This is a genomic window from Sphingorhabdus sp., assembly GCF_029865925.1.
GTDB lineage: Bacteria > Pseudomonadota > Alphaproteobacteria > Sphingomonadales > Sphingomonadaceae > Sphingorhabdus_B.
This window is the reverse complement of the sequence record NZ_JARXAI010000060.1, coordinates 1-57,671: the sequence shown is the minus strand read 5'-3', so window position 1 is coordinate 57,671 and position 57,671 is coordinate 1. Positions and strand designations below refer to the sequence as shown.

The window sequence follows — 57,671 nt, the reverse complement described above, 5'->3', positions numbered from 1 at the left end:
TTTGGCTTATTATGCCGATGCCGGTTGGTGCGTGACCGCGATTGATTGGCGCGGGCAGGGGGAGTCCGGGCGCTTATTGGATGACCGTGAAGTCGGACATATCGATGATTTTGCGACGTGGATTGCTGACTTGCGGATGTTCTGGAGCGGCTGGAAACTGAAAAATCCCGGGCCTCATGTCGTTATGGCGCACAGCATGGGCGGGCATTTGGCGATGCGGGCGCTGGTCGAAAAGGCGATTGACCCCGATGCCGTGGTCATGAGTGCACCCATGCTGAGCATTCAAACTGGCGGCCTACCGCTGAGCTGGAACCACGCCTTTGCAAAGCTGATGGTCACCTTGGGCAAGGGCGAAGTTGCCGCATGGAAAGTCAGTGAGAAGCCCATGTCCCCAATGAGCATGCGCGGCAAAATGCTGACGCATTATGATGATCGCTATGAAGATGAAATTGCATGGTGGAAACTGCGCCCGAACGTCAAATTGGGCCCGCCGAGCTGGCACTGGATAGAACGTGCCATTGCATCCATCCGTATGCTTGAGGCGCCGGGCCTGTTGGAGGCGGTGCAAACACCTATCCTGTTGCTCGCAACCACGGGAGACCAACTCGTCAGCACCCCGCGCGTCATTGCCGATGGCAAGCGCTTGCCGCATGCCGAAACCTTGATTTTTGGCAAAGAAGCTGCGCATGAATTGCTGCGTGAAGCCGATCCTGTGCGCGACCAATGCATTGCGCGCATCAATAGCTTTCTGGATGCACACGCGCCGCGAACATGAGCGACTTTGACTTTGCCATTATCGGTGCTGGCATCGCTGGCGCAAGCCTTGCCGCCCAATTGTCTGCGCGCCACAAGATATTGCTGATTGAGGCAGAGGCACATCCCGGTTATCATTCGACCGGCCGGTCAGCCGCCTTTTGGGTCGAATGCTATGGCGGGCCGGGGGTGCAACCCCTGACCACTGCTTCAGGCCCGTTTCTGGCCATGCCACCCGCCGATTTCCATGACGGCCCATTGATGCACCGACGCGGAGCGCTGCACATCGGCACCGCGGAGCATTTGTCTTTGGCCGACAATATGCTGGCCGAATTTGCGGCGAGCGGAGTGCATATCGAACATATCGATCGCCGCGCGGTCGCGGCAGTAGTGCCAGGGCTGCGTGAAAATTGGACGCACGGGCTTTGGGAGCCGGCGTGTTGCGATATTGACGTCGCCGCGCTCCACGGGGCCTATTTGCGCCAAGCCAAAAGACACGGCACGCAACTGCACTGCAACAGCCGCCTGCATACCGCAAAGTGGCACAGCGGCACATGGCAGATCAGCGCCGGCAGCTTGAACTGTTCGGCCAATATCATCATCAACGCTGCTGGCGCATGGGCCGACGCAGTGGCGCAGATTACGCAGGTCGGTTCCTTGGGCATCCAACCCTATCGCCGCACAATTTCGCAATTGGCTGTGTCGCCTCAGGTTCCGGCGGAATTGCCCTTGGTCATTGGGCTGGATGGTAGTTTCTATTTCAAACCCGACACTGGCGGACGGCTATGGCTCAGCCCGCATGATGAAACGGCAACCCCCGCCTGCGACGCGGCGCCGGACGAGATCGACGTCGCCATGGCCATTGATCGGCTGCAACAGGTGGTCGACTGGGATATTCGCCGCGTGGAGCGCAAATGGGCGGGGCTACGCAGTTTTGCGCCCGACCGACTTCCTGTGATTGGCCGTGATGGGGCACATGATGCGTTTTTCTGGTTTGCAGGACAGGGCGGCTTTGGCATTCAGACCGCACCTGCCGCGGCGCAGCTTGCGGCGTCGTTGCTAGATGCTGACATCGCCGCACCGCAAGGCGTTGACGCAGCTGTGTACGCACCGGCGCGCTTTCACTAAAATTAAAATCTTAAGGCTTGGCTATTGCCTCTGCAGCATCGCTTGCCAACCGGTCGGCACGTTCATTTTCGGGATGGCCATTATGCCCTTTGACCCAAATCCATTCGACCTGATGGCGGGCCGTGGCCTCAATCAGGTCATGCCATAAATCGACATTGCTGACGGGCTGTTTGGAAGCGTTTTTCCATCCATTACGCTGCCAACCGTGAATCCATTTGGTGATCCCGTCGATGACATATCGGCTGTCCGTATGCAATTTGACCTCGCATGGCTCGATCAGGATTTTAAGCGCTTGAATGATGGCGGAAAGTTCCATCCGGTTGTTCGTCGTATCGGGATCGCCGCCCGAAATTTCCTTTTCATGCTTGCCATAACGGATGACAGCGCCCCAACCGCCAGGGCCGGGATTGCCCTTGCAGGCGCCATCCGTGAAAATCTCAAGCTGCTTCACGTAGAATGCCTTAACATATCTTCGACCGCTTCAGCGTCGCTGTAGAACTCCAGCCGGCGCAGAAACGCCAGCGGGTCTTTGCGCGTCACAAGCGCGTTGGCTGGCGTATTAATCCAGTCATAACAACGGGTTAATAGGAATCTTAAGCACGCCCCGCGCAATAATATGGGCAAGGCATCGCGCGTCGCTGCGTCCAACGGCAGTATATCGGCATAGCCCGCCAGCAAGCCTGCGCTCACATCGGCGTCAAACACCGCGCCGTCGTTGGAAAAGCACCACGCGCTGTGGGTCACCGCCAAATCATAAGCGCGGATTTCGGTACACGCGAAGTAAAAGTCGATGAGACCACCGACATGGTCACCCAACATCAGCACATTGTCGGGAAACAAATCCGCATGGATTGCCGCAACGGGCAAATCATTTGGCCAATGCGCATCCAGATAATCGCATTCTGCAAAAACCCGCGCCGAAAGCCCCTGAGAAGTAGCCTCCAGCCCGTCGACCGTGCAGCGCATCGCCAAGGGCCGCCAAGCGGAAACGCCAAGGCTATTGGGTCGCGACAGAGTGAAGTCGGCCAGTGCCTTGTGCATTTGCCCCAATGCCGCGCCGGTGGAATATGCTTGCGTTGCCGAGGGCTCTGTCACCGACACGCCGTCGAGAAATTCGATAAGGCAAGCAGGACGGCCAGCCAGGGTCTGAAGCCATGCGCCCTTGCGGTCGGCCATGAATTGCGGAACCTTGCAGCCCGCGTCATGCAAATGCTTCAACAAGGCATAGAAAAACGGCAGATCATCCGGATTTACCCGGTTTTCATAAAGCGTCAGGATGAAGCGGCCTTGCGTGGTCTGCACGAAAAAATTGCTGTTTTCGACGCCCTCGGCAATGCCCTTAAGCGCAACCAGTTCGCCCACATCATAATGCGCCAGCAATGCATTAACCTGTTCGGGCCCTAACTGCGTATAAACCGCCAAATCAGTTCGCCGCGCCAGCCAGTTCGCGTGGCAGTTTGAACGTGACAGTCTCTTCAGCGGTTGTGACCTGCTGTTCATCCATGTCAAAATGCAGCGCGAGCGCGTCAATAATCTCGCGCACCAACACTTCAGGGGCAGAGGCTCCTGCGGTCAAGCCGAGCGTGCGGACATCGTCGAACCAATTCAGGCTAATCTCTTCCGCGCGCTGCACCAGATAGGCCTTGGTGCCGGATCGGGCCGCAACCTCAACCAAACGCTGCGAGTTCGAACTGTTGGGTGCGCCGATGACAAGGACAAGGTCGCATTCATGCGCAATCGCCTTGACCGATTCTTGGCGGTTGGACGTAGCGTAACAAATATCCTCACCCTTTGGCCCGACGATATTGGGGAAGCGCTGTTGAAGGACCGATACGATTTCTGATGTATCATCGACCGACAAAGTCGTTTGCGTCAGAAACGCAAGATTGTTGGCATCGGCAGGTTCAATCAAGCGCGCGTCATCGGCAGTTTCAACCAATGTCATCGCCCCGGGTGGCACTTGGCCAAATGTGCCGATGACTTCGGGATGCCCTTCGTGGCCCACAAAGATGATGTGACGGCCGGCTTCAACTTGCCGTTCGGCTTGCTTGTGGACTTTCGAAACCAGAGGACATGTGGCGTCAAAATAGGCAAGGCCGCGCTGTTGTGCATTGGCGGGCACTGATTTTGGCACGCCATGCGCAGAAAATACCACATGGCCGCCATCGGGTACTTCATCGAGTTCTTCGACAAATATCGCGCCTTTGGCTTTCAGGCTGTCGACCACATAACGGTTGTGGACGATTTCATGTCGGACATAGACAGGCGCGCCATGCTGTTCGAGCGCAAGCTCGACAATCTTGATGGCGCGGTCAACGCCCGCGCAAAATCCACGTGGCGCGGCCAGAAGCAGCCGAAGCGATTTCTTAGGGAGCGATTGTTCAGTCATGTGTAATGGTCTTTAGGGTCATGACCACTTAAATTCAACTCCGAGGTTTGAGACCATTTTGTTCAGTGCAAGGCGGCAAAGTGCAGACTTAGTGTTTCTAAGTCGCGCTTTGCCAACGATGCAATGGACAAAATGGGTCAAATCCGAAGGACGTCAAAATGGCTTCGATCTCAAAGTAAAATGCCCTTGCAGGCAGAATAACTGCCTGCGGCGAACATTTTATTTCGATATCTTTGCCATTTTGACGCCTCGAAGTTGAATTTAAGTGGTCATGACCCTGGATAAAGTCGCTGCATCCGCCAAGACCTTTCCCCTGTTGCGCAGGCCGCGATGGGCGGATAAGGACGAAGGCACGTTTCGCGCCCGCGACCCAAGCTTAAGAACCCCAAGGATTAGCCTGTATGAAATTTGCCGCCAAAGCCCTGACCGTCGGTATTGTTGCAGCTGCTTTGGCTGGCTGCTCTCGCGAAGGCGATTTGGATGTCGGCGCTGGTGTCGGCGTAAACGTGACGCGTTCGGGCTGCCCGACGGTGGCGGTGCCCGATGGCACCGGTGACGTTACGATTTTCAATCCAGTGAGCAGCCAAGACGCGGACGCCATTGATATTGTTGCAACGGTGACCAATGTTCGCACCACATGCAACGAAAGTGGCCAGAAAATCTATGCGCAGGCAGCCTTTGACGTGCAGGCGCGGCGCAGCGATGCAAGCGGCAGCCGAACGGTAACTCTACCCTATTTCAACACCGTGGTGCAGGGCGGCAGTGCCGTTATCTCCAAGCGTGTTGGTCAAGTCACAATCCAGTTCGCCGATGGCCAGCAGCGTGCGTCTGCACAGGCGCAAGCCGCGAGCTACATTGACAAGGCATCGGCAAGCTTGCCCGCCGAAATCGTCCAAAAGATCACCAAAAAACGTAAGCCCGGTGATCCGGATGCCGCTCTCGACCCAATGGCCGATCCAGAAGTGCGCGCAGCGGTTGTTCGATCAAGCTATGAAATGCTCCTCGGCTTTCAGCTGACCGAAGATCAGCTGCGTTACAATGTCACGCGTTGATCCGCGTTAACTTCAAGGCACAGTCATGACCCTTTTTGAACAATATGCAGCGCATGTCGACCATGCGTTGGATGCACTTGTGGCGCTCGGAACGCTGCCTGCGGACATTGACCGGAGCAATGTAACGGTGGAGCCGCCACGCGACGTGACGCATGGCGACATCTCCACCAATGCCGCAATGGTGCTGGCGAAACCTGCTGGAACCAACCCGCGCGTATTGGCTGAGGCTTTGTCAGCAGAACTGGCCAAGGTCGCTGGCGTCACGGGCGTTGAAATCGCTGGGCCAGGCTTCCTTAACCTTCGGCTTGCTGCATCGGCATGGCTGGATGAATTGCGCGCGATTGCGGCGTCGGGTGACGATTATGGCCGATCGCATCTGGGCGATGGCAAGTCGGTGAATATCGAATATGTTTCGGCTAATCCGACTGGCCCCATGCATATGGGCCATTGCCGTGGCGCTGTGGTTGGTGACGCGCTCGCCAAATTGCTGGAATTTGCCGGTTACCGCGTGATCCGCGAATATTATATCAACGATGCTGGCGGCCAAGTCGATGTTCTAGCGCGGTCAGCGCATCTGCGTTATCGTGAGGCCTTGGGCGAAAATATCGAAATCGCCGAAGGCCTGTATCCCGGCGATTATCTTATCCCTGTTGGCCAAAGCCTCGCTGAACGCTTTGGGGACGAATATGTCGCCGCCCCCGAAAGCGCATGGCTATTGCTGTTCCGCAAGGCGGCGGTCGCCGAAATGATGGAGATGATAAAGGCAGACTTAGCCTTGCTTGGCATCCACCATGATCTGTTTTCGTCCGAAGCCGAACTGCATGCGGCGGGCAAGGCCGATGTCGCGGAAAAGGAACTGCGCGCTCGCGGGCTTGTCTATGACGGCGAACTGGAAAAGCCCAAGGGCAAGGAAATCGAAGACTGGGAGCCAGTGACGTTGCCCTTGTTCCGGTCAACGCAGTTTGGCGATGATCAGGACCGGCCCATCAAGAAATCCAACGGCAGCTGGACCTATTTCGGCGCTGACCTCGCTTATCATTTCCAGAAAAGCCAAGGCGTCGATGCGATGATCGACATCTGGGGTGCTGACCATGCGGGCACGGTCAAGCGGATCAAGGCGGCGGTCAATGCGTTGACCGGTGGTAAGGTCGATTTCGATATCAAGCTGGTGCAAATGGTCCGCCTGCTGCGGGGCGGCGAGCCTGTCAAAATGTCCAAAAGGTCGGGTAGCTTTGTGACGCTGGCTGAAGTGATTGAAGAGGTCGGTAAGGACGTCGTCCGCTTCACGATGCTGACGCGCAAATCCGACGCGCAGATGGATTTTGACTTCGCCAAGGTGGTTGAGGCATCGAAGGACAATCCGGTATTCTATGTGCAATATGCGCATGCGCGGATTGCATCGACCATGCGCAAGGCGGAGCTTGAGGGACTTGGCCCCAACGGCGCGCATGTTGCGCTGCTGGGCGACGCAGAGATTGGCCTCATCCGCGAAGCCGCCAACTTCCCCCGCATAGTTGAGGCTTCGGCAAAGTCCGGCGAACCGCATAGAATTGCATTTTATTTGAATGATCTATCGGCTGCGTTCCACGCTTATTGGAACTTGGGCAATGACCAACCTGACAAGCGCTTTATATTGGCACAAAATCCCGAACTGACGGGCGCACGGCTTTTCATGGCGCACAATATCGGGCAAGTCTTGCGCAACGGGTTGCGGTTGATGGGGGTCGAAGCCGCTTACAACATGTAGTGAAGAAGGAATGGGCATGATGGATAGCAGGGACGATGGACTGAATTTCGACGACAATAATCGTCTGCCTTGGCTTGAAACTGCTGATGGTCAGGAGGGCACTGACGGTGGATCGCTGCTGAAGATTGTTTTCATGGTCGTGTTTGGTCTTGCCCTGCTCGCGGCGATTGCCGGCGGCGCGTATTGGTTTCAGAACAGCCAATCCCGCGGTGCAAACGGCAACGGCGCGCTGATCGCTGCGCCAAAGGGCGACTATAAGGAGAAGCCTGCGGATGCCGGCGGTAAAAGCTTCGAAGGCGAAGGTGATTCCGCCTTTGCCGCAAGCGAAGGCCAAAAAACGGGCGCCGTGCTCGCGCCGCGACCAACTGTACCAGATGCTGCACCTCAACTTGCCATTGCTGCGCCGGTAGCTCCAGTTAAAACCGACGTCGCGCCTTCCGATGTCGTGATGGTTCAGCTTGGCGCATTTGGTGATTCCGCCAAGGCCGAAAGCGCGTGGGCTGCGCTCAACAAACGCTTTGGCTTTCTTTCTGGCGTGAACCGCAAAATCGCGGAAGCCAAAGTCGAAGGGGGCCGCGCTGTGTTTCGGTTGCAGGCGATTACGTCCAATTCATCCGAAGCGCAGCAGCTCTGCGCAAAGCTTAGGGTTGCAGGCGAAAACTGCCTAATCGAGCGCTAACCGCGGTGGCATAAAGATTGAATAGTTTTAAATTGCAACTTATGCGGCGCACTGCTTCCAGAGGAGAATAAAATGCCTGCTTTATATGACGCCGCCATGCCAACCTTTATCCGCGGTCTGAAAAACCTGTCCAGCATGCTCGAAAAGGGCAAGACCTTTGCCGCTGCGCAGGGCATGGAGCTTTCCGAATTGCGGGATGCGCGCCTGATTGACGACATGGCCTCGCTTACGAAGCAGGTGCAGATGACAACCGATACCGCAAAGTTCGTCGCGGTGCGCGTTGGCCAGATTGAAAACGACCCATGGGCCGATGATGAAGCCAGCTTTGCCGATGTGCAGGCCCGTGTGGCAAAAGCGATTGCGTTTCTGCAAGCCGCATCGCCCGATGGCTTCGAAGGCCGCGAAGACGCAACGGTCGTGCTGACGACCCCAAGCGGCGACATTCCTTTTACCGGCAGCAATTATGTCCATGGCTTTGCCATCCCCAATTTCTTTTTCCATCTGAGCATGGCCTACGCATTGCTGCGTATGAAGGGCGTGCCCTTGGGCAAGCTCGATTTCTTGGGCGCTATCCGGTAATTATACACAGGTTAAAGGCCGCTGTGCTCTGCTCCATGCTTGCCTTGGGGCAGCAGCGGCCTTAGCAATCTGTTCATGAAGCCGGTAATTTTTGGCCTATCGGGCCTGACCCTGACGGATGACGAAAAACGCCTGTTTCGCGATGTCGAGCCAGCAGGCTACATCCTGTTCAAACGCAATATCGAAGACAAAGCGCAGGTCCGCGCGTTGACCGACAGCTTGCGGACCTTGCATGGCCGCGACACGGTGCCGATTCTGATTGATCAAGAGGGCGGACGGGTTGCACGTATGCGCCCGCCGGTCTGGCCTGACTTTCCCGCTGGCGGCGCATTCGACGCGCTGTACGACATCGCGCCCATCACCGCGATTGAGGCCGCGCGGTGCAATGCAGAGGCTATTGCGCTGTCGCTCAACGAAGTCGGCATCAACGTCGATTGCTTACCCGTGCTTGACGTCCGCGTGCCCGAAACACATTCCGCCATTGGCGACCGCGCCTTGGGCAGTGAACCACTGCGCGTGGCGGCGCTTGGCCGCGCAATCCTAGACGGCCTTGCTTTGGGCGGCGTCATTGGCGTGGTGAAGCATATGCCGGGGCAGGGCCGCGCCAATGTCGACACCCATCATGATTTGCCGCATGTCACCGCGACTGCGGCTGAACTTGCACAGGACCTTGCCCCCTTCCGCGCGTTGAATCACGCCGCAATGGGTATGACAGGGCATGTTGTTTATGACGTCTGGGACGATCAGCACACAGCCACCATGTCACCCATTGTTATCGACACGATCATCCGCGCGCAGCTTGGGTTCGACGGCCTGTTGATGAGCGATGATCTCGATATGAACGCGTTGCAGGGCGATGTTGCGACGCGCGCCCTGCAATGTGTCGTGGCCGGTTGCGACCTTGCACTCAATTGCTGGGGCCGGTTTGACGAGATGGTTGCGATTGCCAATAATCTTCCAGAAATTACCGCCGCTGCGCGCACCCGGCTTGACCGTGCGATGGCCCTGCCGCCGGTGGCATTTAACCCCGACCGGTTGGCTCATCTGCTCGATAAGCGCGACCAATTGCTGGCGCTGGCCGATGCAAGCGCCAAGCTAACGGATGGAGCAACTGGCGCGGCATGAACGGGCCAATGCTCTTTGACGAGGAGGAGGCCCTCCGCGATGAGAGCAGGCGTGACGCCGGACCTGGCCCGAATGTCCTGACCATCGACATTGACGGCTGGGAAGGACCGTTGGACCTGTTGCTGGCGCTTGCCCGCACCCAAAAGGTCGATTTGCGGCAATTGTCCATTCTCGCTTTGGTCGAACAATATCTGGTGTTCATTGATGAGGTGCGCGCGCTGAAGCTTGAGCTTGCCGCCGATTATCTGGTGATGGCGGCGTGGTTGGCCTATCTCAAATCGGCGTTGCTGCTACCTAAGGACCCGACAATTGACCCATCGCCTGAGGAACTGGCGCTGCGGCTGCAATTGCGGCTTGAGCGGTTAAACGCGATGCGTGAAAGCGGCGCGCGGTTGATGGCGCGCGACCGGATCGGACGCGATGTCTTCCTGCGCGGCGCGCCTGAAAAACTGCGCGTGGTCAAAGCGCGGGCGTGGGAATGTGATTATTTTGAACTGATCACCGCTTACGGCCAAATCAATGCACGGACGCAGCCAGCGATGCATATCGTCAAGAAACGCCAAGTCATGACTTTGGAGCAAGCGTTGGAGCGCGTGTCGGCCATGATTGGCCGTGCGATCGACTGGACCGCCATATCTGCATTTTTGCCCCCGATGGCGGATCCGGCCTTGCGCAAATCGGCATTGGCCTCCAGCTTTGTTGCCGCGCTTGAACTTGCCAAACGCGGTCTGGTTGATTTGCAGCAGGAGTCGACCTTTGCGCCATTGATGTTGAGGAAAAAGGCAACATGATTGAAACCGATCCCGATATGCGCGCGGTTGAAGCGACCTTGTTTGCCAGTGACCAGCCCATGACTGTCGAGCAGATCCGCGGCTATGTCGGGGATAGCGTGGATGTATCTGCAGCGCTCACGCAACTTGCGGCACATTATCAAGGCCGCGGCATAGAAATTGTCCAGCGCGGCAAGGCATGGCATTTTCAAACCGCGCCTGACCTTGCCCATTTGTTGCGGCGTGAGCGCGAGGAAAGCCGCAAGCTAAGCCGCGCTGCAGTGGAAACATTGGCTATTATCGCCTATCATGAACCCGTGAGCCGCGCCGAGATTGAAACCATTCGCGGTGTTCAGATTTCAAAGGGTACGCTGGATGTCTTGATGGAGGCAGGATGGGTGCGTCCGGCTGGCCGCCGCGAAGTGCCGGGGCGGCCCCTAATCTACGCGACCACACCCGGTTTCCTGAGGCATTTCGGGCTGAATAGCCGCAAAGATTTGCCGGGGATCGCTGACCTCAAAGCCGCAGGCTTGCTGGATCCTATCGACAGCGCCATGGGTGATATGCTGTTTACGGGCGAAGAAAGTGACAGCGAACTGGAAATTAACGAAAACAACGCCTAGATAAGATAAAGACAGGCGGGAATTTTGTTCGCATCATCGGGGGGATACCTCGTTAGGAGTTGAAAATGGGTGGTTTTAGCATCTGGCATTGGCTGATTGTTGGCATTCTGGTGTTGCTGTTGTTCGGCAAAGGCCGTTTTTCCGACATGATGGGTGACGTCGCCAAGGGCATTAAAAGCTTTAAAAAAGGCATGAGCGAAGACGAAGAAGCGCCCAAGGCGCCGCCGCAAATTGGTGCGACAACCGTCATCGACGCCGAAAAGCAGACAGACAAGACCCAAGGCTAATCCATTGATAGCGCGGCCAAACCTGCCCTCGATATCGGGGGCCTGACGTGTTTGACGTTGCTTCGTCGGAGTTGATGCTTGTCGTCCTTGTGGCGTTGCTGGTTATCGGGCCAAAGGATTTGCCCCGTGTGTTGCGCGTCGTCGGTAAATGGGTTGGTAAGGCACGCGGCGTTGCGGCGCATTTTCGTTCAGGGTTTGACGAGATGATCCGTCAATCGGAACTCGAAGAGCTAGAAAAAAAGTGGAAGTCTGAAAACGAACGCATCATGCGTGAACATCCGGCTGATCCACGTGCTGACGTTTTGGGCGATGATAGTATTTCGGGTGAAGCCGGACCGCCGGTAGAACAAACTGCGCCGGACTCTCCACCTGCCGAAATGGCCCCCAAGATATGAGCGAGATCGACGACAGCAAAATGCCCTTGCTCGATCATTTGATTGAGCTGCGCACGCGTTTGCTTTGGAGCTTTCTCGCGCTTGCCGCTGCGTTTGCCGCAAGCTTGTATTTCGCGCGGCCGATTTTCGGATTTCTGGTGCAGCCTTTGCTCGCATCGGGGCAAACCAAGCTCATTTATACTGCGATATTCGAGGCGTTTTTTGTCGAGATCAAAGTCGCATTTTTTGCCGCGACCTTCTTTTCCTTTCCGGTGTTCGCGACGCAATTGTGGCGCTTTGTGGCGCCTGGCCTCTACAATAAGGAAAAAAACGCGTTTTTGCCGTTCTTGCTCGCCACGCCAGTGCTCTTTCTCCTGGGCGCGGCCATGGCGTATTATATGGCGATACCCGTCGCGCTGAAATATCTGCTTGGTTTTGGCGGCACAGTTGGCGGTGTCCAGCAAGAGGCGCTGCCCGGCGTCGACAATTATTTGAGCTTCGTCATGAAGTTCATTTTCGGCTTTGGCATTTCCTTCTTGTTGCCGGTGTTGCTTATGTTGTTGGAGCGCGCTGGCTTGGTTACGCTCGAACAACTGCGCGGCGCGCGCCGTTATGCGATTGTCGGCATGTTCGCAATCGCCGCGGTCCTGACCCCGCCCGACATTGTGTCGCAGCTGCTGCTCGCCATCCCTTTATGCTTGCTGTTCGAACTGGCGCTCATCGCCATTTGGTTCACCCGCCGCCGCCGTAAAAAAGCAGCAAGCGTCGAAGAAGCCGCGACGTAGAATTTACACAAAAAACACTTTCCTACAGATAACCATATCGGTTATTTGATTCGCGTCATTCAGGCTGCGGTCTAGAACGTGGGTCGGGATGATGGGAACGCTGGCGGGGCAACTCGCTGGCACGGCCGGCGCGATAGGGTGCTTGCTTCAGCCTTCAAAAAGGGCCTGTTGCATCAAGCTCTGAACAGCGCACAAGAGGCTGGGTGTGGCGGGAGACCGCCCCGTCTGTGATGGACGGCCTTGGGGTCTTTAGGAACCTTCACCCCCAAGGAAAGCAGCCCTGCCAAGATAAAGGCGGCTCCGAGTCTTAGACTGATGGAACAAACGAGCCTTAATCAACCAACACCATCAGCCGGAAGCAGCACCAGCGCTTCCGCGTCGGCCGTCCCCTTTTTTCCCCGCATGCGAAACTGCGCGCCACGTTTGTAGGAAATAATGATGCGCGTGTTGGATATTATTGGTGGATTGATGGAGGTGTGTGCAGCTCCCCCTTCGTCTCCAGGATGACGAGGGGATTTGCCTCGCCTCTCTGTGTCCTTTGCGCCTCTGCGTGAGTCCATTTTGCACGCAGAGGCGCAAAGGACGCAGAGGCTATCCACACGGACAAAAGCCGTTCGTGTCGAGCGAAGTCAAGACACCCTTAACGCACCCACCGAACCCAAACAAAAAGGGCCGGAGATTTCCCTCCAGCCCGTTATGTTACTTCAATTTACCAGTGTTACATCGCGCGGTCGCCAGCTTTGCCGACCGATTCAATATCTTCGCCCACGCCCTTAACGGTGTTGCAGGCTGCGGCCAGCAAAGATGCCGAAAGCAGAATGATCGTTGCAATTTTTCGCATCATATTCTCCAAAAATTTTGACCTTAATTGGCCCTTATGAAGAACGTGAGGCGGTGGGAAATGTTCCGCTTACCCTATTCTTGAAGTCCTGCAGTCGCTCGGTGACTATGGGGTGCAACTGCTTTCATGAACACGCGCCAGCAATCAAAAGCTGACCCGTGCAGTCACCCGTAAATCGCACCCGCTTAAGGGGACGAAATCCTTGGTGAAAGATGCAGAACGCCGCCCAGTAACGTCGAAAATATTATTCGCAGAGGCAATGATTGCGACATTCTGATCCCGCCCGAACGGCCGCCATGTTGCCGAGGCATTGACCAATGTGAAACCCGCCGCTGGCGTTTCAAATGCAGCCGTCTTGGTCTGCGCATCGCTCCATTCCACTTCGCCGCGCAGGTCAATTTGGCCGCCGCTAAGCTCGGCTCCGCCCAAAAGGCGCAAGGGCGGAATACGGGGCAAATTGCCGCCACCTGAAGAGATTTTGGAGCGGGTGTAATCGGCAACGCCATCGACCGATAGGTTCATATCGCCAAAGCTCGCTAGGCGTTTTGACCCCTGAAATTCGACACCCCAGACCACGGCATCCTTTTGGAAATATGCGAACACGGGCAGATTGTCCTCTACTGCGCCGGTTTCGGCCTCATAAATGAAGCTGTCGAAGCGGTTGGTGTATAGGGTCGCACTCAACGCCGCACCGGGCGCGTCGTAACGCGCATAGAGTTCGCCATTCCACGCGCGCTCGCTTTTTAAATTCGGGTCGCCCATCTCATACGCTTGGGTGGCAATATGCGGCCCGTTGGAAAACAGTTCCTCAATGGCTGGCGCACGACCGGTGCGCGAAACATTGGCCCCGATTTTCAAATCGCCAATATGGTAACCAACGCCCAATGCGGCAGAGACATTCTGGAATGACCGCGCGAGGCCCAGCGTGTCGGAGCGCAGTTCGGCATTGTCAAAACGCACGGCGACTTCGGCGTCCAAATTGCCGGTGGTATATTCCTGCAAACTGAAAAGGCCATATTGCCGTGTTTTGTTTGGCGGCACAAAAGCTTCAGCGCCAATCGCTTCGAAATCGCGCGTTTGATATTGTACGCCGCTCGCGCCGCGCCAGCCGCCCCGGTCATTTTGAATTAGCTCAGCCCGGCCCTCTATCCCTTGGCTGATAAACACAGTGCCGATTTCGGCACCTTCAAATTCCGTGTGCGTGTAATCGGCGTAGCCAGCGCGCAGGCGTAATTTATCAAACAGTCCGTCGCCCAAATTCACTTCGCCACGAAAGTCCGCCCGATACTGGCGCATGCTAATGGTAACGGGCGTGGCAACGATGCTGCCGCTGGGTGCGGTAAAGGCCGTCGCTGGGCGATCAGGGACGCCATAATGGGTATCATAGATACTATAGGAAACGCCCAGATTGCCGCCATCATCGATAAAGGCCGCGCCGCCCGCTGCGGTCCATGTCTTTACCGCGCTGTTGGGAATGCGACCGCGTTCATTGGCAATGCCGCGCGTTTCCGCGGCACCAGCGGCGTTGCCCGCCCCGGCCTGCCGTGTTGCGAAATCGAACAGCTCGCTACGCAAGCTTGGTGCGAGCACAAATCCGCCCGTGCGGGTATCGTCGGTATTGCGATAGCTGCCGTCGACATGAACAACGATCCGGTCGGACACAGGCACATCGACGGACGCACCGCCCGAATAATCGCGTGCCGCGCTGCCATAAGCGACCAATGCATCGACATGCACAGGCTCATCGGGAACCGCGCGCGGTATGCGCTTGTCGAGCGCGTTGACTGCGCCGCCAACGGCCTGACCGCCAAAGAGGAGAACCGCAGGACCGCGGAGCACTTCAATCCGCTCAACCGTCAACGTATCGATCGTAACGGCATGATCGGCCGATGTGTTGGAGGCATCAATGTTGCCAATACCATCCGTCAGGACAGCGACCCGATTGCCTTGATAACCACGTAAGACAGGCCGCGATGCCCCAGGTGAGAAGCTGGTGGCCGATACGCCGGGCAAGCTTGCCAAAATATCGCCCAGTTGCGCGCGTGTTTTTTCGGCGAGGATATCACCCGTCACTGCCGAAGTGCCCGACAGAAGGTCTAACCGTTCGACATAAGGCGCGGTGACTACAATTTCGTCGGCGCTGTGAAAATCATCGGTCTTTGTATCTGTCGTTGATGAATCTGGCCTGCTTTGCTCGGCATAAGCGGGTGCGGCCAAAGCCAGAGATAAAGCGGTGATGCTTGCGGAGAAGGCGCGAACTGGAACAGTTTTCATGAAAAGGCATCATCCAAGGGAGATAGAAGGGCATTGATTAATAGTAATGATATAATATATCAATAGATAAATTGAACTTTGGCGGTTTGCCTAATTTTAATGCGCCAAATACGCTGTCTTTTGGCATGGCATGGGCCAGACCGACTTGCGATTACCCATGAACGCGCCTAGCTGTCTGTGGTATGAACACGACTGCTTCGACACTCGATCTGATTGGAAACACCCCGCTGGTGCGCCTTAAAGGGCCAAGCGCGGAAGCCGGATGCGATATTTTTGGTAAGTGCGAATATGTGAACCCCGGCGCATCGGTAAAGGACCGCGCTGCGCTCTACATCTTACGCGATGCCGAACGGCAGGGGCTGCTTAAACCGGGCGGCACGATTGTCGAAGGCACGGCTGGCAATACCGGCATTGGCCTCGCGCTGGTCTGCAACGCGCTTGGGTATAAGACGATCATCGTCATGCCCGAAACGCAGAGCCAGGAGAAAAAGGACACGCTACGTGCCTTGGGTGCAGAGCTCGTGCTCGTTCCTGCCGCGCCATATTCGAACCCCGGCCATTTCGTGCACACTTCACGCCGCTTGGCCGAGGAAACCGAAAACGCGGTATGGGCGAACCAATTCGACAATATCGCCAACCGCCGCGCACATATTGAAACCACTGCCGAGGAAATTTGGACGCAAATGGGCGGTGACATTGACGGCTTTATTTGCGCAGCTGGAACAGGCGGAACTATCGCTGGGGTAGGTCTTGGACTTAAGGCGAAGGATGAGGCGGTCACCATTGCCTTGGCCGATCCGCACGGCGCGGCGCTGTATAATTATTATGCATGCGGTGAATTAAGCTCCGAGGGCAACTCAGTCGCCGAAGGCATCGGGCAGGGCCGGATCACGGCCAATCTCGATGGTGCGCCGATTGATACGCAATTCCGCATTTCGGACGAGGAAGGCCTTGTCTGGGTCCGCCGTTTGTTGGCGGAGGAGGGGCTTTGCCTTGGTCTTTCGTCCGGCATCAATGTGGCAGGCGCGATCGCGTTGGGCAAACAATTGGGGCCGGGCAAGCGCATCGTTACCATCTTGTGCGACACGGGTTTTCGGTATCTGTCCACCATCTATAATCCCGCATGGATGCGCAGTAAAAACCTTCCCGTAATGCCTTGGCAAATGGACAGCTAAAGGCAATATCGGGTTTAGAGGAGGAAGCACATGGTCCAGCAAAGGCAATCCGCAGTTCAACGTATTCAGGTTGGCGTCGTAGGTCTTGTCGTCGTGCTGCTGTTCGTGACACTGGCCAGCATGGTTCTCGACCGGGTTAGGCCAGCCCAGCAAGCTGGCGGCATGCCAGGGGCTGCTCCATTGACCGCAGGCAATGGCTCAACGCCTGCTGAGCCTCTGGCTGAATTGGGCGTCACGCCGGTCGCCAAGGATTCTGCCGCTGAACAGCCTGCCAATGGAGCTGCGCCAGCGCCGCGGCAATCCGCACCCGCGCCGCGGCGGTAATTTGGTGACTGATAGATTTGCCCGCTTTGGGGGCACAAGGCGGCTTGTTGTCGTCCTGCTTGCCGTATCATTGGTCCTGCTGCTGTTTGCAGGGCTTGGTTTCACGCGGTCAGCAAGTGATAGGCCAAAGGCGGCCCTAGCCCTCATGACGACATTGCCGTTGCAGTGGAGTGAGGGCGGCATTGAAGCTGACCTTGCCCAAGATGCCGCGCCGCACCCTGCTTTCGCACGCCTTGACCAGCGTTACGACATTGACCTCATCGATGACCTGACAACATGGAAACCACGCAACGGGCAACTGCTCCTGCTTGCCCAGCCAAGGGCTTTTGCTCCGGCGGAACTCGTGCGCTTGGACAATTGGGTTCGGAGCGGCGGTCGGCTGTTGATACTGGCGGACCCTGCTTTGCAATGGGGCAGCCTGTATCCGTTGGGGGATAAGAGGCGCCCGTTGTTTACATCTTTGCTCTCCCCCTTGTTCACACATTGGGGGCTTGAGCTGGTTTTGCCCATTACCAATGACAGCCCCCGTATTATCCGCAAGATCGGCGCTTTCAATATCCGCACCGTAACGCCCGGCGAATGGCTTCCCAAAGGGACAATAAGCCCGCGCTGCAGTATTTCCGCCAAGGGCCTGTTGGCGGATTGCCGGATTGGTGCGGGCCGCGCGGTGTTGGTTGCCGATGCTGACATGCTAGACGCCGCCTTTTGGGAAGGACAGGGGATGCGGATACTTACCGGGGGTGACGAGTTCGCCAATTTGGCTCTTGTCGAAGCGCTGTTGATGGCGTTGAAATCCAATAATGCGCTTAATGGGGATTTTGTGGGAAAATGACGGGCGCAGAAGGATTTTATGCAATTCACCGCTGTAAGACCGCCAATTTAGCCGATTTTGGATGCTTATATTGGGGTGCATTACGCATGGCAATTTGGGGGGAACTATAAAAACAACGGAATTTCGGTAAATTTTGTCATAAAAATTAAGCATTCCCATAAAATCCCTCTTTTCATCCATGAATTCCCTTGTTATGACCATGATTTCAAGGGGTGGATTCCTGATTCTATCGGTCGTTACGGCGTCCGCATGACGCGTGTTTCGTCATGATTGGTAATTTCCACCCTTTAGTGGGGGGTGGTTCAGGCAGTGTCAGCGTTGGTCGTCTATGCAGGTTCGGGGGTGTCGAGTGTCGACGCCAAGGGCCGCACGACCATTCCCGCCGAGCTGCGTGACAGCGTCCAGCAGTCGAGCGGCAGCAACAATGTCTGTATTTCCCGCCATTCCAGCTTACCTTGCCTCATTGGCTTTGGTGGGTCCGAGCGTCTTAAGCTGCGTGCCGACATTGAGGCGCAATGGCAAAGCGCAGTTAACCGCGGCACCGAATTTGACCGCGAAATGGCTGGCGTTTCGGCTTCTTCGATTTTTGAAACTGCTTTTGAGGCAAGTGGCCGCTTCGTGCTTTCGCCTATGCTTAAGCATTTTGGTCGCATTAACGACCGCGCTTTCTTCTTTGGCGCGACAACGCACTTCTTGCTGTGGAACCCTGATGTCTTCCTCAAAGAAGCGCCTGCAGCGTTCAACTCCATTAAGGACGAGCTAAATTATTGGCTGTCCCAGGCAAAGCGCGACAAATGAGCGCGCTCGCCCCACATATTCCAGTTTTACTGGATGAAGTGATTCACGCACTGCCCATCACCCCGGGCGCTGAGATCGTGGATGGTACCTTTGGTGCGGGTGGATACAGCCAAGCGATACTGGCTCGCGGTGCGCGCGTTTATGCGTTCGACCGCGATCCCGATGCACTTAACGAAGGTGCGGACCTTGCAGGCCGGAGTGAAGGTGCTTTGCGTCTTTACTCGGCCTGTTTTTCTAACATGGACGATGTCCTGATGGCTGATGGTGTTATGTCGGTCGATGGCGTTGTGCTCGACATTGGCGTGTCGTCGATGCAGCTTGATCGCGCAGAGCGCGGCTTTTCCTTCCAGAAGGACGGCCCGCTCGATATGCGCATGGGTCAGGACGGCATGTCGGCTGCCGACTTCGTCAACGAAGCTGAAGAAGCGGACATTGCCGACATCATCTTTCGGTATGGCGAAGAGCATCGTTCACGCCGCATCGCGCGTTCGATTGTGGCTGCGCGTCCCATCACGACAACTGCGCAGCTCGCTGCAATCGTCCGCAAGGCCGTTGGCCATAAGCCCGGCGCGCCGAAAGACCCCGCAACTCGGGCGTTTCAGGCCATCCGCATTCATGTAAACCGCGAACTGGATGAGTTGACCGACGGGCTGGAAGCTGCAGAGCGCATGTTGAAGCCCGGCGGTCGTCTGGCTGTCGTTACCTTTCACAGCCTTGAAGATCGCATCGTAAAGCAATTCTTGCGCCGTCGTAGTGGCGCAGAAGCCGCAGGGTCACGGCACGTGCCAATGGTTGGTAATGACGGTCCTGCGCCCACTTTCGACAAAGCTGATAAAGCGGTCCGGCCATCGGACGCCGAGTTGGCCCGTAATCCACGGTCACGTTCAGCAACATTACGTTCCGCAACCCGCACACACGCACCCGCATGGGCAATAGGAGGACTGGCAGCATGAGTCTCGCCATGAAAAGACTTCAGAATATAGGCTGGCTGGCTTTGGTGTTCATGGTTGCAATCCTGTTATACCCATTGTCGTTGAACGTTGCCGCGATGCACAGCAATCTGGTCGCTGTTGATCGCAACATACTCGAAACAAAGCGTGAAATCAGCTTCCTTCAAGCCGAAATCCGCACGCGCGCTAGTCTGCAGCAGCTGGAGGAGTGGAACGAGCTTTTGTACGGTTATCAACCACCAATGGCCAACCAGTTCGTTAGCGGTGAGGCTGCACTTGCGGAACTGACGGGTGATCTGCAGGCGACCAAGCCAGTGATGATGGCTTCGGCCGACATTGACGCTGCGCCAAGCGCGAACCAAGCCAATCCAGCGCCAACAATTGAGGCAGTTGTTAAAAAATCCACCGAAATTGCCACCGCCGTTGCGGCGCCGATCTTTGCCGAGCCGGTAAAGCGCGCCGCACCTAAGCCTGCGGCACCGAAGGTTGAGCAGACGCGGACCGAGCGGCTGGCGCGGATGGACGAAAAGCTTTTGTCCGACGACTTCATGCGGGATATTTCGGCTAAGGCCGCTAACGAACGCCGCCGGTAATGATTCCGCAAATCGCCCGCACGACAACTCGGAAAAGCGGCGTTAACCCCCCGCCTTTTGCGGCCCATGGGTTCTGGCGGATGCTTATTCTGCTGGTTGCATTTGGTATGTTCGTTGCGTTGCTCATTGGGCGGCTTGCGACTTTGGCTTTATTCGAAAGCAGCCGCGCTTACGGTGCGACCAGCACAGACTATGTGCCAGATCGCGGTGATATTGTTGACCGTAACGGCATTCCTCTGGCGCGCAGCATTTATGGCTATGCCATTTGGTTGAAGCCTGCCGACATCCTTGGCGACCGCAAGCAATTGGCAACACAGTTGGCAGCAATTTTTCCGGATACGCCAGCGGCTGAATTCTATGCAAAACTGACCGATGACAAGCCCAGTTACTTGCGTAACCGCGCATTGCCGGAGCAAGTCCGCGCGGTCCATGATCTTGGCGAAATCGCCATTGAATTCCCGCGCGAGGCTACACGGCTTTATCCGCAACACGACATGGCCGCCCATGTCCTCGGTTTCGTAAACCGTGACGGCAAAGGCGCGATGGGCATGGAGCGGGTAATGAACAATTATCTGCGTGACCCGGCCAAGCGTGGGAGCCCTTTGAACCTTGCCTTGGACGTCCGAGTTCAAGCAGCGTTGGAGAGCGAACTGGCGTCGGGCATGACCGCTACGGCCGCCAAGGGTGCTGCCGGGGTCGTATTGGATGTGCAAACGGGCGAAGTGGTAGCCATGGCAACATTGCCTTCGTTCAACCCGAACCGGCCGTCCTTTGCTAATATCCCCGATCTTGGCCAGACGATCACTGACGGTCGCTATCCTATTTCGCGGCAGACTAACAACGTAACGAACCGGGTATATGAACTCGGCTCTACCTTTAAGCCGCTCACCGTTGCCGCTGCTTTGGACGCGGGAACGGTGCGCGACCTTTCCGTTCGGTATGACGCCACCAAGCCGCTTCAAGTTGGAAAGTTTAAAATACGGGATTCGCACCCATTAAACCGCTGGATCAATACACCAGAGGCGCTCATCCACAGTTCTAACATTGTGACGGCGCAAATTGCTGACCAATTGGGTGCTGTCCGCATGGACGCGATGTTGCGTGCAATGCATTTTAACGCGCGTCCGGATATCGAACTGGCAGAAAAATCTATGCCGCTATATCCCAAGACCTGGGGCCGACTGACCAATATGACTGTAGGGTTCGGGCACGGCATCGCGGTTACGCCAATGCATTTGGCGAGTGCGTATGCCGCGATGGTCAATGGTGGCATTTATCGTCCGGCCACAATGTTCAAGACGAAAGCCGATGCCAAGATTCCTGGTAAGCGGGTCTTTACCGCGGCAACCAGTGCACGGATGCGGCAATTGATGCGCATGATCGTCGTTGACGGAACGGGCAGCCAAGCCGATGCACTGGGATACCGCGTTGGCGGCAAGACGGGTTCTGCGGAAAAGCCAGGCGTTGGCGGCTATAGCCGCAATCTGGTCGTCTCCACCTTTGCCTCTGCATTCCCGATGGATAACCCGCGTTATGTGGTGCTTGCGATGCTCGACGAACCTCAGGGTACGGAAGCCTCAAGCTTTCAGCGGACCGCCGGTTATACCGCTGCGCCCGTTGTCCGTAAGACAATTACACGGATTGGGCCATTGATGGGAATTATACCTGACATGAAGCGCGATGTTGATGTATCTGAACTGATGCCTTTATTGCGAAAGGCGAAGGGAGAGCAATAGTGAAGCTCGGGCAATTGGTAACCGGTGCCGACATGGCATCGGCCGACAGCATAGTGACCGGCTTTGCCATCGACCATCGGAAAATTGCGCCCGGCACAGTTTTTGGCGCATTTGAGGGCGCCGCATTCAACGGCGAAGATTTCATCGACGCTGCAATCGCCGCTGGTGCAGTCGCTGTTGTCGCGCGTCCGGAGGCTATGGTGCAGGGCGCTGTGCATGTTGCCGACGCCAACCCGCGCAAGGCATTTGCCGAACTCGCGGCAAAATTCTTTCGGCCATTTCCCGAAAATGTGGCGGCGGTCACCGGAACGAATGGCAAGACTTCGACTGCTGAGCTTACGCGGCAGCTGTGGCGAATGTCGGGGCACAATGCGGCATCTATAGGAACATTGGGCATTACAACAGCTTCGGATCAGGCAAGTACGGGCCTTACTACGCCGGACATTGTAACCTTCCTTGCCAACATGTCCGGTCTCGCGCGCGAAGGCATCAGCCATGCGATATTCGAGGCATCAAGCCACGGCCTGTCCCAATATCGCAGTGAAGGCGTGCCCGTTTCGGTTGCTGCTTTCACTAACTTAAGCCGTGACCATCTTGATTATCACGGGACGATGGAAAATTATTTTGAGGCCAAGATGCGCCTGTTTGACAAAGTCGTCGACGCCAATGGCTGCGCCGTGATCTGGGCAGACGATATATGGTCTGACCAAGTCATTGCGCGTGCCCGCAAACGCGAATTGCGTCTGATCACCGTTGGGGAAAAGGGCAAGGGCATTCAACTGGTCTCGCGCCAAGCGACCCAGCTTGGGCAGACGCTTGAGCTGCGTATTCAGGGCGATGTGCATAAGGTTAAGCTGCCGCTCATTGGCGCCTATCAGGCCACAAATGCGCTCGTCGCCGCAGGGGTAGTTATGGCAAGCGGGGGAGAGGTGGAGAGCCTGCTGTCGCATTTGGCCCGGTTGCAACCAGTGCGCGGACGACTGGAGCGTGCCGTAATCACCAAAAGTGGCGCGCCTGTGTATGTCGATTATGCGCATACGCCCGACGGCTTACGCGCGGCCATTGCAGCATTGCGTCCGCATACGAAGGGTAAGCTAATTACTGTCTTCGGCGCAGGCGGCGACCGCGATACAGGCAAGCGTCCGGAGATGGGCGCTGTGGCCGTCGCAGACTCCGACATTGTGATTGTCACTGACGATAACCCAAGAAGCGAAGACCCGTCGCTCATCCGCGCTGACGTCATGGCAGGGGCCAAGGGCGCGCATGAGATTGGCGACCGGCATTATGCGATCGCCTTTGCCATCGAACATGCCGAACCCGACGATATCGTTCTGATTGCGGGCAAGGGCCATGAACAAGGGCAGATCATTATGGGCCGCGTTCTGCCTTTTGACGATGTCGAAGTCGCAAGGGAATGCGCGGCATGACCGTGTTATGGACATTTGAGGAGTTGCTGGCGGCAACTGGCGGGACAGCTTCGGGGCATTTTAACGTTACGGGCGTTGCGTTTGATTCCCGTGAAATCGGCAAAGGCGACCTCTTTCTGGCGTTGAAGGGTGCAGAGACCGACGGGCATCTGTTCGTAGACAAGGCCTTTGCCAATGGTGCAGCGGGCGCGATTGTGTCGCAGCCCGTTCCGTACCCACACATCCTTGTGGCAGACACGATGCAAGCGCTTGAGGCGCTTGGTCATGCGTCACGCGCGCGGACTAAGGCGAAAATCATTGGGGTTACCGGTTCTGCCGGTAAGACAGGGACGAAGGAGGCGTTGTTTGCCGCGCTTGATCGCTGCTCACGCGGGCGGGCGCACCGTTCGGTCAAAAGCTATAACAACCATGTAGGCGTGCCGTTGAGCCTTGCGCGGATGCCAGCGGATTGCGACTTCGGCGTTTTCGAAATGGGCATGAACCACGCTGGTGAAATGCGCGCGCTTAGCCATATCGTCAGGCCCGATGTTGCCATCATAACCACCATTGCACCTGCACATATCGAATTCTTCAAGGACGAAAGCGGTATTGCCGACGCCAAAGCCGAAATCTTCGAAGGCTTGGTCGAAGGCGGCACGGCGATATTGCCTGCCGACAATGTCCATTATCCGCGTTTGCGCGCAGCAGCAGAGCAGCACACCAACGCCATATTGTCCTTTGGCTTCAGCGCGGATGCAGATGTCCGCGTGATCAACCATTTGGATAGCGTGCATAATAGCACGCTGATTACGGCCAAGGTGTGCGACGCAATGTTGTCTTTCAACCTGTCTCAACCCGGGCAGCACTGGATCGGCAACAGCATGGCGGTTTTGGCCGCAGTGTTGGCAGCGGGTGGCGATCTTGCCTCTGCTGGTCTTGCAATGGCGGAAATGGGTGGCCTTGCCGGACGCGGTGCGCGGCACGACGTTGCGATTGCCGGAGGCGCCGCCCATCTGATCGATGAAAGTTACAACGCCAACCCTGCCTCAATGGCCGCGACTATCGGCCAATTGGGCTTGTCGGGCGGCGGACGGCGCATTGCTGTGCTGGGATCCATGAAAGAACTTGGCGACAAAGGCGATGATTATCACCGCGCCCTTGCAGCACCCTTGGCTGCCGCAAAGGTCGATTTTGCTATCCTTGTCGGCAAAGAGATGACAATTCTTGCTGATGAGTTGAAAGCAGGGGTTGAGGGACCGAAGGAATTCGCGCATTGCGCGACCGCGCAGGAGGCACTCGCCCTTCTGCAACAATATCTTTGCGCATCGGACACGATTTTGGTCAAAGGTTCCAACAGTATGGGACTTTCCACCATCGTCAGCGCGCTGACGGGTGGGAAAAACTGATGCTTTATGTTTTGGCTGAATATCTGGGTTTTCCTGGGATACTTAACCTTATTCGCTATCTAAGCTTCCGCTCCGGAGCTGCGGTTGCAACCGCTCTTGTTATCGGCCTGCTTATCGGACCACGCTTCATTAGCATGCTGCGCGTGCGCCAAGGCAAGGGCCAGCCCATCCGAAGTGATGGGCCGCAATCGCATCTTGCAAAAGTGGGCACCCCAACAATGGGCGGGCTGATGATATTGGTATCGGTCGGCATTTCCATGCTGTTGTGGATGGATTTGAAGAATGTTTACGTCTGGGCCTGTTTGCTTGTGACCGTAGGCTTCGGCACCGTTGGATTTCTCGATGATTATGACAAGGTCAAGAAACGCAGCCACAAGGGCGTATCTGGCAAAGTCCGCTTGTTGTGGGAGTTTGCGATTGCGGGCGTTGCGGTATCGCTGATTGTCGCGCAATCAGGTGGCAATTTGTATCTGCCGTTTGTTAACGGCCCCGTGATCGACTTGGGCTGGTGGTATGTGCCTTTTGGTGCGTTTGTGATTGTTTCATTCGGCAATGCGGTAAACTTGACCGACGGCCTTGATGGCCTTGCGACAATGCCCGTCATCATTGCCTCCATTGCATTTATGTTGATCGTCTACATGGTCGGCAATGCCAAATATGCAGCATATCTGGGTATTCCGTTCTTTTTGGGGGCAGGGGACCTCGCCATGCTATGTGGCGCGATTGTCGGCGCCGGCCTTGCCTTTTTGTGGTTCAACGCCCCGCCTGCGTCTGTTTTCATGGGCGATACTGGAAGCCTTGCTTTGGGCGGAACGCTGGGGGCGATTGCCGTTGTGGCGCATCATGAATTTGTTCTTGCCATCATCGGCGGACTTTTCGTTATTGAGGCGCTTTCGGTCATCATTCAGGTGTTCTGGTTCAAGCGGACCGGAAAGCGCATTTTCCGCATGGCGCCGATTCACCACCATTTTGAACAGCTTGGCTGGTCTGAGCCGACCGTTGTCATTCGGTTCTGGATTGTGGCTTTCGTATTGGCGCTTGCAGGGCTATCAACCCTTAAGCTCAGATGATTACTACCCCTGCCTTTAAAGACCGGAAGTACGCTATATTGGGGCTTGCGCGCTCCGGTCTGTCCGCGGCACGTTCTCTCGTGGCAGGTGGCGCGCAGATATTGGCGTGGGACAATGATGAAGCCGCACGCGCCAAAGTCGCTGACATCGCGACGATTGCTGACCCGTTGCTGAGTGACCTGTCCGGTTATGACGCGATTGTGGTATCACCCGGCGTACCAATCAACCGTCATCCCATCGCTGAAAAGGCAAAGGAAGAGGGCCTGCCGCTGATTGGTGACATGGAATTGTTTGCGATGGCGCGGCCCAACTTGCCGCCGCACCGCGTGGTCGGCATTACCGGAACTAACGGTAAATCTACCACGACGGCACTTGTGCATCATGTGTTGGAAAGCGCAGGGCTGCCGGTGCGCATGGGTGGTAACATCGGGCTGCCAATATTGTCGCAAGCGCCATTGCCCTCAGGCGGCGTGTATGTGCTTGAGCTTTCAAGCTACCAGATCGACATTACACATATGCTCGCCTGCGACGCTGCGGTGCTCATCAACCTGTCGCCTGACCATCTTGACCGTTATGACGGCTATGAGGGGTATATGGCGTCGAAAGCGCGGCTTTTCGAAATGCAGACGGGGCATGAAACGTCGGTCTTTGGCAAAGGCGACGCCGATACCGAGCGGGTCTATCGCGACGTGCTTACCCGGCGCGGGGCGGAGTTTGTGCATTTGGCGGATCCACAGTCGGTCAACGGTCAAGAAGAATGGCCGTCGCTGCAAGGGCCACATAACCTTCAAAATATAGCAGTGGCCATCGCCATCGTAGAATCGCTTGGCGTGACCGAAGCGCAATGGCGACCTGCCATGCGGACCTTTAAGGGTCTTGCCCACCGCATGGAGGTTGTTGCCGAACGGAACGGCGTGTTGTTCATCAACGACAGCAAGGCGACCAATGGTGCGTCCACCGCGCCTGCGTTGGCGGCATATCCGCGCGTGCACTGGATCGTCGGCGGCTTGCCGAAAACCGACAATCTTGACGAATGCATTCCCAATTTCGGCCATGTTGTAAAGGCTTACACCATTGGGGAGGCAGGGCCGCTGTTTTACGAACTGCTGTCCCCCCATTTGCCAGTAGAACGCAGCGAGATGATGGGCACTGCGGTGCACTCGGCGGCGGCACAGGCGCAACCCGGTGACGTTATCATGCTCTCACCCGCGTGCGCGTCCTTTGACCAGTTCAAGGATTTTGAAGCGCGCGGCGACGCATTCCGCGCAATTGTGGAAGCGTTATGAGCGACGGCAAAGATGTTCCGTGGGTATTGGCGGCAAAGACGGGCAAGATTGGCTTTGCCAACCGTTTGGGCCGTGGTGACCGTTCGCCGCTGGGCGTCTGGTTCTGGGAACTTGACCGCGTGTTGTTGTCGTTGATGATGGTGTTGATTGCGATTGGCTTGCTTGCGGTTGCGGCGGCATCGCCCGCCGGTGCGCAGCGGCTATCGGCTTCGACATCACAGTTATCCTCGCTGTATTTCTTTTATCGGCAGCTGATGTGGGTGATTGTTGGCGTGCCGATCATGCTGTTTATCTCGATGTGTCCGCGCGAAAAGGCCCGACGCATTGCCGTTTATGGTTTCTGCATTGTGTTCGTGCTGCTTGTGCTCGTGCCCGTATTAGGGCGCGAGGTGAATGGATCGCGCCGCTGGATTGGCCCTGGTTTTGCGGGGCTTCAGCCATCGGAATTTCTAAAGCCCTTTTTTGCCGTTACGATGGCATGGATTATCAGCTGGCGGTTGAAAGACCCGACTCTGCCAGTCTTGATTATCAGCAGCATTGTCACCGCAGCTGTCTGTATCTTGCTTTTGATGCAACCCGACCTTGGCCAGACGATATTGTTCATGGGCACATGGTTTGCATTGATGATGGTCGCTGGCGTTCCTGCAAGCCGTCTTTGGGGCCTTATCATCAGCGGCATCATATTCATCGTGCTGGCCTATAATTATTACCCGGTTGCAACGCAGCGCATCGATGCCTGGATTTTTGGGACTGAGGGCCTAACCCATGACAAGATGGCGCTGGCGACATTAATCAATGGGGGCTTTATTGGCCTTGGCCCAGGACTTGGGGTCAAGAAATATTCTTTGCCTGAGGGGCATACCGACTACATCTTCTCCGTGATTGGCGAAGAATTCGGTCTGCTTGCCTGCATGGTCATCGCCATACTGTACTTTGCCATACTGGTGCGCATCATCATTCGCCTGTTGGATGAAAAGGACCAGTTTGTAGTGCTGGCGGTTACGGCGCTGGGCGCGCAGTTTTGCGGGCAGGCGATGATTAACATTGCGGTTAACCTAGGCGTCTTTCCCTCTAAGGGCATGACTTTGCCCTTCATTAGCTATGGCGGATCATCCATAGTTGCGCTTTCGATCACATGCGGTCTCATACTCGCACTGACGAAGCGAAACCCGTATCTTGACCGGTCGCTGTATATGGTGAAGGGACAACGACCATGACCATATCTCGGCATTATGTATTGGCCGCTGGCGGAACCGGGGGGCATCTGATCCCTGCCTTTGCCTTGGGGCAAGAACTGATAAACCGCGGACATCATGTAGCTTTAATCACCGACGCGCGCGGCGCAAAAATTCCGGGCTGCCCAGACAAGATGGCAACCCATTTTCTGCCCGCTGGCCGGATCACCAAAAAACCCAGTAGCTGGTTTCCGGGGATCCTGGCGATTGCCCAAGGCCGCAAGATGGCGCGCCGCTTATACGAAAAATTTGAACCAAGCGCTGTTGTTGGTTTTGGCGGATACCCGGCATTCCCAGCGCTTCTGGGTGCCTTTGCCGAGAAAATTCCAGCGATTATTCACGAACAAAATGCCGTGCTTGGGCGCGTCAACCGCTTCACCGCGCGGCACGTGAATGCCATTGCCACATCCTATCCCGAAGTGCTGCGCCTTTCTCTGCGATACGCAGGCAAGGTGCATCTTGTCGGCAACCCGATCCGCGAAGAGGTGCTTGCCCTGCGCGACAAACCCTATTCCTCGCTTTTGGACGCGGATATTTTCCGCGTGCTTGTGACGGGCGGAAGCCAAGGCGCAACCGTGCTTTCTGACGTTGTGCCCGATGGCCTTTCCCAACTGCCGCTAAACTTGCGGCGTCGGTTGCAGGTAACGCAGCAGTGCCGCGCCGAAGACATTGAGGCTGTACGCGCAGCATATGTCGCCCACGGCATTCCGGCCGAACTCGCGACCTATTTGCCTGACCTGCCTGAACGACTTGGCTGGGCGCATATGGTGATATCGCGGGCAGGGGCGTCGACGATAGCCGAACTGACCTGCGCTGGACGGCCCGCGATATTGGTACCGCTACCAAGCGCAACCGATGACCACCAAAGCTATAATGTTAAGGAAATGGTCCAAGCAGGCGGCGCCCGCGCCATCGCGCAGCCAGCATTCACCGCGGTAGAGTTGGCCAAGCAGATCGAGAAAATTGCGCTTGAGCCCGGTGCGCTGGAAAATGCAGCGAAGGCAGCAAAAAACTGTGGCAGGCCAAATGCGGTTGCCGAACTTGCCGACCTTGTCGAGTCTTTTGGCCGCGCCCCAATCATGCATCATATAACGTCCCCATCCGAACACAGGGGCGCTTTCAGTTCGTCCCCTGCACTTGCCAAAGAGAACGCAGCGTGAAGGGTGTTCCTACCGATATTGGCATTGTCCATTTCGTCGGCATCGGCGGCATAGGGATGTCAGGCATTGCTGAAGTCATGCATAATCTTGGCTATAACGTGCAGGGAAGCGACATTGCGGACAGCTATGTCATTGATGGCCTACGCCAACGCGGCATCAAGGTTATGATCGGCCACAGTGCGGACAATTTGGGCGAGGCGACAGTCGTTGTAACGTCGACTGCCGTCAAGGAAGGTAACCCCGAGCGCGATGCAGCTTTGGAACGGCGGATACCCTTGGTACGCCGCGCTGAAATGCTCGCCGAATTGATGCGGCTGAAAAATACCGTTGCTGTGGCGGGCACGCATGGAAAGACGACCACGACATCGTTGATCGCCGCGATGCTTGACCATGGCGGCATTGACCCGACGGTCATCAACGGCGGAATCATTAATAGCTATGGTTCCAACGCGCGCCTTGGGGCAAGTGACTGGATGGTGGTTGAAGCCGATGAGAGCGATGGCAGCTTCTTGCGGCTTGACGGCACGCTGGCGGTCGTCACCAACATCGATCCCGAACATCTGGACCATTATGGCGATTTCGACGCGATCAAAAAGGCGTTTGTCGAATTTGTCGAAAACGTCCCCTTTTATGGCGCGGCGATCATGTGTCTCGACCATCCCGAAGTACAGGCGATTTTGCCCAAGATCCGCGACCGTCGGATTATCACTTATGGCTTTTCGGGGCAGGCCGATATCCGCGGCGAAAATGTCACCCCGAACCCGGGCGGTAACCGTTTTGATGTGGTCGTTCGCGCACGCGATGGATCGCAGAGGACGATAGAGGGTATTCAGCTTCCCATGCCGGGGCGCCACAATGTCCAGAACGCGCTGGCTGCGGTCGCCGTTGGCCTTGAAATGGGAATGAGTGACGCAGATGTTGCGCATGGCTTTGACAAATTCGGTGGGGTTAAGCGCCGCTTTAGCAAGGTTGGCGAAGTTGTCCTTGACGGTGGGGTCGTTACAATCATCGATGATTACGGCCACCATCCCGTCGAAATCCGCGCGGTGCTGTCGGCTGCACGTGAAGGTGTGCAGGGCCGAGTCATTGCCGTGGCACAGCCGCACCGTTTCACCCGGCTGCGCGACCATATGGATGATTTCCAACAGGCCTTTAATGATGCCGACATGGTGTTCATCTCACCCGTCTATGCAGCTGGCGAGGGTCCGATTGACGGCATAGATGCAGATGCGCTGGTGCATGGCATAAAGGCGCGCGGGCATCGTTCGGTTGCGACTGTGGCCGACGCCGATGACCTGGCACGCAAACTGGCCGAAGTTGTTCAGGCGGATGACATGGTCGTGTGCTTGGGAGCTGGCGACATCACCAAATGGGCGGCTGGCCTTGCCGACGCAATTCAGGCAGCGCGCGGATGACAGTGCTGTGTATGCCGCAGGTGCAAGGACGTTTGACCCAAGCCGCGCCGCTGGCACCGTTGGTCTGGTTTAAGTCTGGCGGCTGCGCGGATTATCTATTTGAACCTAAAAACATCGCCGATCTGCAATCCTTTTTGCGCGAACTTGACCAAGCTACGCCGGTCATGGCGCTTGGCTTGGGATCTAACCTGATTATCCGAGATGGCGGTGTCAGGGGTGTCGTTATCCGCTTGGGTAAGGCCTTTGCTAAAGTCACTTGTACCGACGCTGTCACGATGAAATGCGGTGCAGGGGCATCAGGCATTTTGGTGTCCTCCACTGCGCGTGACAATAAAATTGCTGGTCTTGAGTTTCTGCGCTCCATTCCGGGAACCGTCGGCGGCTTTGTTCGCATGAACGGCGGCGCATATGGCGGCGAGGTGAAGGACATTTTGGGCGATTGCGATATTGTTATGCGCGACGGTACGCTGTTGACCTTGTCTGTGGATGAACTGCACTACAGCTATCGCCATTCCGAACTGCCTGATGGCGCTATTGTGGTTGCTGCGCGGTTTCAAGGACGTTCCGGGGAACCGGAAGCCATTCAAGCCGAGATGGACCGCATCAGCGCAACACGCGAAGCATCGCAGCCATTGCGATCCAAAACCGGCGGGTCGACCTTCAAAAATCCGGATGGACATAAGGCATGGCAATTGGTCGATGCTGCGGGGTGCCGCGGGCTTCAGATTGGCGGTGCGCGGGTGTCCGAAAAACACACCAATTTCCTGATTAATACCGGCGATGCGACCAGCGCGGATATTGAGGCGCTTGGCGAAGAAGTCCGTGCGCGCGTAATGGCACAATCTGGCGTGGCACTAACATGGGAAATCCAGCGCGTGGGTGAAACGAAATGAGTAAGCACATTCACGTTGCCGTGTTGATGGGGGGGTGGTCGAACGAGCGGCCTGTGTCCTTGATGAGCGGCAATGGGGTCGCCGATGCTTTGGAAAAGGTCGGATATCAGGTTAGCCGCGTCGATATGGACCGCAATGTCGCGCAAGTGCTGGCTGGCCTTCGTCCTGATGTCGTATTCAATGCCTTGCATGGTGTCCCGGGTGAGGATGGCACAGTGCAGGGCATGTTGGACCTCATGGGCATCCCTTATACGCATAGCGGCATGGTGACGTCGGTTATTGCGATTGATAAGGAACTGACCAAGCAGTGCCTTGTGCCTGCCGGAATTCCTATGCCCAAGGGAACGATGGTTGATAGCGAAAGCCTATATGCGGCTGATCCGCTGCCGCGGCCTTATGTGCTTAAGCCCGTGAATGAAGGCAGCTCGGTTGGCGTGGCAATTGTCACGGATGACAGCAATTATGGCAATCCGATTGCCCGTGATGCCAAAGGGCCGTGGCAGGAATTTGACCGGTTGCTGGCAGAACCTTTCATCAAAGGCCGCGAGCTGACGGTAGCAGTGCTGGGTGACAAGGCGTTGTGCGTGACTGAGTTGAAGCCAAAGAGCGGCTTTTACGACTTTGACGCGAAATACACCGATGGCCTGACTGAACATATCTGCCCTGCAGAAATCCCCGATGATGTGGCGCAATATATGCTGGATACTGCGCTGCGCGCGCATCAATTGCTTGGCTGCAAAGGTGCCTCACGCACGGATTTTCGTTGGGATGACGAAGCGGGTATGGACGGTATATTCGTTCTGGAAACCAATACGCAGCCCGGCATGACACCGTTAAGCCTCGTGCCCGAGCAAGCGCGGCATGTTGGTATCAGCTATGAACAGCTGGTCGACATCATTGTGAAAGAGGCGTTGGCATAATGGCAGGTGCGACACGCAAGCCAGCAGCAAAGCGCAAAGCAACTGCGGCCAGCCCGCGGAAGAAGGTCTCCCAGATTTCGGGTGTCGACAAAGTATTGCGCATGCTCCCATTTTCCGAAGAGGAAGTGCAGCGCGTCAGTACTTGGATTATCGTTGCGGTGCTTGCTGCGATTGCCTTTGCCGCTGCGCAATATGCTGGACTGACCGCCGCTGCCTATCAACAATATGCCGCACTTGCCGCAAAAGCTGGTTTTCAGGTGCAGCGCATTGAGGTCACGGGCATGGAACGGGTCGACCAGTTGAAAGTCTACCAACTCGTGCTCGCCGAAAAAGACCGTGCGATGCCGTTGGTGAATATCGACAAAGTGCGCATGGATCTTTTGCAATATGGCTGGATTAAGGACGCCCGCGTTGCACGGCGGCTGCCTGATACGCTTGCCGTCGAGATTATCGAGCGCACGCCGACCGCCATTTGGCAACGCAACGGGAAATATTCGCTAATCGACGCAGAGGGGATTGTTCTGCAAAATATTCACCCTGGTGAGGGCGGTGACTTGCCGATGCTGAATGGAAATGATGCCAACCGGCACACGGTCGCGCTGAGTGCGTTACTCGACAAAGCGTCTGCCCTGAAATCACAAGTTTCCGGTGCAACTTGGGTCGGCAATCGTCGGTGGGATATTCAGTTCGAAACTGGCGAAACGCTTGCGCTGCCAGAAGGAGAGGCCGCCGCAGCTAAAGCGTTGCTGAATTTTGCGCGCATGGATGGTGTGCACCGCTTGCTTGGTCGCGACCTGATCCATTTTGACCTGCGCGATCCAGATCGCGCCTATTTCCGCAAAGCACAGAAGGTGGAACCCGCCAAAGTGGAGAAGACGGAAAAAGTGGAAAAAGTGGAAACCAACGAAGTTAGCTCTAAAACCAGTGGACAAACAGCATGAAGACGACGCGCGTTGAAAGGCTGATTTCCGCAATCGATATCGGCTCGTCGAAGGTTTCCGCGTTGATTACGGGTCAAACCGATAGTGGCGAATTGCTTGTTCTTGGTACAGGACAGCGCGAAAGTCGGGGTGTTACGCGCGGATGCATCGCTGATGTCGAACAGGCAGAACTATCTGTGCGCCATGCGGTCGAACAAGCGGAGCGGATCGCTGGCCTCAACATCGACCGCGTTTGGGTTGGCATGTCTGCTGGCGGGCTTGATAGTATGCTCGCGCCAGTAGAAATCGAATTAGGCGGCGACCGCATTACACAAGAAGATATCGGCGAACTGCTGCAGGCTGGACGCGACAATATCCAAACCGGCGGCAAAATGGCGCTGCATATTCAACCGACCTTATATTCGCTTGATGGGGTTGGCGGCGTAGCAAACCCAATTGGACTGCATGCCGATCGCTTGGGCGTTGACGTTCATGTTATCCTTGCTGATCCATCGCCGGTTCGGAATATGGACATGACCGTCCGCGCGGCACATTTGGATGTAGAATCGCTAGTCGTTGGACCGGTTGCAACTGGCCTTGCGTGTCTGACATCAGAGGAACGTGAACTGGGCGTTGCGTTGGTCGAATTCGGTGCGGCGGTCACCAATGTGTCGGTGTTCATCGGCGGAATGTTGGTTGGGCTTGAGACCATTCAAAAGGGTGCGTCGGACATTACCGATGACATCGCCTCAGCCTTTGGTATTCGCCGGGCGCAGGCAGAGCGATTGAAATGCTTTCACGGTTCTGCCTTAACCAGTCCGCGCGACTATCAGGAAGTTCTTGATATCGGTCCCGACGAAAATGGCGTTGAACCCGGAACCCAAGCGCCACGCATCACCAAAGCGCAGTTAAACGCAGTGGTCTGCCAGCGGGTCGACGGCATTGTAACCGATGTTGCGCAAGCATTGAAGACGCTAGGATTTTCTGGACCGTCTGGACATCAGGTGGTGCTGACTGGCGGCGGTGCCGAGCTTAAGGGTGCCGCCGAACATATGCAGAGCGCGCTTGGACGGACGGTGCGCATCGGTCGTCCTTCCGGACTAACCAGTATTCCCGAAGCACATTCTGGCCCCTCATTTTCGACACTGGTCGGTTTAATTCATTATGCCGCCTCTGAGCGTCTTGAGCTTCAATCCGGCTATCATATGCGCGCTGAACAGCTTGGCGGGGCGATGCCGAGTTTGATTGAACGCATAAAACGGGCGGTTCGTGAGAACTTCTAACAGAAAGCTGTGCAAAACGGGTAATTTTGGGGTGTGCGTTTTTTGCTTTTGTGTCAAAAGCGTGAAAATTTCGAACAAGCTGATGGGGCTAAGGGGATAAAATTATGAGCATCAATATCGGGCCACCAATGGTTGACGAATTGAAGCCGAAAATCGCAGTTATTGGGGTTGGCGGCGCTGGGGGTAACGCAGTTGCAAACATGATTGGTGCGAAGGTCGAAGGCGTTGATTTCCTTGTAGCTAACACGGACGCTCAGGCACTGAACGCTTCGCCAGCTGAATATCGCATCCAGCTCGGTCCTGAAATTACGAAAGGATTAGGTGCTGGCTCACGTCCTGAAGTTGGTCGTGCGGCCGCGGAAGAGACCATCGAGCAGGTGAAGGCCGCATTGGCAGGTTGCCACATGTGCTTCATCGCGGCGGGTATGGGTGGCGGAACCGGAACGGGTGCTGCTCCAGTTATTGCCCAAGTTGCGCGTGAAATGAATATTTTGACAGTTGGTGTTGTCACAAAGCCATTCCTTTTTGAAGGATCGCGCCGCATGCGCTCGGCAGAATCCGGCATTGCCGAGCTCCAACAGCATGTTGACACATTGATTGTCATTCCAAACCAGAACCTGTTTTTGGTCGCTAATCCCAACACGACATTCAAAGAAGCATTCCAGCTTGCTGACGAGGTTTTGCAGCAAGGTGTTCGTGGCATCACTGATCTCATGGTCATGCCTGGCCTCATCAACCTCGACTTTGCCGACGTTCGTTCTGTCATGCACGAAATGGGTAAGGCAATGATGGGTACTGGTGAAGCAGAAGGTGACAACCGCGCACTTGAGGCTGCGGAAAAGGCAATTGCCAATCCGCTGCTCGACGGCGTTTCGATGCAGGGTGCTAAGGGCGTTATCGTCTCGATCACCGGCGGCGAAGATATGCGCTTGATGGAAGTCGACGAGGCTGCAAACTATATCCGCGAATTGGTTGATCCGGATGCCAACATTATCTGGGGTTCGGCGTTTAACGAAAATCTGAACGGAAAAATCCGTGTTTCTGTCGTTGCTACTGGCATTGACAATGAAGGCCTGAGCGCTTCGCCTGCGACACAATCGCGCACGCCTTTCTCGTTCAGCCGTCCAGCGGTAGCGGAACCCGTTGCTCCGGTCAGCACTACAACATCTTTGTTCGATAGCACGCCAGCTACTCCAGTCGCAGAAGAGAACGATTTTGAAGAACAAGAGACTGATGTTGAAGATGATAGCTTGATCCTCGGCAGCGATTTCGAAGATACCGATGCAGATCAAGAATTTGAATCATTCACCCCGGAGACTGCTGCTCCAGCCAGCATGTCGTCAAGCTCGTGGGCAGGTGCAGATGCACTTGAACTCAACACGCCCGCTGAGGACGAGGTACCTGTACCTACTGCAGCCCCAGTTGATGTGCCTGCGGCTTCTGAGCGCGTTGTTCCACGCATTTCAACAGGCGGAACATTGTTTGAGCGGATGTCCAATCTGTCTCGCGGTCTTTCGCGCTCCGATGACGAGAACAAGGCTGATGATGACGCTAGCAGCGTCAATATCCCGCGTTTCCTTGATCGGCAGAACAACTGATAGGTTGCGCATCCAGCGCATCGTCAGTTCGTCCTCTTTAGACAACCGTTTGTCCGAGCACAGCGTTAACGCGCTTTGCGTCGGGCAGCGGCTGCTCCAATAGAAGTGCATGCATGTGACAATTTTACGAAGCGTGGGGCTATTGTGCGCGCTTATGATGTCAACCAGCGCCTTTGCGCAAGCGGTTGACGAAAGCGCACTTGAAGCTTTTGACAGACAAACTCCTAAAGTGCTCCCTGTCATATCCGAGCCTGCAGGGGCAGTGGAACTGCGCTCTGCAATGCGGAGAATTTCATTCAACCCGTCGGACGCTGATGCTTTGGCGGATGCTGGCAATGCGTCTTTAGTTTTGGGCGATGCCAACGCGGCGCTCAATTTCTTCACACGCGCGAACGCGCTGCGCCCCGGCAACAGCCGCATCGTTTCGGGCCTGGCTACCGCCACCGTGCGCACCGAAAACCCCTTTGAAGCGCTTCGATTGTTTGATGACGCGGTCCGGTTGGGCGCGAATGAGCGCTCAATTGCGATTGATCGTGCATTGGCGTTCGATCTGCTGGGGAATTTTGGTCGCGCACAGCAGGATTATAAGCTGGCGCGGACCGCATTTACCTCAGATGATTTGATTATACGGCAGTCTGTATCCTTGGCCTTGGCCGGGCAATATAGAGAAGCTGATGCTCTGCTGGTGCCCCTGCTTGAGCGCAAAAGCGCTTCTGCTTGGCGTGCGCGCGCGTTCATGCTTGCGGCACGCGGCGAGTTGCGTGAATCAACAAAAGTCGCGCAAGGCTTTATGGATGGCCCTTCCGCGGAACGCATGGAGCGGTTCTTTCGTTTAATGCCCAACCTTTCAGGCGCGCAGCAGGCGGCGGTCATTCATCTTGGGCATTTTCCAACGAGCCAATATGTCGGGCGTGACAGCGAACAGGTCCGCCGCGTTGCAGCAGCGCTTCCGCAAACTGCCCTTGCACCTCCGCAAAACCGCCTAATTCCCTTGGGCGATCCGTTTGGTCCGAAGGCTGCAAAAACCGGCGATACCAAAATCGCGCAGGCGCCGGACGTTAAGAAGGACCGAAAGGCCCATGAGAGCGGAAAGGTTCTGACGGCCGTGGCTAATATTCCCGCGTCGCCCAAGCCTGCCGCGACGTTGAACCCAGCCCCAACTGCTATTCCAGGTCCTGTCAGCAATGTTCCTATCACTGCCCAAGCGGAAACAAAGGCAGTTGTTTCCGCCATAATGGGGGCAACCATATCGTCACCGGCACCGTTGGTAACTGTGCAGGGGCCGACATCTGCGCCGACCGGACTTGCAGTTGCATCATCCGGCTTTGATCTCGGTGCGGTTGTTGCCTCTATCGAAATTCCCAAAGGTGAACAGTTGCCCTCGCAAGTTCCGGTCGATTTGAAAAGTTTGAAACCTGTGATGACCAAGGTGGCAGCAGAGCGCGCCAAGGTCGCTAAGGTTGATTCCAAGATCGCGGCAAAGGCCAAGCTCGAAAAGGATAATCCGGCGCGATATTGGGTGCAGATCGCCGCTGGAAAAGCAAGTGCGCTTGGCTTTGACTATCGCAAATTTGCCAAAAAATATCCGGAATTGCTCAAGAATAGAAATCCGTTCACGGCGGAATGGGGCAAGACAGATCGGCTTTTGGTTGGTCCTTTTGCGGACCAGAAAGCGGCGAAGAAGTGGGAAGGCGACTATAAAAAGGGTGGCGGTGATGCTTTCATGTGGAAAAGCGAGATTGGCGAGGCCGTTAGTCCGTTGAAAACAAAATAGCCGCTTTCGAATTAGGTCGGTTGGCGGCATAAGCGCGACATGTCGCAACTGGCTCCTTATGCTTCCTTTCCTGAACATAGTCGTGGCCGGCTTCATGCCGAGCCGAAGAGCGACATTCGCGGGCCGCGCGATATTTTTCAGCGTGATCGCGACCGCATCATTCATTCAATTGCTTTCCGCCGCTTGCGTCACAAAACGCAGGTGTTCATTTCACCCGATGGGGATCATTACCGCGTACGCCTTACCCACAGCCTTGAGGTCGCGCAGATCGGCCGCACCATCGCCCGCGCGCTGGGGTTAAACGAGGATTTGACCGAGGCCTTATGTCTCGCGCACGACATTGGTCACCCGCCCTTTGGCCACGCGGGAGAGGATGCACTTGAAGCGGCGATGAAGCCTTTTGGCGGGTTCGATCATAATGCGCAGACGCTCCGCACATTAACGCATCTTGAATCGCCATATCCGTCATGGCCGGGTTTAAACCTAAGCTGGGAACTGCTTGAGGGGCTGGCCAAGCATAATGGCCCCGTCGCACGTCCCGGTTGGGCCTTGGCCGAGGTGGATGCAGGCTTTGATTTACGCCTCACTGACTGGCCATCGCTTGAGGCCCAGATTGCGGCGATCAGCGATGATATTGCTTATGACAATCATGACATTGACGATGGCATTCGGGCTGGCTTGCTCGACATTGACCAATTGCTTGAACTGCCTTTTGTGGCGGAGCGTTGGGAGGCGATATTGGCTCGCCATCCCGAGGTGCGTCCGCGCCGGTTGATTGGCGAACTGACGCGCGAACAGATTGGTATTATGGTCAATGATGTGATTGAGTCGACGCGCGGCAGAATACAAGAACTGGGCATCAAGAAGGCCGATGACGTGCGCAAGGCAGGCGTCATGATCGGCGGGTTTTCGCCGGAAATGGCGGCGCGCGAACGCCAGCTCAAGGCATTTATGTATGAAAAACTGTACCATCATCCCACGCAAAATGAAGCGGCGGTTGGTGCCTCGAAAATCGTGCGCGAATTGTTTGTGGCCTATCGCAATGACGTGAGCCTGCTGCCACTTGAATGGCGCGAAAATTTGCCGGAACACGACCCACAGCGCAGCCGCCACATCGGCGATTTTCTGGCTGGTATGACCGATCGCTTCGTTACTGACCGGTACCGTGAAATATGTGGGGACATGGCATGAAGCGAAAAATCCTTATCGCTGGTGGTTCGGGGTTGGTTGGCAGACAAACCGCGGATTTTTTGGCGGCCAGCGGATATGAGGTCCACTTGGTTTCGCGGCGGCCGTCGGCGCTGCCAATGCCTGCCATAAAAGAGCATGTCGCCTCAAGCGATGAATGGGCGGAGATTGTGGCGCGCATCAAGCCTGACTGTTCCATTTCCTGTTTGGGCACGACTATACGCAAGGCCGGATCGCAGGATGCTTTCAAGGCGGTCGACCATGATCTGGTGCTTGCCTTCGCGCAGGCCAGCCAAGAAGCGGGCACGCGACATTTTTTCACCGTATCGTCCGTAGGTGCGATGCCCGCCAGCGGCAGTTTTTATCTTAGAACAAAGGCGGACATGGAGCAGGGGCTTCGCAATATCGGCTTTAAACGTCTTGATATCATGCGACCCAGCCTGCTGACAGGCGGTCATCGTGATGACCATCGTCCAGGCGAGGCCTTCGGTATCCTCTTGGCGCCGATTGCTGATTTGCTGATGTTCGGACGGATGAAGAAATATGCATCTACGCCGTCTTGCAAAGTAGCAAAGGCCATTGCGGCGCGCGCAAACAGACATGACGGTGGTGTTTTTATCCACGAAAATGATTCGATAAACGCGCTGGCTGGTTGACTCTCCAAGGCGGCAAGGCCAATGCGGATTCGTCGCTGACGAAGCGGGAGAGCGTCCCTTATAGGGACCGCCGAAGGAGCAACCGCCCCGGAATCTCTCAGGCAAAAGGACCGCTTCGGCTTTTGCGACACTCTGGAAAGCGCATGTCTTTGCCATTTTTAAAGATATGCCACCGAAGGTGTAACCTGCCTTTGTGACCGTTCGCGGCAACAAAGGCGGATAAAGCTCTCAGGTACCCGTGACAGAGGGGGTAGCAGACCTTGCGCCAACCGGCGTCGGTCGCTGCGACTCTTGAACGGACTGATATGAGCGAAGAAGACGAATTCGAACTCGAACCCATCGAAATATTGGAGCTGCCGCTCGACGCATGGCATCGCGACAAGGGCGCGCGCATGGTCGAGTTTGCGGGCTATCATATGCCCATCCAATATGAGGGCATTATGGCCGAACATATCTGGACGCGCGACAATGCCGGGCTTTTTGATGTCAGCCATATGGGGCAATTAATGCTGACGGGCGACGGCGTCGCCGAAGCGCTTGAGGCGTTGGTTCCCGGCGATATCTCGGCGCTCCAAGAGGGCAAGATGCGTTATTCGCTTTTGCTCGCCGAAGACGGCGGCGTTCTTGATGACATGATGATCACAGCTGTGCCGATGGGGCTGTATGTTGTCGTCAACGGCGCGGTAAAATGGGACGATATGGGCTATCTGAGGGAGTATTTGCCCGATGAAATCACCATCAACAATATGGAAAACCGCGCCCTATTTGCGCTTCAAGGCCCTAAAGCTGCGGAGGCATTGAAGCGCGTTGTGCCCGGTGTTGACGCGCTGTACTTCATGGAGGCAGGCTCTTTCTTCTGGGGGCCAAAGACAGATCCGGAGCCACTTTGGATCAGCCGTTCAGGCTATACCGGTGAGGATGGCTTTGAAATTTCGGTGCCCGCGGCCCATGCACAAAAGCTGGTTGACCAGCTGAGCGCGCAGCCCGAAGTTAGGCCGATCGGCCTTGGTGCAAGGGACTCGTTGCGGCTTGAGGCGGGACTTCCGCTTTACGGTCACGACATGAACCCAGATGTTGACCCCGTCGAAGGCAATGTAGCCTTCGCAATCTCGAAACGCCGCCGCGCCGAAGGTGGGTTTGCGGGCGCAGAGCGCATATTGGATGCGCTCGCCAACGGCCCTGCACGCAAGTTGGTTGGACTTTCGGTCGACGGCAAAATGCCCGTGCGGGAAGGCGCGCAGATATTTGCAGGCGAGGCGCAAGTTGGCATTATAACCTCGGGTGGATTTGCCCCAAGTTTAGGCGCACCCATCGCCATGGGCTATGTCGATTCCGCCCATAATGCCGCCGGCACCGCGCTTGAGGCAGAGGTGCGCGGCAAGCGCGTTTCCGTCACCGTCGCGAGCCTACCCTTCATCCCACATCATTATCATCGCAAAGGAGGCAGTATATGACCCGTTTTTTCACCGAAGATCATGAGTGGATCGAAGTTGACGGCGATACCGCTACGGTCGGCATCACACATTATGCGCAAAGCCAATTGGGGGATATCGTGTTCGCGGAAGTTCCGGCGGCAGGCGCAACCTTGAAAAAAGGCGGTGATGCAGCGATTGTGGAATCGGTGAAGGCCGCATCGGACGTTTACGCGCCCGTCAGCGGCACCGTCATTGAAGGCAATGATGCGCTTGAAGGCGACCCTGCGCTTGTGAACAGCGACCCGGAAGGCGAGGGCTGGTTCTTCAAACTGACCTTAAGCGACACCAGCGAACTCGACAGCCTCATGAACGCCGCGGCATATCAGGCATTTGTCGACGGGCTTTAAGATAATCCGCTCGCGACGCTGGCTATGGAGATTGACATGCGCTACTTACCGCTAACCCCCTCCGACCGACATGCGATGCTTGGCATCATCGGGGCTAAATCGATTGATGATTTGTTCGTTGATGTGCCGGCCCAAGCGCGGTTGGACGGGCCAATTCGGGGCCTGCCAAATCATGCCAGTGAAATGGCGGTGGAGCGGCATTTCTCTACCCTCGCGCGCAAAAACATGACGGCGTCGCAGCATCCGTTCTTTTTGGGTGCAGGCGCGTACAAGCATCATGTGCCGGCGAGTGTTGATCACATCACCCAGCGCGGCGAGTTCCTGACGGCCTACACGCCGTATCAGCCCGAAATCGCGCAGGGCACGCTACAAATGCTGTTCGAATTCCAGACGCAGGTTGCGCGATTGTTCGGATGCGATGTTGCCAATGCGTCGATGTATGACGGCTCCACTGCATGCTGGGAGGCAATCGGCATGGCTGGCCGCATTACCAAGCGGACAAAGGCAGTGCTGTCGTCGGGGCTGCACCCGCATTATGTCAGCGTCGCCAAGACAATGGCGCGATATACGGGCGACACACTCGATACCGCCTTGCCGGACCTGTCCGCCAAAACCGATAGCGTGCGGTTGCTCGACGCCATTGATGGCGAGACCAGCTGTGTCGTTGTGCAATATCCAGACATCTTGGGGCGGATTGAAGATCTTTCCGCTATCGCTGCCAAAGCCCATGAGCATGGCGCGTTGCTGATCGCGGTGGTGACGGAGCCGGTTGCTTTGGGTGCGATCAAGGCACCGGGCGACATGGGCGCGGACATCGTGGTGGGTGAGGGGCAGTCGCTTGGCGTTGGCCTGCAATTTGGTGGGCCATATGTTGGCCTATTTGCCTGCAAGGAAAAATTCGTTCGCCAGATGCCCGGTCGCTTGTGCGGAGAGACTGTGGATGCGCAAGGCAAGCGCGGCTTTGTCCTGACCTTGTCTACGCGCGAGCAGCACATCCGCCGTGAAAAGGCGACATCAAATATCTGCACAAATTCAGGACTTTGTGCGCTGGCCTTTAGTGTACATCTAACCTTGCTCGGCGAAAAGGGGTTGCGCGGATTGGCGCAGTTGAACCATGCGCTCGCGGTGCAGGCGGCGGATCGGCTAACCCAGATTGCTGGTGTCGAATTGGTCAATGACAGCTTCTTCAACGAATTCACACTCAAGCTGCCCAAGGAGGCGCGGCCAGTGGTGCGCGCGCTTGCAGACCACGAAATTCTAGGAGGCGTATCGCTTGGACGGCTCTATCCGGGGACGGATGCACTCTCCAAGGGACTCGTTGTCGCCGTTACTGAGGTTGTAACCAGTGAGGATGTGGAAACATTCGCGGTTGCTTTGCAGGAGATTTTGGCATGAACGCAATCAATCAAAGCGGATGGAAACCTGAAATGGGCAATGCTGGCGAAACCGCGCCTGCGACCTTCACAGGTAACAAGGCGTTGATGCTTGAAGAGGCATTGATTTTCGAAATTGGCACCGCTGCAACAACCGGTGTTGATCTTGCCGACGCGCCGAAGGTTGCCGCGCGCTTGGGCAATTTGGAGCGGCATCGCGACATCGGCCTTCCCGGATTGTCGGAACCTGAAACCGTCCGCCATTACACCCGCTTGAGCCGTCAGAATTATGCGATCGATTTGGGCTTCTTCCCGCTGGGTAGCTGCACGATGAAGCACAATCCGCGGCTGAATGAAAAGGTCGCGCGTATGGCAGGCTTTGCCGATGTGCACCCCCTGCAGCCTGTTGAGACCGTGCAGGGGGCATTGGCGGTGATTAATGAGCTGGCCATGTGGCTGATCCAGCTCACGGGCATGCATGGGGTCGCTATGACACCGAAGGCTGGCGCTCACGGAGAGTTGTGCGGAATATTGTGCATCAAGGCCGCTCTTGCGGCACGTGGTGACCCACGCTGCGTCATTCTCGTTCCCGAAAGCGCGCATGGGACCAACCCTGCCAGCGCCGCTTTCGCCGGTTTCTCGGTTGAGAATATCCCGGCAACCTCCGAAGGCCGCGTGGATCTTGCGGCGCTTACAGCAAGGCTTGGTCCTGATGTGGCAGGGGTTATGATCACCAACCCCAACACATGTGGCCTGTTTGAACGTGATATGAAGGCGATTTCCGATGCCGTCCACGCGGCTGGTGGCTACGTCTATTGCGACGGTGCGAATTTCAACGCGATTGTTGGTCGCGTCCGTCCCGGCGATCTTGGTATCGATGCGATGCACATCAACCTGCACAAGACCTTCTCCACCCCGCATGGCGGCGGTGGGCCGGGTTCCGGGCCGGTGGTGTTGTCTGAAGCGCTGTCGCCTTATGGCCCCTTGCCCTATACCGCACGCAATGCTGATGGCCATTACACACTGATAGAGGAAGAAACCGCTCAGGAATACCATCCACACAGCTTCGGGCGCATGACCGCTTTCCACGGGCAAATGGGCATGTTTACCCGCGCGCTGTCTTACATCATGTCGCATGGTGCAGACGGTTTGCGCCAAGTGGCCGAAGATGCAGTCCTCAACGCCAACTATATCTTGCGCAGCCTCGAAGATGTGCTTGAGGCGCCATTTGCGCATAGCGGCCCTTGTATGCATGAGGCATTGTTTAGCGATAACGGCTTGGCCGACGGCTTTTCCACCCTCGACATCGCCAAAGGCCTGATCGACGAAGGCTATCACCCGATGACGGTGTACTTCCCGCTTGTGGTCCATGGCGCTATGTTGGTTGAACCGACCGAAACCGAAAGCAAGGCAACGCTGGACCAGTTCATCGGCGCACTACGTTCGGTGGCGGAGCGGGCAAAGGCGGGCGACCCGTCGCTGAAGTCCGCGCCGCATCACGCGCCGCGCCGTCGCCTTGATGAAACCCAGGCTGCGCGCAAGCCAGTGCTGGTGTGGCGGGAACCCGAACAGTTGGTTGCAGCCGAGTGAGCGGCCCGCAACCGTTTGTGTTTGAGGCCGGCGTCGAGGTCAAACGCTACGCGCCCGCGACCGAGCGGAACCGCGATGTGATTGCCGAAACCTTAGTGAATGTGCTTCCTGCAGAGGGGGTGGTGTTAGAAATAGCCAGCGGGACTGGCGAACATGCTGTGCACTTTGCGCAGCTGTTTCCGGCAATTACGTGGCAGCCAAGCGACCCTGACCCCATTGCCATTGCATCGATCAATGCATGGCGTGCCGACTATGCCGTGCCGAATCTGCAGCCGGGGATGTTGCTGGATGCCTCAGCGGACTGGACAATCGCGCACGCCGACGCGATTGTCTGCATCAACATGGCGCATATTAGCCCATGGGCGGCCACAGTCGGGTTACTCCGCAACGCCGCGCGCCTTTTGCCGCAATCCGCGCCGCTTTTCATCTATGGGCCATTTCGCCAGCGCGACGTCCCCTTAGCCGAAGGTAACGCGTCATTCGACGCTGCGCTGCGGCAACAGAACGCGGAATGGGGTCTGCGTTATGTTGAGGACATTACCGAAGAAGCGCGCGACGTCGGCTTGGCTCTGGATCAGATTATCCCGATGCCGTCGAACAACCTATCGCTGATTTTCTGTCGTTGAGGGACACTTCAGTCCTCGCTCGGATTAGCAAATCGCAGCATTGACACGCCGCTATAATCTCTCGACAAAACACATCAGGCCTCTGCAAAATACGGTCATTCTTGGGAGATAATAACATGGTCGCTGCCGGTTACGACATACTTACGTTCGATGGCTTCTTGAAGCATTGGACGACGGAAAGACCGGATTGGGCTGCGCTCTCACAAGATAACGCGCATTTCACATATGCGCAGTTGGAAGAACGCACCGCAAAAATCGCAACTATGCTGCTTGGGCTGGGTTTGAAAAAGGGCGACCGCGTTGCCTGGATTGGCAAGAACAGCGATCTGTATTTTGCGCTTTTCTACGGCGCGGCTCGCGTAGGCATCGTCATGGTCCCGATTGGCTGGCGTTTGGCGCCCGCCGAATGGTCCTATATCGCCAAGGATACCGGCGCGCGCGTTTTGTTTGCAGGACAAGGGTTTGAGGCTGGTGTTCAGGCGCTTGGCGATCAGACTGCTACTGTCGAGCGCGTAATCGGCGAGGACGAAGCGCGGCAGATGATCGACGCCGCGCCGCGTGCGCCGTTCGACGCTGCTGGCGCCGATGACGCCGCGCTGCAGCTTTATACGTCAGGCACCACGGGTAATCCCAAGGGTGCGGTGCTCTCCAACCGAAACCTCTTTGCCTTGCGCAAAAATGCGGCTGAAGAAGAACATGCCTATAGCAAGTGGGATGATGATGAGGTTGTCCTTATCGCCATGCCCTGCGCGCATATTGGCGGGACCGGGCTTGGCATTATGGCGCTGGTGTCTGGTCTGCCGGCGCTGGTACAGGCCGAATTTACGCCAGATTCGGTCTTTGATGGCATCGAAAAGGGCGGCGCAACGCGCTTGTTCATCGTGCCCGCCGCCTTGCAGATGATGGTTAACCACCCCAGATGCCGTGATGTCGATTATAGCCGGCTCAAATATATCCTCTATGGCGCAGCGCCCATTCCGCTTGAACTATTGCGCCAGTGCATGGACGTTTTCAGCGCCGAGTTCATTCAAGTCTACGGCATGACGGAAACGACGGGCACCATTTGCATGTTGCCGCCTGAGGATCACGACCCCAATGGCAATAAACGGATGCGCTCGGCTGGCAAACCACTGCCCGGTGTAGAATTACGCGTCGTTGATGGGGCGGGGAATGATGTTCCTGTGGCTGATGTCGGCGAGATATGGACGCGGTCATCTAACAACATGCTTGGCTATTGGAACTTGCCTGATGCCACGAAGGGTACTGTCGCCGAGGGTGGTTGGATAAAGACCGGAGATGCCGGATATCTTGATGAAGACGGATATATGTACATCCACGACCGCGTGAAGGACATGATCATAACCGGCGGCGAAAATGTGTATCCTGCGGAAGTGGAAAGCGCGATTTACGGCCATCCCGATATATTGGAGGTCGCCGTCATTGGCGTACCTAATGAAAAATGGGGCGAGGCGGTGAAGGCGGTATGCGTTCCCAAACCCGGTGCTCAGGTGGATCCCGAAAGCGTAATCGCTTGGGCCCGCGTACGCATTGCCGGTTTCAAGGTGCCACGTTCCGTCGACATCATTGCGGCGTTGCCCCGCAATGCGTCAGGAAAGATACTCCGCAAGGATTTACGCGCGCCTTATTGGGCTGGTTACGACCGGCAGGTGAATTAAAGCTTATTGGAGGCCTGCGGCTGCAACCGGCCAACTTCCAATATTGCTTATGTTCCTCAGCGTCCCACGCTGACATAATTGAACCCAGCGGCCTGCGCTTCTTCGGTGCCATATATGTTGCGCAAATCCACAAGAACATCGCCCGCCATCGCGGCGTGGAGTTTCTCGAGGTCGAGCGCACGATATGCGTCCCACTCGGTAATCAAGGCCACCGCTTGTGCATCTTGCGCGGCGTCATAGGCACTGCTGGCCATGATGACATCGGGAAGGATTTTTGTTGCTTCCTCCATACCTTCGGGGTCATGTGCATGCACAATTGCGCCGGCATCGAGCAAGGTCTGAACAATCGCAACGGACGGCGCATCGCGCATATCATCTGTATTGGGTTTGAACGTCAGGCCAAGTAGACCAATTTTCATGCCCCGCACATCACCGCCCAGCGCGGTGATGATCTTGCGGCCCATAGCACGCTTTCTAAGGTCATTTGCCTGCACGACAGCCTCGACTATCCGAACGGGCGTTTCATGGTCCTGAGCGGTTTTGAGAAGCGCCAGCGTGTCCTTTGGAAAGCAACTGCCGCCATAGCCAGGACCAGCGTGTAAGAACTTTGACCCGATGCGATTATCAAGGCCGATGCCGCGCGATACGTCTTGCACATTGGCGCCCAGTTTCTCGCATAGATCCGCCATTTCATTGATAAAGGTGATCTTCGTCGCCAAAAATGCGTTCGCGGCATATTTGATCAACTCGGATGAACGGCGGCTCGTGAACAATAAAGGCGATTCGTTGAGAAACAGAGGACGATACACAGCGCGCATGACATCGCGCGCCCATTCAACGTCGCTGCCCACGACGATGCGGTCAGGACGCTTGAAATCACCAATGGCAGCGCCTTCACGCAAGAATTCGGGGTTTGATACGACTGCAAACTCAAGCTGTGGGTTGGTTTCGCGAATGATGCGTTCAACTTCGTCGCCAGTGCCCACAGGAACGGTAGATTTTGTCACGACAACGGTCCGCGGATCAATGGCGCTGGCCAGTTCCTCGGCAGCTGCATAGACATAGCTCAGGTCCGCATGGCCATCGCCACGGCGCGACGGCGTGCCAACGGCTATGAAAACAGCGTCGCACCCTTTGACCGACCGCAGGACATCCGTTGAAAAGCTCAGCCGTCCAGCGTCTACGTTCGATTTAACCAATGCGTCCAAGCCGGGCTCGTAAATCGGCATGATGTTTGCGTTCAATCGGTCGATCTTTGTCGCATCCTTGTCTACGCAGACAACTTCATGTCCGAAATCCGCAAAGCACGCCCCAGACACAAGGCCGACATAGCCCGAACCGATCATTGCAATCTTCATTGGATATCCCTCTTTCAGACGGCTGTCGAATAGCAGCGCCTTATGACGTTATTTGGTCAGGAACAAGTGTTGCAGCGCGGCTCTGCGATACTAAGCAGGTAATAGACGATCTTGTCGACGCGCATTCCAGACAATCTCAGCTATGCGCTGGCTGACGTACCCATCTCCAAACGGATTATGTGCCCGCACCATGGCGGAATAAGCGGCATCATCGTCTAAAATATTGGAAACCTCCAAAATTATCCTGTGTTTATCAGTGCCGATTAGCTTTGCGGTGCCTGCGGTAATGCCCTCAGGGCGCTCGGTAGTGTCACGCAGAACCAGCACAGGTTTGCCAAGCGCTGGTGCCTCTTCTTGAACGCCGCCGCTGTCGGTAAGCATGATGTGACTAATCGCCAGCACTTGATCCAGCATCTGTCGATGCTGGGCACTTACCAGAACTTCAGTGCGCATGTCCGGTCCCTGTGTCTTTTGCTCGAGGCAAAGCCGCAGATAGGACTAATATGTTAAGAAGTGACGAAATGTTCTGTGAAGTTTTGGAAATACTTCGCTATGCTTCGCGGCAAGAAAGCCTCAAGCTGAGTGCTACTTTTGCGCTTCCATCTCTTGCGCAAGTCGGCGTGACACTGCTTCGGGTGAGCCGGTAAATTTGGCGAGGTGCGCATAAATCAGCGGAATGAGCACAAGAGTGATGAGCGTCGCGAGCGTTACACCGAAGACAATAACTACGCCGATTGCGGACCGCGCCGCGCCGCCGGCACCGCCGGCAATTGCCAAGGGTATCGCGCCAAACACGGTTGCGATGGACGTCATTAAAATTGGACGTAATCGGCGCGCAGCGGCCTGTTGAATCGCGTCGAGAATTTCCAGACCTTCGTCACGCAATTGATTGGCGAATTCGACAATCAAAATACCGTTTTTCGCGGCCAGTCCGACGAGCATCACAATACCTATCTGACTATATAGGTTCAGCGTCATCCCAGTGAGGGCAAGCCCAATGATGCCGCCACCGACAGCTAGGGGCACTGTCGTGATAATCGTGATCGGATGCACAAAGCTCTCAAACTGCGCTGCCAGCACCAGATAGACGAGAAGAATGGTTAGGAAGAAGACCACGATAATGGAACCACCCGTTTCCTTGAACGCCTGACTTTCACCGCGATAGCCAACGGCCAACACCTCGGGCGATGCAGCAGCTTGTTCTTCCAGAAATGCTAGCGCTTCCCCCATGGAGTAGCCAGGTGCCAGACCGCCCGATAGGTTAATGGCGCGCAGTTTGTTGAAGCGGCCCAAATCGCGTGCGCCGGCTGTTTCAGTATATTTGATCATATTGGCCAAAGAAACGAGCGCGCCATCGCGCGCTCGCAATTGAATGGCGGCAAGATTTTCCGCTGTCGCGCGATCTCTCGCGTCCGCCTGAATGATGACGCGATATTCTTCACCACGGTCCACATAAGTTGATACCCTGCGCGACCCCAACAGCGATTGAAGCGCCTGACTGACATCGGCCACCGATACGCCTAAATCGCCAGCGCGCGCGGTATCGACCTGAATCTCCATCTGTGGCTTAGTTTCTTTATAATCTGAATCGAGGTTCACGATTCCGGGATTTTGACTTGCTGCTGCCAATATGCGGTTGCGTGCAACGGTTAGTGATTCATAGGTCGAACCCGCAATAACGAAATTCAGTGGCTGGCCTCGACCGCGCCCGATGGAGGACCGCGCCGCTCCGTTGCCGCGAACCGCGGGCAGTTCGGCAAGAATCTTGTTGACTTGTGCAACGACATCTTCGGTCTTTTCGGTGCGCTCTTCCCAGGGTTTAAGGAAAATCGAGAACGTACCTGAATTGAAATCATCGCTTGCTGAATAGCCGCCAGGCGTCCGCTGGATCACGGAGCGAACGGTGCCCTTGTCGCGCAATTTGAGCAATGGTTCGGACGCCTGCAGCATATATTTGTCCATTGCCTCATAGCTCGTACCTTCGGGCGCGGCGATATTAGCGCTCAGGATGCCTACGTCTTCAGCCGGCGCTAGTTCCGACTGAACCGTCGTAAACAGGAACCCGGCGACCATTAAGAACACAAGCACGCCCAGCAGTGCCACCAGTGGCTTTGCAATGACGCGCGCAAGCAGGTTGGAATAACTCTGCTCAATCCGCTGAAACTTGTCATCTACCCATGATGCCAAGCGTCCGCGCTTCTCTTGCTTTAGCAATTTCGAACACAGCATCGGCGTAAGGCTAAGTGCGACGAAACCAGAAAAGGCGACGGCAGCTATCATTGCGCCTGCCAGCTCGCGGAACAGCAAGCCTGTTTGTCCTGCAAGGAACATCACCGGCACAAACACCGCGCAAACGACGATGGTGGTCGAAATGACCGCAAAAGCGACTTGTCGCGTACCTGTTACTGCAGCAACCAAAGGCGGCTCGCCCTGTTCGATCCGGTGATAGACGTTTTCAAGCACAACAATGGCGTCGTCGACAACCAAGCCGATGGCCAAAACGAGCGCTAGAAGGGTGAGTAAGTTGATGGAAAAGCCTAACATCCACAACACAGCAAAGGTCGCAAGAAGGCAGATCGGCACGGTAACCGCCGGAATGATAGTCGCGCGCCAACTGCCTAAAAACAGGAAAATGACCAGAACAACCAGTGCTGCTGCTTCAGCTAGAGTTATCCAGACGCCACTGATAGCCTTGCCGATGAACAGCGAATCGTCGGAGCCGACGGAAATCGTCATGCCGCGCGGCAGTGTTGGCTTGATTTTCTCCGCCAGCGCCTTGGCGCTGTCGGCCACGGCCAACGTGTTTGCCCCTGACTGGCGCACAATACCTAAGCCTAAGGCCGACTTGCCATTTAACCGAAATGCCGCATAAGGGTTTTCCGGGCCGGTTTCGACCCGCGCAACGTCGGATAACCGGGTGAGCGATCCGTCAGCGCCCCGGGCGACCACCAACTGCCGAAATTCGGCTTCGTTACCAAAGGGGCGGCTGACCCGAAGCGTGACGTTTTGGTCGGTAGATTCTAAACGCCCGGCGGGCAACTCGACATTCTGGCTACGCAAGGCATTTTCAACATCGAGCGGGGTCAATCCTAGCGCAGCCAGCCGGTCAGGCTGAAGCCAGATACGCATTGATGGCCGCGCTTCGCCGCCGACAAAAATGCGGGCTACACCGTTGATAGCCGAAAAGCGGTCGACGAGATTGCGGTCTACATAATCGCTTAATTCAAGACGCGACCAGCCCGGTTTGGATACAACGAGGAACAGGATCGGCGATGCATCGGCGTCCACTTTGCGCACCTCGGGTGCCAAAACCTCTTCAGGCAAATCATCCGCCACGCCACCTACGCGGTCGCGCACATCATTGGCGGCGCTATCGACGGGGCGACCGGGCGCAAACTCAATGGTGATTTCGGATTGACCATCACGTGAACGCGACGTGATGGTTTGGATACCTTCAATTCCGGCAAGCGCGTTTTCGAGAACTTGAGTCACGCGCGTTTCAACAACGCTTGCGGCAGCGCCAGTGTAGGCCGTCCCAACAGATACGATTGGGGGTTCGGTGTCAGGATATTCCCGCACCGGCAAATTCAAAAAGCCAACGATCCCGACCAGCACCATAAGTATGGCGATAACCCCGGCAAATACCGGTCTGCGGACGGAGATGTCGGAAATGCTCATGTCAGAACTGCATCAACGTGCTTTGTTCGATGTGTCGCTGCCTTTGGCTTTGCCCGTGCGGACAGTCGCGCCATCAGAAAGCTTCACGACGCCCTCGGTTACAATTCGGTCGCCAATCTTGAGGCCTTCAATGATCTCGACAAGATTTCCATCGCGCGCACCTGTTTTAACGGGCATGCGTTTAACCTTAAAATCTGCCCCCATGATGTAGACAAAACTGGTGTCGCCTTCCCGAACTAAAGAAAGTTCCGGAACCGCTGGGGCGATGCGCGTTTTTGAGGTGATCGTTACCGAAAGCAGCATGCCGGGTTTCAGCAAAGCATCGCGGTTGGGCAATATTGCACGTAACGTAGCTGTTCGGGTTTGCGGGTTAATTACCGGATCAATTGCCATAATCTTTCCGGATGCGACATAGTCGGGATAGGCAGACGCCTTGGCAGTAATCTGCTGCCCGACTTGAACATTTGCAAGCATGGTCTCAGGAACGGTGAAGTCCAGCTTTATGGAGCTGAGGTCGCTTATAGCTGCGATTTCGTCCCCCGCGCTAACGACAGCGCCAATGGATATGCGCCGCAGCGACACTTGACCGGAGAAGGGCGCACGGACAACGCGGTCGCCAATCGAGGCGCGTGCCACATTCGCCACGGCCTTTGCTGCACTGGCTGAAGCTGTTTGTGCCTCCAAACTTGCGTTGGTCGCAAAGCCGCGACGGTGGAGTTCGGTGATACGCGCTAGCTGCTGCTCTGTTTCGCGAACCCGCGCCTGCGCGCTGGCGAGAGAGGCGGTTTCCTGACCTTGTGCGAGCACGGCAAGCATCTGCCCTTTTTGGACATAATCCCCATCGGAAAAGCCAAGCTGCGTTATCCGTTCGGTAACCGGTGCGCGCACGGACACTTGTTCGTTGGCGTTAGCTGTGCCGATCGCGACGTAATTATCCGAGAATTGATTTGAGACTGCCGGTCCGACTGTCACCAATGGCGCAGGGCGTTCACGCTTTTCATCGCTGCCGCTTCCACATGCTGCAACACAGAACATCAATGAGAGAAGGATAGGTTTGCGCATTTTTTCACCGAGTGGGGAGAGGACGGAAATGAATTCTGTTTACCTGTTGGCGAAACTAACTGCAAACGACCAGTATTTTTCGACGAATGGAGTTTTTGTTAACGATTCCGCGTGTGCCAGCGCGCAAACTGCACGGCGCGCTGCGATTTACCATCGGATATCGTATCAATGCCGGATGAGGTGATCAAAAGCCGACAGGCCAGCCTTTGCCCTTCGCCCATGGCAACGATAATATAGACATTTAGTGACTTCCGAGACACCTTTTGCATTATTCCAGTGATGGAAGGAGGTGTTTTCGATGACGAAAAACGACGAGCGCGAGTTACAGCGCAAGCTTCGGGTGCTGAACCGGGCAAAGGCAAGATGGGCCCGCCCGATCGGGGCGTGCCGGAGGACAGCAAGCGCGTCGGTTCGGCCCCAATGGCGCGCCGATATGCCGCTGCGTGGCGCCGCGACCTCCATGACAGCGGACTGCCGGGCTATTTGCAAACCGCCGAGAGGCCAGGCTGGGCGTTGATCGCCTGCCGCATCGCGCCGGAATATCGGGTCGATGATTACGCAGGGCTCGGTGAATATTCCGATGGCTCGCACATCCAGCGCTCGGTCCGCGCCGCCGCCTTGCAATTCCGCCTGCGCCTGCCGCGGGTGGGCGGCGAATCCAAGCATGAAGGATTGGGGCGCATCAGGAGCGATCAAGGGATCCGCAACAAATAATCGCCGAAGCAGTTTAGACTAACGACTATAATCTGTTATTGAAAATTACAGGCTCTGCTAAGAGGATCGGTGAAACATCTGGTCTGTGCAGTTGTTTCGCAGACCAACTTAGACTTGCATCTGAAATTGAAGGAACTTGCTATGACCGCCGACACTACTTGCCCGATGGGCCATGGAGATGCCTCTATCCGCACGCTACTGGGGCGCCAGAACAAGGATTGGTGGCCGGATGCACTGGCGGTTGACGTGCTTGCTCCTAACGGTGCTGCCAATCCGATGGGCGACGATTTCAGCTATGCCGAAGCGTTCAAGTCGCTCGATTACGCCGCGCTCAAGGCCGATCTCACTGCCTTGATGACCGACAGTCAGCCGTGGTGGCCGGCTGATTATGGCCACTACGGTCCGTTCTTCATCCGCATGTCCTGGCATGCAGCCGGCACCTATCGGACCGGTGACGGGCGTGGGGGTGCCAATTCCGGGCAGCAGCGCTTCGCTCCGCTCAATTCGTGGCCGGACAACGGCAATCTTGACAAGGCTCGGCGCCTACTGTGGCCGATAAAGCAGAAGTATGGTCAATCGATCAGCTGGGCCGACCTGTTCGTCCTCGCCGGCAATGTTGCAATCGAATCGATGGGCGGCCCGGTGTTCGGTTTCGGTGCCGGCCGCGCCGACGTCTACGAACCCGAAAAGGACATTTACTGGGGGGACGAGGACAAGTGGGTCAACGAAGGCGTGCAGACTCGGATCGACCCCGAGCGCGGCTTTGCAGAACTCGACGGACCACTCGCGGCGATACAGATGGGTCTGATCTACGTCAATCCTGAAGGTCCCGGCGGCAATCCCGATCCGCTGCTTTCGGCGCGTGACATGAAGGCGACCTTCCTGCGCATGGCTATGGATTCGGAAGAAACCGTGGCGCTTACCGCTGGCGGGCACACCTTCGGCAAGGCGCACGGCAACGGCGATGCTTCGCTGCTCGGCAAAGCGCCAGCGGGCGGCGATCTCGGCTCGCTTGGCTTCGGCTGGATCAGCAGCGCAGAACATGGCGGCATCGGCGAGCATACCGTTACCAGCGGCATCGAAGGATCTTGGGTCAACACGCCCACGACGTGGAGTGAGAACTACTTCCGCCTGCTGCTCGACTACGATTACGAGTTGGTTCACTCGCCAGCCGGCGCGCAGCAATGGCAGCCGATAAACCAGAAGCCCGAGGACATGGCCCCTGCGGCGTGGGACCCCGAGGTCAAAGTCCCGACGATGATGACCACCGCTGACATGGCACTCAAGCTGGATCCCGAATTTCGGGCGGTGAGCGAGAAGTTCCGCACCGATCATCAGGCCTTCAAGGATGCCTTCGCGCGCGCTTGGTTCAAGCTGACGCACCGCGATATGGGACCCAAAGTCCGCTACCTCGGCCCCGAAGTTCCGTCCGAAGTCCTGATTTGGCAGGACCCGGTTCCGGCTGGACAGGAACCGTCAGCCGCCGATATCGCTGCGGTCAAAGCGAAGATCGCCAGTAGCACGTTGACCGTCAGAGATCTGGTCAAGACCGCCTGGGCCTCGGCCAGTACCTATCGCAAGTCGGACCATCGCGGTGGTGCCAACGGTGCGCGGATCGCGCTCGCTCCGCAGAAGGACTGGGACGTTAACGAACCGGCCATGCTGGCCAAGGTTCTCGAAACCTTGAACGGCCTGCGCGGCAGCATGAGTTTGGCCGATGCGATCGTGCTCGGCGGGGTGGTTGGTCTGGAAAAGGCGATTCTGGATGCCGGCTTCACCGTCGAAGTACCTTTCATCGGCGGGCGCGGCGATGCCACGCAGGACCAGACGGATGTCGAAAGCTTCCACTGGCTCGAACCGCAGGCCGACGGTTTTCGCAATTATCTGCCCAAGAAGCTGCGCGTTAAGACCGAAGAAATGCTGCTCGATCGCGCGTCGCTGCTCGGTCTATCTGCACCGGAAATGACCGTGCTGGTCGGCGGCCTGCGCGTGCTCGGTGCCAACTTCGGCGGACGTGATCATGGCCACTTCACTAAGCGTTCGGGGCATCTGACGAACGACTTCTTCGTCAATTTGCTCGACATGACCAATGCGTGGAAAGCAAGCGACGAGAGCGAAGAAGAATACGTTGCCACCGACCGTTCCACTGGCGGTGAGCACTGGCGCGCCAGCCGAACCGATCTGGTGTTCGGTTCCAATTCCGAACTGCGCGCCATTGCCGAAGTCTACGCCGAGAAGGGCCATGAAATGAAGTTCGTGAAGGACTTCGTGGCGGCCTGGACGAAAGTGATGAACGCCGATCGCTTCGATCTGGCTTGAATGCACAGGCTCCATCCAGCAATATGCTGCCGGCGATACCTGTTGCCAAATCGCGTAATGCGCGAGAGCCGTCCGCTCGGGACACGCAGTCCCTTGGACGCAAACTGATCAGAGGGTATTAGATTGGTTGCTCTGGAGAGGAATAGGCAGCCTAGATGAGGCGTCGAACATATTTCGGCAATGAATGTGCGTGAACAATTTACAAGCAAGGTCTGTTAAATTTTGGTTTGGGATGGACAAGTGACTAGTGGGCGCATAGCAATTAGAGATCGTAGGCTTAGTCCGAATGAAGGAATACAATAAGGAATTGGCAAAAAAGCAATCGTTAAAAAGCATCGTGCTTATTCTGGCAGCAGGCGTGTCGGCATGCGGTGATGGAAGTAGTTCCGGAGGCGGAACGGATGTCGTGCTACCAACAAGTTCAACGCCGCCGCCTTCACCCCCATCGTCGACCACCTGCAGCTTGGTCAACCGGCAGAATTTTGCTGCGTCCGTTCTGAACGAATGGTATCTTTTTCCTGAAACCTTACCGTCGGCTTTAGACCCAGCAGCCTACACTTCAGTCCAGGCCTATATCAACGCATTGACTGCCACAGCTCGCGGGCAGGGTCGCGACCGGTACTTCACCTATGTCACTTCAATTCAGGAAGAAAATGCCTATTACGCCTCGGGTGCTACGGCAGGCTTTGGAGTGCGACTTGCTTATCAAGGCAGCCGCATTTTCGTAATTGAGGCGTTTGAAGGGGCGCCTGCGCTTGCAGCAGGTATCGACCGTGGCACCGAAATTCTGGCGATAGGAACGAATACGTCAAACCTGGTTTCTGTGGCTGACATATTGGCCACACAAGGCTCTGCGGGCATCTCGAGCGCCTTGGGTCCAAACACGGTTGGTACAAGCCGAGTTTTGCGTATCAGTGATGCATCGGGTGCACGCAACATCACCGTTGCCAAGGCAGATTATAACATCGACCCGCTATCATCGCGTTATGGGGTGAAGGTCATTGATAATGGCGGCGGACAGCGCGTCGGGTATATTAACATGCGCACATTCATTTCGACCGCTGATAATCAGTTGCGCACGGCTTTTGCGGATTTCCGCGCGCAGGGGATCACGAACTTTGTCATCGACTTCCGCTATAATGGTGGCGGATTGGTCTCTACGGCTGAGGTCATGGGCGACTTGCTTGCTGGCAACCGCTTTAGCAGCGATATATTCTCTGTGACCCGCTTCCGTGCCTCAAAGGCGTCAAATAATGAAACCAAGAGATTTGCGCCACAAACACAATCGGTCTCGCCGGTCAGAATTGCGTTCATCGCCACAGGCGCCACCGCGTCTGCCAGCGAGTTGGTGATGGCCAGCTTCGTTCCGTATCTTGGGGTCAATGCAGCGCTGATAGGCAGTAACAGCTACGGCAAGCCCGTTGGTCAG

52 protein-coding genes, 1 pseudogene and 1 riboswitch (1 of these 54 running past the window's edge) are annotated in these 57,671 nt (G+C 56.3%); of the genes and pseudogenes, 43 read left to right on the top strand and 10 right to left on the bottom strand.

Translation table 11 applies throughout. The features are described from left to right. Together QE270_RS05645 and QE270_RS05640 are read left to right on the top strand one after the other, a co-directional pair. Positions 1-775, top strand: the 3' portion of a protein-coding gene (locus QE270_RS05645) for an alpha/beta hydrolase (protein WP_300036449.1). Its footprint begins 161 nt before the window's first position; only the last 775 of its 936 coding nucleotides appear in the window; its start codon lies off the left edge, out of view; it ends in the stop codon at positions 773-775. Then, positions 772-1,881, top strand: coding sequence for an FAD-dependent oxidoreductase (locus tag QE270_RS05640; RefSeq protein ID WP_300036446.1), 1,110 nt, complete (start codon positions 772-774; stop codon positions 1,879-1,881). Before QE270_RS05645 ends, QE270_RS05640 begins: the two co-directional genes overlap by 4 nt. 10 nt (positions 1,882-1,891) lie before the next feature. Here QE270_RS05640 and rnhA read toward each other — a convergent pair whose 3' ends face one another. Genes rnhA through ispH form a run of 3 tightly spaced genes read right to left on the bottom strand, consistent with a single transcriptional unit; the run spans position 1,892 to position 4,270 of the window. Beyond that, entirely contained in the window at positions 1,892-2,332 is a 441-nt protein-coding gene (rnhA, locus tag QE270_RS05635) for a ribonuclease HI (protein WP_300036443.1), read from the bottom strand. Beyond that, positions 2,329-3,303 carry a homoserine kinase gene (thrB, locus tag QE270_RS05630; protein WP_300036440.1) on the bottom strand — a complete coding sequence of 325 codons (975 nt, stop codon included), beginning with the start codon at positions 3,301-3,303 and terminating at the stop codon, positions 2,329-2,331. The genes rnhA and thrB overlap by 4 nt, the downstream gene beginning before the upstream one ends. A 1-nt stretch (position 3,304) precedes the next feature. After that, positions 3,305-4,270 (bottom strand): 4-hydroxy-3-methylbut-2-enyl diphosphate reductase, encoded by a 966-nt coding sequence (ispH, locus tag QE270_RS05625; RefSeq protein WP_300036437.1) that lies wholly within the window; start codon positions 4,268-4,270, stop codon positions 3,305-3,307. Between the two features lie 401 nt (positions 4,271-4,671). On the opposite strand from ispH, the gene QE270_RS05620 reads away from it, so the two are divergent. The 10 genes from QE270_RS05620 to tatC all read left to right on the top strand — a co-directional run bounded on the left by QE270_RS05620 (position 4,672) and on the right by tatC (position 12,291). Continuing rightward, on the top strand, positions 4,672-5,322 hold the full coding sequence (locus tag QE270_RS05620; RefSeq protein ID WP_300036435.1) for a hypothetical protein: 651 nt from the start codon (positions 4,672-4,674) through the stop codon (positions 5,320-5,322). A gap of 25 nt (positions 5,323-5,347) precedes the next feature. Further along, positions 5,348-7,069, top strand: coding sequence for an arginine--tRNA ligase (argS, locus tag QE270_RS05615; protein WP_300036432.1), 1,722 nt, complete (start codon positions 5,348-5,350; stop codon positions 7,067-7,069). Between the two features lie 16 nt (positions 7,070-7,085). After that, positions 7,086-7,748 carry an SPOR domain-containing protein gene (locus tag QE270_RS05610; RefSeq protein WP_300036429.1) on the top strand — a complete coding sequence of 221 codons (663 nt, stop codon included), beginning with the start codon at positions 7,086-7,088 and terminating at the stop codon, positions 7,746-7,748. A gap of 72 nt (positions 7,749-7,820) precedes the next feature. Continuing rightward, complete coding sequence (locus QE270_RS05605; protein ID WP_300036426.1) at positions 7,821-8,327, top strand: DUF1993 domain-containing protein; 507 nt, start codon at positions 7,821-7,823, stop codon at positions 8,325-8,327. 75 nt (positions 8,328-8,402) lie between these two features. Further along, entirely contained in the window at positions 8,403-9,452 is a 1,050-nt protein-coding gene (gene nagZ, locus QE270_RS05600; protein WP_300036423.1) for a beta-N-acetylhexosaminidase, read from the top strand. A gap of 8 nt (positions 9,453-9,460) precedes the next feature. Continuing rightward, on the top strand, positions 9,461-10,243 hold the full coding sequence (locus QE270_RS05595; RefSeq protein WP_300036547.1) for a ScpA family protein: 783 nt from the start codon (positions 9,461-9,463) through the stop codon (positions 10,241-10,243). Next, a complete protein-coding gene (scpB, locus tag QE270_RS05590; protein WP_300036420.1) occupies positions 10,240-10,845 on the top strand; it encodes an SMC-Scp complex subunit ScpB in 606 nt (201 codons plus the stop codon). The genes QE270_RS05595 and scpB overlap by 4 nt, the downstream gene beginning before the upstream one ends. 65 nt (positions 10,846-10,910) lie before the next feature. After that, positions 10,911-11,132: a twin-arginine translocase TatA/TatE family subunit gene (locus tag QE270_RS05585; RefSeq protein ID WP_300036417.1), complete on the top strand. Its 222-nt coding sequence runs from the start codon at positions 10,911-10,913 to the stop codon at positions 11,130-11,132. A gap of 47 nt (positions 11,133-11,179) precedes the next feature. Next, positions 11,180-11,527 (top strand): Sec-independent protein translocase protein TatB, encoded by a 348-nt coding sequence (gene tatB, locus QE270_RS05580; RefSeq protein WP_300036411.1) that lies wholly within the window; start codon positions 11,180-11,182, stop codon positions 11,525-11,527. Next, a complete protein-coding gene (tatC, locus tag QE270_RS05575) occupies positions 11,524-12,291 on the top strand; it encodes a twin-arginine translocase subunit TatC (protein WP_300036408.1) in 768 nt (255 codons plus the stop codon). Before tatB ends, tatC begins: the two co-directional genes overlap by 4 nt. 718 nt (positions 12,292-13,009) lie before the next feature. On the opposite strand, the gene QE270_RS05570 is transcribed toward tatC, so the two are convergent. Beyond that, positions 13,010-13,135, bottom strand: a complete 126-nt coding sequence (locus tag QE270_RS05570; protein WP_300036405.1) for an entericidin A/B family lipoprotein — start codon at positions 13,133-13,135, stop codon at positions 13,010-13,012. Between the two features lie 141 nt (positions 13,136-13,276). Beyond that, a complete protein-coding gene (locus QE270_RS05565; protein WP_300036402.1) occupies positions 13,277-15,406 on the bottom strand; it encodes a TonB-dependent receptor in 2,130 nt (709 codons plus the stop codon). Between the two features lie 182 nt (positions 15,407-15,588). Here QE270_RS05565 and QE270_RS05560 point away from each other — a divergent pair, with 182 nt between their 5' ends. The 28 genes from QE270_RS05560 to QE270_RS05425 all read left to right on the top strand — a co-directional run bounded on the left by QE270_RS05560 (position 15,589) and on the right by QE270_RS05425 (position 47,111). Continuing rightward, positions 15,589-16,581: a cysteine synthase A gene (locus tag QE270_RS05560; protein WP_300036399.1), complete on the top strand. Its 993-nt coding sequence runs from the start codon at positions 15,589-15,591 to the stop codon at positions 16,579-16,581. Between the two features lie 30 nt (positions 16,582-16,611). Then, positions 16,612-16,905 (top strand): hypothetical protein, encoded by a 294-nt coding sequence (locus QE270_RS05555; RefSeq protein ID WP_300036396.1) that lies wholly within the window; start codon positions 16,612-16,614, stop codon positions 16,903-16,905. Positions 16,906-16,909: 4 nt separating this feature from the next. Further along, entirely contained in the window at positions 16,910-17,737 is an 828-nt protein-coding gene (locus QE270_RS05550; protein WP_300036393.1) for a hypothetical protein, read from the top strand. 342 nt (positions 17,738-18,079) lie between these two features. Then, positions 18,080-18,535, top strand: a complete 456-nt coding sequence (locus QE270_RS05545) for a hypothetical protein (protein ID WP_300036390.1) — start codon at positions 18,080-18,082, stop codon at positions 18,533-18,535. Next, positions 18,532-19,488, top strand: coding sequence for a 16S rRNA (cytosine(1402)-N(4))-methyltransferase RsmH (gene rsmH / locus QE270_RS05540; RefSeq protein WP_300036387.1), 957 nt, complete (start codon positions 18,532-18,534; stop codon positions 19,486-19,488). Before QE270_RS05545 ends, rsmH begins: the two co-directional genes overlap by 4 nt. A gap of 8 nt (positions 19,489-19,496) precedes the next feature. Beyond that, on the top strand, positions 19,497-20,078 hold the full coding sequence (locus tag QE270_RS05535) for a hypothetical protein (RefSeq protein WP_300036384.1): 582 nt from the start codon (positions 19,497-19,499) through the stop codon (positions 20,076-20,078). Further along, positions 20,078-21,814: a penicillin-binding protein 2 gene (locus QE270_RS05530; RefSeq protein WP_300036381.1), complete on the top strand. Its 1,737-nt coding sequence runs from the start codon at positions 20,078-20,080 to the stop codon at positions 21,812-21,814. Before QE270_RS05535 ends, QE270_RS05530 begins: the two co-directional genes overlap by 1 nt. 32 nt (positions 21,815-21,846) lie before the next feature. Then, entirely contained in the window at positions 21,847-23,241 is a 1,395-nt protein-coding gene (locus QE270_RS05525; RefSeq protein ID WP_300036544.1) for a UDP-N-acetylmuramoyl-L-alanyl-D-glutamate--2,6-diaminopimelate ligase, read from the top strand. After that, positions 23,238-24,626, top strand: coding sequence for a UDP-N-acetylmuramoyl-tripeptide--D-alanyl-D-alanine ligase (gene murF / locus QE270_RS05520; RefSeq protein WP_300036378.1), 1,389 nt, complete (start codon positions 23,238-23,240; stop codon positions 24,624-24,626). Before QE270_RS05525 ends, murF begins: the two co-directional genes overlap by 4 nt. Further along, a complete protein-coding gene (mraY, locus tag QE270_RS05515) occupies positions 24,626-25,696 on the top strand; it encodes a phospho-N-acetylmuramoyl-pentapeptide-transferase (RefSeq protein ID WP_300036375.1) in 1,071 nt (356 codons plus the stop codon). The genes murF and mraY overlap by 1 nt, the downstream gene beginning before the upstream one ends. Next, the gene (murD, locus tag QE270_RS05510) at positions 25,693-26,982 is read left to right on the top strand and encodes a UDP-N-acetylmuramoyl-L-alanine--D-glutamate ligase (RefSeq protein WP_300036372.1); all 1,290 of its coding nucleotides are present in this window, start codon (positions 25,693-25,695) and stop codon (positions 26,980-26,982) included. Before mraY ends, murD begins: the two co-directional genes overlap by 4 nt. Further along, on the top strand, positions 26,979-28,199 hold the full coding sequence (locus QE270_RS05505) for a putative peptidoglycan glycosyltransferase FtsW (RefSeq protein WP_300036369.1): 1,221 nt from the start codon (positions 26,979-26,981) through the stop codon (positions 28,197-28,199). Before murD ends, QE270_RS05505 begins: the two co-directional genes overlap by 4 nt. After that, on the top strand, positions 28,196-29,377 hold the full coding sequence (gene murG, locus QE270_RS05500; RefSeq protein WP_300036366.1) for an undecaprenyldiphospho-muramoylpentapeptide beta-N-acetylglucosaminyltransferase: 1,182 nt from the start codon (positions 28,196-28,198) through the stop codon (positions 29,375-29,377). Before QE270_RS05505 ends, murG begins: the two co-directional genes overlap by 4 nt. Further along, positions 29,374-30,792 (top strand): UDP-N-acetylmuramate--L-alanine ligase, encoded by a 1,419-nt coding sequence (gene murC / locus QE270_RS05495; RefSeq protein WP_300036363.1) that lies wholly within the window; start codon positions 29,374-29,376, stop codon positions 30,790-30,792. Before murG ends, murC begins: the two co-directional genes overlap by 4 nt. Then, the gene (gene murB / locus QE270_RS05490; RefSeq protein WP_300036360.1) at positions 30,789-31,685 is read left to right on the top strand and encodes a UDP-N-acetylmuramate dehydrogenase; all 897 of its coding nucleotides are present in this window, start codon (positions 30,789-30,791) and stop codon (positions 31,683-31,685) included. The genes murC and murB overlap by 4 nt, the downstream gene beginning before the upstream one ends. Further along, complete coding sequence (locus tag QE270_RS05485; protein WP_300036357.1) at positions 31,682-32,605, top strand: D-alanine--D-alanine ligase; 924 nt, start codon at positions 31,682-31,684, stop codon at positions 32,603-32,605. The genes murB and QE270_RS05485 overlap by 4 nt, the downstream gene beginning before the upstream one ends. Further along, complete coding sequence (locus QE270_RS05480) at positions 32,605-33,546, top strand: cell division protein FtsQ/DivIB (protein ID WP_300036354.1); 942 nt, start codon at positions 32,605-32,607, stop codon at positions 33,544-33,546. The genes QE270_RS05485 and QE270_RS05480 overlap by 1 nt, the downstream gene beginning before the upstream one ends. Continuing rightward, complete coding sequence (ftsA, locus tag QE270_RS05475; RefSeq protein ID WP_300036351.1) at positions 33,543-34,808, top strand: cell division protein FtsA; 1,266 nt, start codon at positions 33,543-33,545, stop codon at positions 34,806-34,808. Before QE270_RS05480 ends, ftsA begins: the two co-directional genes overlap by 4 nt. A gap of 104 nt (positions 34,809-34,912) precedes the next feature. Beyond that, positions 34,913-36,406 (top strand): cell division protein FtsZ, encoded by a 1,494-nt coding sequence (gene ftsZ / locus QE270_RS05470; RefSeq protein ID WP_300036349.1) that lies wholly within the window; start codon positions 34,913-34,915, stop codon positions 36,404-36,406. 280 nt (positions 36,407-36,686) lie between these two features. Further along, the gene (locus QE270_RS05465) at positions 36,687-38,180 is read left to right on the top strand and encodes a hypothetical protein (RefSeq protein ID WP_300036346.1); all 1,494 of its coding nucleotides are present in this window, start codon (positions 36,687-36,689) and stop codon (positions 38,178-38,180) included. A gap of 39 nt (positions 38,181-38,219) precedes the next feature. Continuing rightward, positions 38,220-39,371, top strand: coding sequence for a deoxyguanosinetriphosphate triphosphohydrolase (locus QE270_RS05460; protein ID WP_300036343.1), 1,152 nt, complete (start codon positions 38,220-38,222; stop codon positions 39,369-39,371). Next, a complete protein-coding gene (locus QE270_RS05455) occupies positions 39,368-40,024 on the top strand; it encodes an NAD-dependent epimerase/dehydratase family protein (RefSeq protein ID WP_300036340.1) in 657 nt (218 codons plus the stop codon). The genes QE270_RS05460 and QE270_RS05455 overlap by 4 nt, the downstream gene beginning before the upstream one ends. Before the next feature lie 34 nt (positions 40,025-40,058). Next, a riboswitch (glycine riboswitch) is annotated at positions 40,059-40,147 on the top strand. A 182-nt stretch (positions 40,148-40,329) separates the two neighbouring features. Then, complete coding sequence (gcvT, locus tag QE270_RS05450) at positions 40,330-41,478, top strand: glycine cleavage system aminomethyltransferase GcvT (RefSeq protein WP_300036337.1); 1,149 nt, start codon at positions 40,330-40,332, stop codon at positions 41,476-41,478. Further along, a complete protein-coding gene (gene gcvH / locus QE270_RS05445; protein WP_300036334.1) occupies positions 41,475-41,846 on the top strand; it encodes a glycine cleavage system protein GcvH in 372 nt (123 codons plus the stop codon). The genes gcvT and gcvH overlap by 4 nt, the downstream gene beginning before the upstream one ends. A 36-nt stretch (positions 41,847-41,882) precedes the next feature. Beyond that, positions 41,883-43,241 (top strand): aminomethyl-transferring glycine dehydrogenase subunit GcvPA, encoded by a 1,359-nt coding sequence (gene gcvPA, locus QE270_RS05440; protein ID WP_300036331.1) that lies wholly within the window; start codon positions 41,883-41,885, stop codon positions 43,239-43,241. Further along, positions 43,238-44,809, top strand: a complete 1,572-nt coding sequence (gene gcvPB, locus QE270_RS05435; RefSeq protein ID WP_300036328.1) for an aminomethyl-transferring glycine dehydrogenase subunit GcvPB — start codon at positions 43,238-43,240, stop codon at positions 44,807-44,809. The genes gcvPA and gcvPB overlap by 4 nt, the downstream gene beginning before the upstream one ends. Then, positions 44,806-45,435 carry a DUF938 domain-containing protein gene (locus QE270_RS05430; protein WP_300036325.1) on the top strand — a complete coding sequence of 210 codons (630 nt, stop codon included), beginning with the start codon at positions 44,806-44,808 and terminating at the stop codon, positions 45,433-45,435. The genes gcvPB and QE270_RS05430 overlap by 4 nt, the downstream gene beginning before the upstream one ends. A gap of 116 nt (positions 45,436-45,551) precedes the next feature. Continuing rightward, the gene (locus tag QE270_RS05425; protein ID WP_300036321.1) at positions 45,552-47,111 is read left to right on the top strand and encodes a fatty acid--CoA ligase; all 1,560 of its coding nucleotides are present in this window, start codon (positions 45,552-45,554) and stop codon (positions 47,109-47,111) included. A gap of 56 nt (positions 47,112-47,167) precedes the next feature. On the opposite strand, the gene QE270_RS05420 is transcribed toward QE270_RS05425, so the two are convergent. The 5 genes and pseudogenes from QE270_RS05420 to QE270_RS05400 form a co-directional block, all read right to left on the bottom strand. Further along, the gene (locus QE270_RS05420) at positions 47,168-48,469 is read right to left on the bottom strand and encodes a UDP-glucose/GDP-mannose dehydrogenase family protein (protein WP_300036318.1); all 1,302 of its coding nucleotides are present in this window, start codon (positions 48,467-48,469) and stop codon (positions 47,168-47,170) included. Positions 48,470-48,559: 90 nt separating this feature from the next. Then, positions 48,560-48,874 (bottom strand): annotated as a pseudogene (locus tag QE270_RS05415) (UDP-N-acetylglucosamine 2-epimerase); the annotation flags it as partial. A gap of 180 nt (positions 48,875-49,054) precedes the next feature. After that, positions 49,055-52,147 carry an efflux RND transporter permease subunit gene (locus tag QE270_RS05410; RefSeq protein WP_300036315.1) on the bottom strand — a complete coding sequence of 1,031 codons (3,093 nt, stop codon included), beginning with the start codon at positions 52,145-52,147 and terminating at the stop codon, positions 49,055-49,057. Between the two features lie 12 nt (positions 52,148-52,159). Then, positions 52,160-53,209, bottom strand: coding sequence for an efflux RND transporter periplasmic adaptor subunit (locus QE270_RS05405; RefSeq protein ID WP_300036312.1), 1,050 nt, complete (start codon positions 53,207-53,209; stop codon positions 52,160-52,162). Between the two features lie 98 nt (positions 53,210-53,307). Beyond that, the gene (locus tag QE270_RS05400; protein ID WP_300036309.1) at positions 53,308-53,478 is read right to left on the bottom strand and encodes a hypothetical protein; all 171 of its coding nucleotides are present in this window, start codon (positions 53,476-53,478) and stop codon (positions 53,308-53,310) included. Between the two features lie 10 nt (positions 53,479-53,488). Between QE270_RS05400 and QE270_RS05395 the strand changes: the two genes are divergently transcribed. From QE270_RS05395 to QE270_RS05385, 3 genes are all read left to right on the top strand, one after another. Then, complete coding sequence (locus tag QE270_RS05395; protein WP_300036306.1) at positions 53,489-53,923, top strand: hypothetical protein; 435 nt, start codon at positions 53,489-53,491, stop codon at positions 53,921-53,923. Positions 53,924-54,064: 141 nt separating this feature from the next. After that, on the top strand, positions 54,065-56,242 hold the full coding sequence (katG, locus tag QE270_RS05390) for a catalase/peroxidase HPI (RefSeq protein WP_300036302.1): 2,178 nt from the start codon (positions 54,065-54,067) through the stop codon (positions 56,240-56,242). 286 nt (positions 56,243-56,528) lie between these two features. Next, positions 56,529-57,671 (top strand): S41 family peptidase (locus tag QE270_RS05385; protein ID WP_300036299.1); only part of this gene is annotated, 1,143 nt, incomplete at its 3' end.

What these genes read in the sequence shown, in the direction of transcription:
- gcvH (WP_300036334.1), top strand. Translation starts at nt 41,475, where the DNA reads ATGACCCGTTTTTTCACCGAAGATCATGAGTGGATCGAAGTTGACGGC.
- QE270_RS05525 (WP_300036544.1), top strand. Translation starts at nt 21,847, where the DNA reads ATGGCATCGGCCGACAGCATAGTGACCGGCTTTGCCATCGACCATCGG.
- rsmH (WP_300036387.1), top strand. Translation starts at nt 18,532, where the DNA reads ATGAGCGCGCTCGCCCCACATATTCCAGTTTTACTGGATGAAGTGATT.
- murF (WP_300036378.1), top strand. Translation starts at nt 23,238, where the DNA reads ATGACCGTGTTATGGACATTTGAGGAGTTGCTGGCGGCAACTGGCGGG.
- ftsZ (WP_300036349.1), top strand. Translation starts at nt 34,913, where the DNA reads ATGAGCATCAATATCGGGCCACCAATGGTTGACGAATTGAAGCCGAAA.
- QE270_RS05485 (WP_300036357.1), top strand. Translation starts at nt 31,682, where the DNA reads ATGAGTAAGCACATTCACGTTGCCGTGTTGATGGGGGGGTGGTCGAAC.
- QE270_RS05565 (WP_300036402.1), bottom strand. Translation starts at nt 15,406, where the DNA reads ATGAAAACTGTTCCAGTTCGCGCCTTCTCCGCAAGCATCACCGCTTTA.
- QE270_RS05455 (WP_300036340.1), top strand. Translation starts at nt 39,368, where the DNA reads ATGAAGCGAAAAATCCTTATCGCTGGTGGTTCGGGGTTGGTTGGCAGA.
- ispH (WP_300036437.1), bottom strand. Translation starts at nt 4,270, where the DNA reads ATGACTGAACAATCGCTCCCTAAGAAATCGCTTCGGCTGCTTCTGGCC.
- QE270_RS05480 (WP_300036354.1), top strand. Translation starts at nt 32,605, where the DNA reads ATGGCAGGTGCGACACGCAAGCCAGCAGCAAAGCGCAAAGCAACTGCG.
- QE270_RS05410 (WP_300036315.1), bottom strand. Translation starts at nt 52,147, where the DNA reads ATGAGCATTTCCGACATCTCCGTCCGCAGACCGGTATTTGCCGGGGTT.
- QE270_RS05620 (WP_300036435.1), top strand. Translation starts at nt 4,672, where the DNA reads ATGAAATTTGCCGCCAAAGCCCTGACCGTCGGTATTGTTGCAGCTGCT.
- QE270_RS05595 (WP_300036547.1), top strand. Translation starts at nt 9,461, where the DNA reads ATGCTCTTTGACGAGGAGGAGGCCCTCCGCGATGAGAGCAGGCGTGAC.
- QE270_RS05465 (WP_300036346.1), top strand. Translation starts at nt 36,687, where the DNA reads ATGCGGAGAATTTCATTCAACCCGTCGGACGCTGATGCTTTGGCGGAT.
- QE270_RS05585 (WP_300036417.1), top strand. Translation starts at nt 10,911, where the DNA reads ATGGGTGGTTTTAGCATCTGGCATTGGCTGATTGTTGGCATTCTGGTG.
- QE270_RS05420 (WP_300036318.1), bottom strand. Translation starts at nt 48,469, where the DNA reads ATGAAGATTGCAATGATCGGTTCGGGCTATGTCGGCCTTGTGTCTGGG.
- ftsA (WP_300036351.1), top strand. Translation starts at nt 33,543, where the DNA reads ATGAAGACGACGCGCGTTGAAAGGCTGATTTCCGCAATCGATATCGGC.
- QE270_RS05425 (WP_300036321.1), top strand. Translation starts at nt 45,552, where the DNA reads ATGGTCGCTGCCGGTTACGACATACTTACGTTCGATGGCTTCTTGAAG.
- mraY (WP_300036375.1), top strand. Translation starts at nt 24,626, where the DNA reads ATGCTTTATGTTTTGGCTGAATATCTGGGTTTTCCTGGGATACTTAAC.
- QE270_RS05395 (WP_300036306.1), top strand. Translation starts at nt 53,489, where the DNA reads ATGGAAGGAGGTGTTTTCGATGACGAAAAACGACGAGCGCGAGTTACA.
- gcvPB (WP_300036328.1), top strand. Translation starts at nt 43,238, where the DNA reads ATGAACGCAATCAATCAAAGCGGATGGAAACCTGAAATGGGCAATGCT.
- scpB (WP_300036420.1), top strand. Translation starts at nt 10,240, where the DNA reads ATGATTGAAACCGATCCCGATATGCGCGCGGTTGAAGCGACCTTGTTT.
- gcvPA (WP_300036331.1), top strand. Translation starts at nt 41,883, where the DNA reads ATGCGCTACTTACCGCTAACCCCCTCCGACCGACATGCGATGCTTGGC.
- murB (WP_300036360.1), top strand. Translation starts at nt 30,789, where the DNA reads ATGACAGTGCTGTGTATGCCGCAGGTGCAAGGACGTTTGACCCAAGCC.
- QE270_RS05505 (WP_300036369.1), top strand. Translation starts at nt 26,979, where the DNA reads ATGAGCGACGGCAAAGATGTTCCGTGGGTATTGGCGGCAAAGACGGGC.
- QE270_RS05555 (WP_300036396.1), top strand. Translation starts at nt 16,612, where the DNA reads ATGGTCCAGCAAAGGCAATCCGCAGTTCAACGTATTCAGGTTGGCGTC.
- QE270_RS05610 (WP_300036429.1), top strand. Translation starts at nt 7,086, where the DNA reads ATGATGGATAGCAGGGACGATGGACTGAATTTCGACGACAATAATCGT.
- QE270_RS05570 (WP_300036405.1), bottom strand. Translation starts at nt 13,135, where the DNA reads ATGATGCGAAAAATTGCAACGATCATTCTGCTTTCGGCATCTTTGCTG.
- murG (WP_300036366.1), top strand. Translation starts at nt 28,196, where the DNA reads ATGACCATATCTCGGCATTATGTATTGGCCGCTGGCGGAACCGGGGGG.
- katG (WP_300036302.1), top strand. Translation starts at nt 54,065, where the DNA reads ATGACCGCCGACACTACTTGCCCGATGGGCCATGGAGATGCCTCTATC.
- tatC (WP_300036408.1), top strand. Translation starts at nt 11,524, where the DNA reads ATGAGCGAGATCGACGACAGCAAAATGCCCTTGCTCGATCATTTGATT.
- QE270_RS05535 (WP_300036384.1), top strand. Translation starts at nt 19,497, where the DNA reads ATGAAAAGACTTCAGAATATAGGCTGGCTGGCTTTGGTGTTCATGGTT.
- QE270_RS05640 (WP_300036446.1), top strand. Translation starts at nt 772, where the DNA reads ATGAGCGACTTTGACTTTGCCATTATCGGTGCTGGCATCGCTGGCGCA.
- QE270_RS05560 (WP_300036399.1), top strand. Translation starts at nt 15,589, where the DNA reads ATGAACACGACTGCTTCGACACTCGATCTGATTGGAAACACCCCGCTG.
- gcvT (WP_300036337.1), top strand. Translation starts at nt 40,330, where the DNA reads ATGAGCGAAGAAGACGAATTCGAACTCGAACCCATCGAAATATTGGAG.
- QE270_RS05400 (WP_300036309.1), bottom strand. Translation starts at nt 53,478, where the DNA reads ATGCAAAAGGTGTCTCGGAAGTCACTAAATGTCTATATTATCGTTGCC.
- QE270_RS05605 (WP_300036426.1), top strand. Translation starts at nt 7,821, where the DNA reads ATGCCTGCTTTATATGACGCCGCCATGCCAACCTTTATCCGCGGTCTG.
- QE270_RS05405 (WP_300036312.1), bottom strand. Translation starts at nt 53,209, where the DNA reads ATGCGCAAACCTATCCTTCTCTCATTGATGTTCTGTGTTGCAGCATGT.
- argS (WP_300036432.1), top strand. Translation starts at nt 5,348, where the DNA reads ATGACCCTTTTTGAACAATATGCAGCGCATGTCGACCATGCGTTGGAT.
- nagZ (WP_300036423.1), top strand. Translation starts at nt 8,403, where the DNA reads ATGAAGCCGGTAATTTTTGGCCTATCGGGCCTGACCCTGACGGATGAC.
- QE270_RS05530 (WP_300036381.1), top strand. Translation starts at nt 20,078, where the DNA reads ATGATTCCGCAAATCGCCCGCACGACAACTCGGAAAAGCGGCGTTAAC.
- murD (WP_300036372.1), top strand. Translation starts at nt 25,693, where the DNA reads ATGATTACTACCCCTGCCTTTAAAGACCGGAAGTACGCTATATTGGGG.
- QE270_RS05460 (WP_300036343.1), top strand. Translation starts at nt 38,220, where the DNA reads ATGTCGCAACTGGCTCCTTATGCTTCCTTTCCTGAACATAGTCGTGGC.